The organism is Undibacterium sp. JH2W, from assembly GCF_049340425.1.
Classification (GTDB): domain Bacteria; phylum Pseudomonadota; class Gammaproteobacteria; order Burkholderiales; family Burkholderiaceae_D; genus Undibacterium.
Window position 1 is genome coordinate 1 of record NZ_JBMPOT010000009.1, and the last position, 57,671, is coordinate 57,671.

Annotated in this window: 52 protein-coding genes and 1 pseudogene (1 of these 53 running past the window's edge); 12 read left to right on the forward strand and 41 right to left on the reverse strand. The window is 50.2% G+C overall.

Annotated features, from left to right (window positions below; all coding sequences use genetic code 11):
- Positions 1 to 336 precede the first annotated feature (336 nt).
- On the forward strand, positions 337 to 828 hold the full coding sequence (locus tag ACO0LC_RS14490) for a phage protease (RefSeq protein ID WP_423004745.1): 492 nt from the start codon (positions 337 to 339) through the stop codon (positions 826 to 828).
- Positions 829 to 1,360: 532 nt separating this feature from the next.
- On the opposite strand, the gene ACO0LC_RS14495 is transcribed toward ACO0LC_RS14490, so the two are convergent.
- Positions 1,361 to 1,741, reverse strand: a complete 381-nt coding sequence (locus ACO0LC_RS14495; RefSeq protein ID WP_423004232.1) for a helix-turn-helix domain-containing protein — start codon at positions 1,739 to 1,741, stop codon at positions 1,361 to 1,363.
- A gap of 102 nt (positions 1,742 to 1,843) precedes the next feature.
- Positions 1,844 to 2,380, reverse strand: a complete 537-nt coding sequence (locus ACO0LC_RS14500; RefSeq protein ID WP_423004234.1) for a TnsA endonuclease N-terminal domain-containing protein — start codon at positions 2,378 to 2,380, stop codon at positions 1,844 to 1,846.
- Positions 2,381 to 2,871: 491 nt separating this feature from the next.
- Here ACO0LC_RS14500 and ACO0LC_RS14505 point away from each other — a divergent pair.
- From ACO0LC_RS14505 to ACO0LC_RS14525, 5 genes and pseudogenes are all read left to right on the forward strand, one after another.
- Positions 2,872 to 3,491, forward strand: a pseudogene (locus tag ACO0LC_RS14505) (Tn3 family transposase); the annotation flags it as partial.
- A gap of 193 nt (positions 3,492 to 3,684) precedes the next feature.
- On the forward strand, positions 3,685 to 3,957 hold the full coding sequence (locus ACO0LC_RS14510) for a hypothetical protein (protein WP_423004236.1): 273 nt from the start codon (positions 3,685 to 3,687) through the stop codon (positions 3,955 to 3,957).
- Positions 3,958 to 4,054: 97 nt separating this feature from the next.
- Complete coding sequence (locus tag ACO0LC_RS14515; protein WP_423004238.1) at positions 4,055 to 4,390, forward strand: hypothetical protein; 336 nt, start codon at positions 4,055 to 4,057, stop codon at positions 4,388 to 4,390.
- A gap of 127 nt (positions 4,391 to 4,517) precedes the next feature.
- Positions 4,518 to 5,222 carry a response regulator gene (locus ACO0LC_RS14520; protein WP_423004240.1) on the forward strand — a complete coding sequence of 235 codons (705 nt, stop codon included), beginning with the start codon at positions 4,518 to 4,520 and terminating at the stop codon, positions 5,220 to 5,222.
- A 74-nt stretch (positions 5,223 to 5,296) separates the two neighbouring features.
- Positions 5,297 to 7,252, forward strand: coding sequence for an ATP-binding protein (locus ACO0LC_RS14525; protein ID WP_423004242.1), 1,956 nt, complete (start codon positions 5,297 to 5,299; stop codon positions 7,250 to 7,252).
- A 67-nt stretch (positions 7,253 to 7,319) separates the two neighbouring features.
- On the opposite strand, the gene ACO0LC_RS14530 is transcribed toward ACO0LC_RS14525, so the two are convergent.
- From ACO0LC_RS14530 to ACO0LC_RS14625, 20 genes are all read right to left on the reverse strand, one after another.
- On the reverse strand, positions 7,320 to 9,602 hold the full coding sequence (locus ACO0LC_RS14530) for an ATP-binding protein (RefSeq protein ID WP_423004244.1): 2,283 nt from the start codon (positions 9,600 to 9,602) through the stop codon (positions 7,320 to 7,322).
- Positions 9,603 to 9,621: 19 nt separating this feature from the next.
- Entirely contained in the window at positions 9,622 to 10,842 is a 1,221-nt protein-coding gene (locus ACO0LC_RS14535; protein WP_423004246.1) for a DUF4157 domain-containing protein, read from the reverse strand.
- Between the two features lie 58 nt (positions 10,843 to 10,900).
- On the reverse strand, positions 10,901 to 12,538 hold the full coding sequence (locus tag ACO0LC_RS14540) for a tetratricopeptide repeat protein (protein ID WP_423004248.1): 1,638 nt from the start codon (positions 12,536 to 12,538) through the stop codon (positions 10,901 to 10,903).
- The gene (locus ACO0LC_RS14545) at positions 12,535 to 12,750 is read right to left on the reverse strand and encodes a hypothetical protein (RefSeq protein ID WP_423004250.1); all 216 of its coding nucleotides are present in this window, start codon (positions 12,748 to 12,750) and stop codon (positions 12,535 to 12,537) included. The genes ACO0LC_RS14540 and ACO0LC_RS14545 overlap by 4 nt, the downstream gene beginning before the upstream one ends.
- Positions 12,751 to 12,752: 2 nt before the next feature.
- Positions 12,753 to 14,390 (reverse strand): hypothetical protein, encoded by a 1,638-nt coding sequence (locus tag ACO0LC_RS14550; RefSeq protein WP_423004252.1) that lies wholly within the window; start codon positions 14,388 to 14,390, stop codon positions 12,753 to 12,755.
- Positions 14,383 to 15,111, reverse strand: coding sequence for a phage tail protein (locus tag ACO0LC_RS14555; RefSeq protein WP_423004254.1), 729 nt, complete (start codon positions 15,109 to 15,111; stop codon positions 14,383 to 14,385). The genes ACO0LC_RS14550 and ACO0LC_RS14555 overlap by 8 nt, the downstream gene beginning before the upstream one ends.
- Positions 15,112 to 15,120: 9 nt before the next feature.
- Complete coding sequence (locus tag ACO0LC_RS14560; RefSeq protein WP_423004256.1) at positions 15,121 to 15,996, reverse strand: hypothetical protein; 876 nt, start codon at positions 15,994 to 15,996, stop codon at positions 15,121 to 15,123.
- A gap of 74 nt (positions 15,997 to 16,070) precedes the next feature.
- Complete coding sequence (locus ACO0LC_RS14565; protein ID WP_423004258.1) at positions 16,071 to 18,053, reverse strand: putative baseplate assembly protein; 1,983 nt, start codon at positions 18,051 to 18,053, stop codon at positions 16,071 to 16,073.
- On the reverse strand, positions 18,053 to 18,466 hold the full coding sequence (locus ACO0LC_RS14570; protein WP_423004260.1) for a GPW/gp25 family protein: 414 nt from the start codon (positions 18,464 to 18,466) through the stop codon (positions 18,053 to 18,055). The genes ACO0LC_RS14565 and ACO0LC_RS14570 overlap by 1 nt, the downstream gene beginning before the upstream one ends.
- Entirely contained in the window at positions 18,450 to 19,241 is a 792-nt protein-coding gene (locus ACO0LC_RS14575; RefSeq protein WP_423004262.1) for a hypothetical protein, read from the reverse strand. The genes ACO0LC_RS14570 and ACO0LC_RS14575 overlap by 17 nt, the downstream gene beginning before the upstream one ends.
- Positions 19,242 to 19,245: 4 nt before the next feature.
- Positions 19,246 to 19,668 carry a hypothetical protein gene (locus tag ACO0LC_RS14580; RefSeq protein ID WP_423004264.1) on the reverse strand — a complete coding sequence of 141 codons (423 nt, stop codon included), beginning with the start codon at positions 19,666 to 19,668 and terminating at the stop codon, positions 19,246 to 19,248.
- Positions 19,669 to 19,676: 8 nt separating this feature from the next.
- Complete coding sequence (locus tag ACO0LC_RS14585; protein WP_423004266.1) at positions 19,677 to 20,207, reverse strand: phage baseplate assembly protein V; 531 nt, start codon at positions 20,205 to 20,207, stop codon at positions 19,677 to 19,679.
- Complete coding sequence (locus ACO0LC_RS14590; RefSeq protein ID WP_423004268.1) at positions 20,204 to 21,346, reverse strand: phage late control D family protein; 1,143 nt, start codon at positions 21,344 to 21,346, stop codon at positions 20,204 to 20,206. The genes ACO0LC_RS14585 and ACO0LC_RS14590 overlap by 4 nt, the downstream gene beginning before the upstream one ends.
- The gene (locus ACO0LC_RS14595) at positions 21,343 to 21,951 is read right to left on the reverse strand and encodes a hypothetical protein (protein ID WP_423004270.1); all 609 of its coding nucleotides are present in this window, start codon (positions 21,949 to 21,951) and stop codon (positions 21,343 to 21,345) included. Before ACO0LC_RS14595 ends, ACO0LC_RS14590 begins: the two co-directional genes overlap by 4 nt.
- Positions 21,951 to 23,060, reverse strand: a complete 1,110-nt coding sequence (locus ACO0LC_RS14600; RefSeq protein ID WP_423004272.1) for a hypothetical protein — start codon at positions 23,058 to 23,060, stop codon at positions 21,951 to 21,953. The genes ACO0LC_RS14595 and ACO0LC_RS14600 overlap by 1 nt, the downstream gene beginning before the upstream one ends.
- 3 nt (positions 23,061 to 23,063) lie before the next feature.
- Complete coding sequence (locus tag ACO0LC_RS14605) at positions 23,064 to 23,285, reverse strand: DUF6760 family protein (RefSeq protein WP_423004274.1); 222 nt, start codon at positions 23,283 to 23,285, stop codon at positions 23,064 to 23,066.
- The gene (locus ACO0LC_RS14610) at positions 23,231 to 23,599 is read right to left on the reverse strand and encodes a phage tail assembly protein (RefSeq protein ID WP_423004276.1); all 369 of its coding nucleotides are present in this window, start codon (positions 23,597 to 23,599) and stop codon (positions 23,231 to 23,233) included. Before ACO0LC_RS14610 ends, ACO0LC_RS14605 begins: the two co-directional genes overlap by 55 nt.
- Entirely contained in the window at positions 23,596 to 24,027 is a 432-nt protein-coding gene (locus ACO0LC_RS14615) for a phage tail protein (protein ID WP_423004278.1), read from the reverse strand. The genes ACO0LC_RS14610 and ACO0LC_RS14615 overlap by 4 nt, the downstream gene beginning before the upstream one ends.
- A gap of 29 nt (positions 24,028 to 24,056) precedes the next feature.
- Positions 24,057 to 25,319, reverse strand: a complete 1,263-nt coding sequence (locus ACO0LC_RS14620; RefSeq protein WP_423004280.1) for a phage tail sheath family protein — start codon at positions 25,317 to 25,319, stop codon at positions 24,057 to 24,059.
- Positions 25,320 to 25,380: 61 nt separating this feature from the next.
- The gene (locus ACO0LC_RS14625) at positions 25,381 to 26,118 is read right to left on the reverse strand and encodes a DUF4255 domain-containing protein (RefSeq protein ID WP_423004282.1); all 738 of its coding nucleotides are present in this window, start codon (positions 26,116 to 26,118) and stop codon (positions 25,381 to 25,383) included.
- Between the two features lie 1,003 nt (positions 26,119 to 27,121).
- On the opposite strand from ACO0LC_RS14625, the gene ACO0LC_RS14630 reads away from it, so the two are divergent.
- Positions 27,122 to 31,171, forward strand: coding sequence for a Pls/PosA family non-ribosomal peptide synthetase (locus ACO0LC_RS14630; RefSeq protein WP_423004284.1), 4,050 nt, complete (start codon positions 27,122 to 27,124; stop codon positions 31,169 to 31,171).
- Positions 31,172 to 31,443: 272 nt separating this feature from the next.
- Entirely contained in the window at positions 31,444 to 32,691 is a 1,248-nt protein-coding gene (locus tag ACO0LC_RS14635; protein ID WP_423004286.1) for an AI-2E family transporter, read from the forward strand.
- An 88-nt stretch (positions 32,692 to 32,779) separates the two neighbouring features.
- On the opposite strand, the gene ACO0LC_RS14640 is transcribed toward ACO0LC_RS14635, so the two are convergent.
- Positions 32,780 to 33,280 carry a winged helix-turn-helix transcriptional regulator gene (locus ACO0LC_RS14640; RefSeq protein WP_423004288.1) on the reverse strand — a complete coding sequence of 167 codons (501 nt, stop codon included), beginning with the start codon at positions 33,278 to 33,280 and terminating at the stop codon, positions 32,780 to 32,782.
- A 59-nt stretch (positions 33,281 to 33,339) separates the two neighbouring features.
- Here ACO0LC_RS14640 and ACO0LC_RS14645 point away from each other — a divergent pair, with 59 nt between their 5' ends.
- Positions 33,340 to 33,834, forward strand: a complete 495-nt coding sequence (locus ACO0LC_RS14645) for a nuclear transport factor 2 family protein (protein ID WP_423004290.1) — start codon at positions 33,340 to 33,342, stop codon at positions 33,832 to 33,834.
- A 137-nt stretch (positions 33,835 to 33,971) separates the two neighbouring features.
- On the opposite strand, the gene ACO0LC_RS14650 is transcribed toward ACO0LC_RS14645, so the two are convergent.
- The gene (locus tag ACO0LC_RS14650) at positions 33,972 to 34,199 is read right to left on the reverse strand and encodes a hypothetical protein (protein ID WP_423004292.1); all 228 of its coding nucleotides are present in this window, start codon (positions 34,197 to 34,199) and stop codon (positions 33,972 to 33,974) included.
- Between the two features lie 240 nt (positions 34,200 to 34,439).
- Between ACO0LC_RS14650 and imuA the strand changes: the two genes are divergently transcribed.
- From imuA to ACO0LC_RS14665, 3 genes are read left to right on the forward strand one after another with little or no spacing between them, the layout of a single operon-like run.
- A complete protein-coding gene (gene imuA / locus ACO0LC_RS14655; RefSeq protein WP_423004294.1) occupies positions 34,440 to 35,168 on the forward strand; it encodes a translesion DNA synthesis-associated protein ImuA in 729 nt (242 codons plus the stop codon).
- Positions 35,071 to 36,624 carry a Y-family DNA polymerase gene (locus ACO0LC_RS14660; protein ID WP_423004296.1) on the forward strand — a complete coding sequence of 518 codons (1,554 nt, stop codon included), beginning with the start codon at positions 35,071 to 35,073 and terminating at the stop codon, positions 36,622 to 36,624. Before imuA ends, ACO0LC_RS14660 begins: the two co-directional genes overlap by 98 nt.
- Before the next feature lie 18 nt (positions 36,625 to 36,642).
- The gene (locus tag ACO0LC_RS14665) at positions 36,643 to 39,807 is read left to right on the forward strand and encodes an error-prone DNA polymerase (protein WP_423004298.1); all 3,165 of its coding nucleotides are present in this window, start codon (positions 36,643 to 36,645) and stop codon (positions 39,805 to 39,807) included.
- A gap of 29 nt (positions 39,808 to 39,836) precedes the next feature.
- On the opposite strand, the gene ACO0LC_RS14670 is transcribed toward ACO0LC_RS14665, so the two are convergent.
- From ACO0LC_RS14670 to tsf, 17 genes are all read right to left on the reverse strand, one after another.
- A complete protein-coding gene (locus tag ACO0LC_RS14670) occupies positions 39,837 to 41,138 on the reverse strand; it encodes an AAA-associated domain-containing protein (RefSeq protein WP_423004300.1) in 1,302 nt (433 codons plus the stop codon).
- Positions 41,139 to 41,180: 42 nt separating this feature from the next.
- Complete coding sequence (locus ACO0LC_RS14675; protein ID WP_423004302.1) at positions 41,181 to 42,914, reverse strand: ABC transporter permease; 1,734 nt, start codon at positions 42,912 to 42,914, stop codon at positions 41,181 to 41,183.
- A 351-nt stretch (positions 42,915 to 43,265) separates the two neighbouring features.
- Entirely contained in the window at positions 43,266 to 43,952 is a 687-nt protein-coding gene (locus tag ACO0LC_RS14680; RefSeq protein WP_423004304.1) for an ankyrin repeat domain-containing protein, read from the reverse strand.
- 8 nt (positions 43,953 to 43,960) lie between these two features.
- Entirely contained in the window at positions 43,961 to 44,740 is a 780-nt protein-coding gene (locus ACO0LC_RS14685; RefSeq protein ID WP_423004306.1) for a TatD family hydrolase, read from the reverse strand.
- Between the two features lie 62 nt (positions 44,741 to 44,802).
- A complete protein-coding gene (lpxB, locus tag ACO0LC_RS14690; protein ID WP_423004747.1) occupies positions 44,803 to 45,936 on the reverse strand; it encodes a lipid-A-disaccharide synthase in 1,134 nt (377 codons plus the stop codon).
- A gap of 25 nt (positions 45,937 to 45,961) precedes the next feature.
- On the reverse strand, positions 45,962 to 46,750 hold the full coding sequence (gene lpxA / locus ACO0LC_RS14695) for an acyl-ACP--UDP-N-acetylglucosamine O-acyltransferase (RefSeq protein WP_423004308.1): 789 nt from the start codon (positions 46,748 to 46,750) through the stop codon (positions 45,962 to 45,964).
- A gap of 9 nt (positions 46,751 to 46,759) precedes the next feature.
- Positions 46,760 to 47,212, reverse strand: a complete 453-nt coding sequence (gene fabZ / locus ACO0LC_RS14700; RefSeq protein ID WP_423004310.1) for a 3-hydroxyacyl-ACP dehydratase FabZ — start codon at positions 47,210 to 47,212, stop codon at positions 46,760 to 46,762.
- Positions 47,205 to 48,266 carry a UDP-3-O-(3-hydroxymyristoyl)glucosamine N-acyltransferase gene (lpxD, locus tag ACO0LC_RS14705; RefSeq protein WP_423004312.1) on the reverse strand — a complete coding sequence of 354 codons (1,062 nt, stop codon included), beginning with the start codon at positions 48,264 to 48,266 and terminating at the stop codon, positions 47,205 to 47,207. The genes fabZ and lpxD overlap by 8 nt, the downstream gene beginning before the upstream one ends.
- A gap of 5 nt (positions 48,267 to 48,271) precedes the next feature.
- The gene (locus ACO0LC_RS14710) at positions 48,272 to 48,748 is read right to left on the reverse strand and encodes an OmpH family outer membrane protein (RefSeq protein WP_423004749.1); all 477 of its coding nucleotides are present in this window, start codon (positions 48,746 to 48,748) and stop codon (positions 48,272 to 48,274) included.
- A 90-nt stretch (positions 48,749 to 48,838) separates the two neighbouring features.
- A complete protein-coding gene (gene bamA / locus ACO0LC_RS14715) occupies positions 48,839 to 51,187 on the reverse strand; it encodes an outer membrane protein assembly factor BamA (RefSeq protein ID WP_423004314.1) in 2,349 nt (782 codons plus the stop codon).
- Between the two features lie 69 nt (positions 51,188 to 51,256).
- Entirely contained in the window at positions 51,257 to 52,630 is a 1,374-nt protein-coding gene (rseP, locus tag ACO0LC_RS14720; RefSeq protein ID WP_423004316.1) for an RIP metalloprotease RseP, read from the reverse strand.
- Positions 52,627 to 53,811: a 1-deoxy-D-xylulose-5-phosphate reductoisomerase gene (gene ispC / locus ACO0LC_RS14725; protein ID WP_423004318.1), complete on the reverse strand. Its 1,185-nt coding sequence runs from the start codon at positions 53,809 to 53,811 to the stop codon at positions 52,627 to 52,629. Before ispC ends, rseP begins: the two co-directional genes overlap by 4 nt.
- A 5-nt stretch (positions 53,812 to 53,816) precedes the next feature.
- The gene (locus ACO0LC_RS14730; RefSeq protein WP_423004320.1) at positions 53,817 to 54,635 is read right to left on the reverse strand and encodes a phosphatidate cytidylyltransferase; all 819 of its coding nucleotides are present in this window, start codon (positions 54,633 to 54,635) and stop codon (positions 53,817 to 53,819) included.
- Positions 54,635 to 55,414: an isoprenyl transferase gene (locus ACO0LC_RS14735; protein ID WP_423004322.1), complete on the reverse strand. Its 780-nt coding sequence runs from the start codon at positions 55,412 to 55,414 to the stop codon at positions 54,635 to 54,637. The genes ACO0LC_RS14730 and ACO0LC_RS14735 overlap by 1 nt, the downstream gene beginning before the upstream one ends.
- A 35-nt stretch (positions 55,415 to 55,449) precedes the next feature.
- Complete coding sequence (gene frr / locus ACO0LC_RS14740; protein ID WP_423004324.1) at positions 55,450 to 56,010, reverse strand: ribosome recycling factor; 561 nt, start codon at positions 56,008 to 56,010, stop codon at positions 55,450 to 55,452.
- 85 nt (positions 56,011 to 56,095) lie between these two features.
- Positions 56,096 to 56,812, reverse strand: a complete 717-nt coding sequence (gene pyrH, locus ACO0LC_RS14745; protein WP_423004326.1) for a UMP kinase — start codon at positions 56,810 to 56,812, stop codon at positions 56,096 to 56,098.
- 257 nt (positions 56,813 to 57,069) lie between these two features.
- Positions 57,070 to 57,671, reverse strand: partial view of a translation elongation factor Ts gene (gene tsf, locus ACO0LC_RS14750; RefSeq protein ID WP_423004328.1) — the 3' portion only. It continues 280 nt past the right edge of the window; only the last 602 of its 882 coding nucleotides appear in the window; the start codon falls outside the window, past its right edge; its stop codon occupies positions 57,070 to 57,072.

Sequence of the window (57,671 nt, forward strand, 5' to 3'; positions counted from 1 at the left end):
GGTTGTGGTCGTACACCAATTCAAACACTAATTGACGGAAAGGAGGCGTGGCACGATAAAATCACAAAACTAAATAACTGAATTTGATCTGACAATTCCGCACTTCAAACCGGGTGACTGTCAGATCGGGTCGCAACTACTACACTGCTGAAGATTTTGAACGTGAAAGACAGTGGATGTCGATGGGCTCCGACTGGCTGAACAGCGAAAGAGTCGAGGTTTTGGATTACACACGCTATCTGCTCCGTTGGAATCCTGACCACATGCCACCGCAAGCGAACACTGATGCTGATAAGTCCATTTCGGCCTTTATCCTAAAAACCTAATCAGGATTATCTGATAGATTATGAACACCAGAGTCTTTCCGGCCAGCAATCGCCAGCAGCAGGGTGGTTTAACGCTCTTGTATGGAAGTCGGATGGCTTGTATGTTCAAGCTGCTCAATGGACGGCAGCAGCAAAGGCCATGATCGTGGCAAACGAGTATCGGTTCATTTCACCTGTTTTTACCTATTCAAAGGAGACCTTTGAAGTGCAATCACTCGTCAGTGTCGCGTTAACCAATACGCCTGCATTACCCGAATTAACCGACCTGAGCAGCGTAGCGCTAACACAAGAAGGCATGTTTAAGGTTGCATCCTTAACAGACAAAGACATTCGGAACATGGCACGAATGACAGGCAAATGCATTCCTGAGTATACCGCGCTATTGAGAAGTACAATTCCTGCCTCGTCTAAAACCGAAGATCAGATACCAAAGGCCAAGAACGATATGCAAGGCAGATGTTTAGAAGTGTTTAAGCGTGTATTCCCTGACATGAACTGCTGATTGAGGATTTTGGGGTTTTAGCGAGAGTGCCATTGAGCGCCAGTATTCAGAGCGCCACGAGCATCACGGTATTCATGATGCAGTACGAGTTGCGGTTCTAGTTTTGTATCTAACCTATATCGGAAAGATCAAAACAATGTCAGAGTAGTGTCAAACCAATTTCGGTCTGTCACTTTTACTTCGCTGGACGTCTTAAAAGTAACAAACAAGCCCCATTCATGCATTAGCAGCGATTTTACATAATATAAATTATGCGAAATTAAAGAGGGTTTGGAGCAGGTGGAAAAAGGTGTTGCAATCGCTGATAAAGAATCCTCCGTAGTAAATCTCGGACTTTTTGCGAAGTAAATCCTCCGTTTTTTGCTTTACAAGCATTTCTAGACTTTTACTTCGCTAACTGACTACGTTAGCTGTGGCCCGCGTTATCGAGTTATTACACTAAACCGTTGCCATTCGTGACAATAGTTGTTGCCATCCGCGACTATTTTCAGCCTGGCAGCTGTTTAATATTTAGCGGGAACTATAGCTTTCCTTATTTATGCCACTCAGCTTTAATTGCAGCTATATCTGTGCGTTTGCTAGCTGAATTGACCCTGTCAGTTTGATCCACCTTCCACTTCCTGGCGAAGGCGGCCACCCGGTCATACGTCCCTTCAAAACCCAGTTCTTTCAGATCCAGATGAAGTTGTTTTAAGCTTCGTCTCTGCTTACGATTTTTACCCGCTTCGGTTTTAAGCCAGCTCGAAAGCTGTAATGCATATTTGTCGATAGCACTGGTTGTTTGTCGTTCCGCATAGGCTGGCTCTGTGACTTCAGAGCGCAGATAGCGCTGGACAGTGTTGCGAGAGATGCCCAGTCTTCTGGCGATTTCGCGTAATGGAATCTGGTCACGAATGTGCCAGCGTCGAATCACGAATGTGCCAGCGTCGAATAATGCCTAGTAATGCCATGTCAATCACTCCTGCTCCCTACTCATCAAGATAAGTAGGATTGTGTGCTAAACGTGGGTCAAGTTTCAGTGCAAATCAACAAGGTTGGTGACCAAAGTAGATCCCATGGTATTTTCCGTCACCAATTTCCAATCGCTCACATCCCGAGCATGCCAAATGGCTTTTCCCAATTCCAACTTTTCGATAGTGCGCTTCAAAGTGTCAGCCGGCTTCAAGGCATCTTCACATTTAACAGAGCGTGCTGCTAACTTTCGAGATCCATCAGAGGCCTGCAGGGTAACTAAAAAGTCCGTGCTTAGTACATACGGCAGCATCGTTCCGTGGAACTTCGGATATCGAATACCGAGCTGAGAGCTGATTTCAATTGTCTGTTCTGTAGGAAAGAGCGGAAATTGTTCGCGGATATCGACCACTTGCTCAGAAAATTCGAGAATAAGGAAGTAGCCGTATTCGATGTCCGATAAGAGATGATGCACTCGACCAGTCTTGGTGCCGTGTACTTTTCGTGACCGTCCCTCCGAGGGTACCTCCTGTACGCGTAACCAAGGCTTGCAGTTCGCTCCCTCCCCTTGGCCATATCCCTGGGCGATATGACGATCCATATCAGCTTGCGTCTTAAAACGTCTTCCTCGGACTCTTGATCCCATTCAGAGAAGAAATAGACAGCAAGTATAACGATTGGAACACTGATTGTGTTGGGTGATGCAATTGATGTATGAGCCAAGTACCAAGTACCAATAGCCCATCTACCCATTGCGCAAATCTTCAAGCAATCTGCGTGAAATGAGTACCTTTCATGAGTCGAAAATTCTTTTGGAAGGCGGCGCTCAAGATATTGAATTGGACAATGCCACTCAGGCCCATTAAGGTCAGATTCTATTCCAGACACAATCTTGATAACATTGGAGACAAGATGTTAAACATAGCTCGAACCACCATCATGTCTATCGTAGGCGCGCTCGCAGTACCTATTGCGTGTATTTCCGGCCTGGCATCGCGGGGGATCGGCTCCCCGAACCCAGCATGGTGGATCGCTTACCATCAGTATCTCAAAATATATTCTCACAGATCCATTCGGCAGGCCGCATCGCAGATTAAACCATGCCGACGGGTAAATGACGAGTTGATCATCAAAGAATGGCCGAACATTCAGCGCATCTTGGTTTCGCTGGCGCAAAAGGACGTAACCCAGTCAACAATCCTGAGAAAACTATCAAGCTATGCCCGCCAGAATTCGACCAAGAGGGCATTGTGGGAACTTGATCATCTGTGTTTTACAGAATATGTGTTGAAATACATCGATGACCCGAAGTTACGGCAAGGGGTGCAAAAGGCGCTAAACCGGGGCGAGGCCTATCATAAATTCAGGCGAGCAGTCGCGTTTGTCAATGGAGGAAAATTTCGTGTTAGAACAGAAGACGAGCAGCATATTTGGAACGAATGTTCGCGTTTGATTGCCAACGCTGTTATTTATTACAACACGCTAATCCTGTCCCAGGTCTATGAACAGAAATTGAGGCAGGAGATGAGGCTGCAATTGAACTGATGCGCAGGATCTCACCAGTGGTCTGGCAGCATGTCAATCTGTTTGGAACCTTTGAATTTACGCCTAATGGCTCGAAGCTGGACATTGAGGCATTGGCTGTATTGTATTTAGACCCTGCATACTGGCTTAACACTTTGAGAGATCGTGACGAAATCCCACCACGTTAGTGCAAACATTTCCCCCGAAAATGTAAAAAGAACGATTTTGCAGTCTTAAAAAGCTGGGTAAAAGAACGTTTGGAGAGCTAAATATCCAAGATTATCTAGGCTAATTTTACATTTTTTGGGGGCAAACACACCCAAAAATCTATTTAACCCAGCCTTCAGCTGGCATCAAGCGTCCCGCCTGCATGCGGCACCAATGCTGCAGGAACTGATGATCCATCTTCATACAGCGTTTGAAGAAACGTTGTATGACATTGTGAGCGTGCCGCTGCAAACTCTACTGGATGATTTCATGCAGTTTTCTGAGGTGGAGCAGGTTGGCTGCATGACCAAAGAATTGCAGGCTGCATCATTTGCACTACGACGCGCAGAAGAACAGTTAGACAGGCAACTTGCCAAGAATCACGCGACTGCGAAACTTGGCTGTTGCAATTGGTGTGATAACCAAGTGCAGTATGCGGACCGGTGATTGAAATGTAAAAGGCGTACTAGGCTAATGCTACATTCGAGGGAGGGATAAATAAATTTAGTCAATTTCAATTTTAAATCAATGAGTTAAGCACTTTTTGGCGAAAAAAGCCGCGATCCCGGCCGCCCCTCAACAAGCCAGTCATCGTAAACTCAGCAGTCAAATAGATGCGCTGCGAGCGATAGAACAGCGAGCTAAGGTCTTGGAACCCCAATTAGCTGAAAAAGATATCAAAATTGCGGAATTGGAGGCGCAACTACATCAGTCCGCCACCACGAACCATGAGCGAAAGGGGCAATTGCATAAAATGGAAGTGAAACTGGCAAGCGCCATTGCCAAGATTGAGGTGCAGCAGCTAATGATGACAGAGCTTAAAGCAATCATGAGTGCCAGAATAATTCCGAGCAGTAGCGAATTCTCAAACGGCGCGTAAAAGCATCAGGGACCGTACATTTGGTACACGAGACTCACCACGGATAATCCTTGCATGTAGCTCAACGTGCTACATGTACCGATCCCAATCCGTCGTACAATCGTGCATCACGCAATCCAGGTCATCTATGCCCACGTCCCTTGAATCTCTCTACATCCATGTCGCTATCGTTGAGGACGACCCCGACTTTCGCGATGCCTTATGCCGGGTGATTCAAGCTGCGCCGGATATGCGCCTTACAGGGCTGGCCGACACTAGAGTACACGGATTGAGTATGCTGCAAGATTCGCCGGCAGATGTGTTGCTGGTCGACTTGGGCTTGCCTGACGGTTCAGGAATCGACGTCATCAGGGTGGCGACATTGCTGTGGCCCAGTTGCAGCGTCATGGTCAGCACCAATTTCGGCGATGAAACCCATGTCATACGCTCGATCGAAGCTGGAGCGGTCGGCTATCTGCTCAAAGACAGTTCACCGGACAGAATGACTGATGAAATCCGCAGCCTCGCTAGCGGTGGCAGTCCGATCAGCCCGATCATCGCGCGCCAGATACTTGCACGCTTCCGGCAAAACAGTCCCAGCGTACCGAGCAGCGCTGGTAACGTGGATGCGCTGAAAAAGACCGCAGACCTGGTCGCCGTCTTGTCGCCCCGTGAAAAAGAAGTGTTAGACTTCATCACCAAGGGTTTTACGGCACATGAAATCGCCAAGCTGATGCAGCTATCTCATTTCACGGTACGCACTTTCGTGCGACGCATCTACAGCAAGCTCAAGGTTACCTCCAAGACTGAGGCTATTTATGAAGCCAGGATGCTGGGGCTATTGTCCGGTTAGGCAGATCAGGCAGTGTTCGACTGTCTTACCTATTTAACGTGTCAATTCTTTGAGTTTTTCCATATAAGTGCCGAATGAGATACCGCCCTCCCCCCCTCCTATTTAATGCGATGCTCGTCGTATCTGTAGTCTTACTGTTTGTCACGAGTCTCTTGTTTCTAAGCGCCGACGGTCTACAGTTGCCTACAACAAGCATGCATCTGACACAGGCTGACTGGCAGGTGACGGATGCATCTGGTTTCAGTGCACCCCCACACGTGCTGAACAGCAAGGACTTGCCGGATACATGGCGACATGTCGTATTGCCCCTGGCATTGCCCGTCCCTTTGCTACGCCAAGCCAATACGAACGCAACCATCAATGCTACCCGCACCACGTGGCTCAAGCTGTCCGTGCACGGCATCCCCGTTTCTTCCGAACCTTTGGCGCTGTATGGTATCCGCATCAAAACGGATGGCACCATCGCAGTGTATGCTAACGGTCAACTGATTCATCGTGCGCAGGAACAAGGTCCGTTGTGGAACAGTACCCGTACCCCGTTGTGGGTTGTACTGAAAAAAAATACTGACGACGCGCCATTGAGCGAGATTTTGATTCGACTTGAACACTCCCAGAGAACCCAAATAGCCTTGTCTTCTCTTTGGCTTGGCCCGGTCGGAGCGCTGAGTGGACGCTACCAAGTACGTCAATGGTTGCAACAAGAATTGCCTGGAATCCTCAGCGCGGCATTTCTGGCGGTAGGTTTTTTTGCACTGTTTGTGTGGATCAAGCGCAGCCATGAAACAGACTATCTGCTGTATTTCAACCTTGCTGCCACCTCATTCTTACGAGACCTGCATTACTATGTAAGTTTGCCGATCGCCAATGATTGGTTCGCCTGGCTGACAGTCAACTCACTACTTTGGCTGGTCACAGTGGTGCATTTTTTTCTTTGTCGCTTGCATGGCCGAGCGCTCAAATGGCTCACCACTGTCTTAATCGGGATGACCGGCCTGATTGGTGTGCTGACGCTGCCTGCGCTGGCGGTGTTACCGAACACACCCAAAGTCACACCATTGATTTATATCGTTGCGGCGCTGATGGGCGCGACAGTTAGCTTGGTGGGAGGCATCAACGCCTGGCGTCGTTCCAACGAAGGACTGCTGGTGGCCGTCGGCGTTGGTCTATTCACCTTGTTGGGCATGTCTGACTGGATGCTTCAAAATAACTTCGTCAGCCCGGAAGGCTGGTATCTGGGCGCTTACGCCAATGCCATCAGTTTCATCATTTTCGGCTTACTCATGTATCGGCGCTACATCAACGCAATTAGCGAGGTGGAGCAGGCCAACACCAACTTAGCGCAGCGCCTGCAAATGCGAGAAACCGAACTTGAGATCATTCATCAGCACTTACGCGAGGCTGCATTGCTGCAAACGATCAGCGATGAACGCCAGCGCCTTATGCAGGATATGCACGATGGCCTGGGTTCTTCCCTGATCAGCGCGATCCGCTCTGTGGAACGCGGCGGCGTGAGCGAGCTGAAAGTGTCGCAAATTCTCAAGGATTGCTTGGACGACTTGAAACTGACTATTGATTCGATGGAACCGGTCGAAGCTGATTTGCTGCTACTGCTTGCCACACTACGCTTCCGGCTGGGGCCACGTCTTGAGAACACCGGCATTGCATTGTTGTGGGAGGTGCAGGAATTGCCCGCATTGACCTGGCTGGAACCGTCCAGTGCACTACATATTCTGCGCATCATTCAGGAAAGTTTCGCCAACATTTTGCGCCATACCCACGCCAGCGAAGTCCGGGTCGACACTACCTTGACAACGGATGGTGTACAGGTGACGATAGCAGACAACGGCCAGGGTTTCGATGTGGGTAAAGCGTTGAATGCCGCCGCAGGACGTGGCCTACATAACCAGAAACGCCGCGCACAGGCCGTCGATGGGCGCGTGGTCTGGCTGTCGGGGCCAACAGGAACACGTTTCACGCTATGGCTGCCGTTGGTGCGCAAGACACACTTAAAAGCGATTTCAAATGTATAAATGCGGGTAATTAATCAGAGGGAGATTCTGCTATCACCCTTATCGCACGCGAACTAAACCGTCAGCATTATGAGACGGGCATGGACATGGAGTTTGATCTTCCCAGTTTTTGGAATTCGCGCTCGGCGGCACAGCGTATATGGTGGCGGGTGACGTTTGTTCCATCCTGTGCCGCGAGAAAGGCTGCAGCCAATGCTACGTTCTTGATGTTGCCTCCACTAAGCTTCAATTCTTGCGCCAGCTCATCCATATTCACGTCATCAGCCAGGCACATGCCGGACGGCCAGACACCGTTCCAGATTCTGCGTCGTTGCACCTCATCGGGGAATGGGAAGTGCACGATAAAGGCAAGCCGCCGTACAAAGGCGTCATCCAGATTCTGGCGCAAATTGCTGGCGAGAATAGCGATGCCCTGGTACTGCTCCATTTTTTGCAGCAAATAGCTGATCTCCAGATTGGCGTAGCGATCATGCGAATCTTTTACCTCGGTGCGCTTGCCGAACAAGGCGTCGGCCTCGTCGAAAAACAGCACGGCATTAGCCTGGGCGGCGGCGGTGAACAGTCGGTCCAGATTTTTCTCTGTTTCACCGATGTATTTACTCACAACTGCAGCCAGATCGATACGGTACAAATCCAGCCCCAGTGCATGCGCCAGCACTTCGGCGGCCATGGTTTTTCCGGTACCGGATGGGCCGGCAAACAAGACCGTTGTTCCGGTGCCGTAGCCCAGCTTGCTGGCAAAGCCCCATTCTCCCAGAACCTGGTCCTGATGAAGAAAACGTGACGTGATTTCATGCAATTGCGCCAGCGTGTCAGCGGGCAAGATCAGATCGGCCCAACTGTGACGGGGCTCGATCAACTGTGCCAGCCCCGCAAAGACATGCCGCGTTTGCAGGCGCGCGGCGGCGAATAGCAAGCCGTCCAGGTCTTGTGCTGCGGTAGTCGCCATGGGCTTGAGGCGCAGTTGACTGGCCACCGCACGCACCGCGTCTCTGGTCTGGCTGCTATTGAGCTGGAAGCGCGCGGCCAGCGTGGCAGCCGCATCAACGGACAAACTGTGACGGCCAAGTTCTGCGTGCCAGGCATGCTGCCGGCTGGCACGCGTTGGGGCCGGCACTGACAAACTCAACATGCCAGTATCAGTACCACCACCGAAATTGCGCGCCTCTGTGCCAGTGAGCAGGCAAACGGTTGCTGGGTAGCTCAGGTGATCAAGCAGCGCGCACAGTTCCATAGCGCTGTCGGCAGCGTACAGCACATCGACGTTATCAAAGCAGACAATGGCACCATGCAGCCAGGCATGGCGCAAGGCTGCACCAAGCATAGCGGAAAATATCCGTTCATGCGGTGCCTGGGCTTGCGCCAACTGCTTCAGTTGTGCCAGGTCCAGGTGTAGCACGGCTTGCTGCGACGCTACACCCAAGGTGTCCGCCAATGCCTGCAGAGCGAGCGCATCAGGGCCATGGAAATGGCAGCGCAACGGCACTTCGCCGGCCACTGCCAAGCGGGCGGCCTGCACCAGGGCTGCCATCGGCAAGCCCCAGTGCTGCTGGGCCAAACCTGCGTCAGCAGCCGGCGTGGTGGCATGCACACGGGCGCAAGCGCCGAGACGCGCATCGATGCTGGTTTCGCCGAGCAAGGCTGCCACTACCTGTGTGTCGGGCTTTATTATATGGATAGCGAACGGCACCGCAGTCTGGCCCGATTCCGGCAGCAACTGTAGTAGCCCATAGCGCAGCAGTGGCGCGGACGGCAAGAAGCGCGCACGCATACGCAGCTTTTCCTCGGTACTGCCGCACAGCAGATTGAGTGCGAGGTCGACACTGGGCCGCTTGCGGCTGACATCGTCCTGTAAAAAAGCGTACAGCCTTTCGTAGCGCAGGTCGAGTTCTGGCGCTACGGCCAGCAGCACGGCGGCGATGTCGAATGGCGTCAACCCGATGGCGGTGGCAAGCCGGTCGAATGCCGCCGGGAGCGGCCCGACGGGAACAGCGGCAGCACCCAGGCCAGCAAACAAAGGCTGCCCTGCAGGCTGTGCCAGCAGACGATCGACTTCGTTAGGGGTAATGTAGAGACCGCGGTAGGAATCACGGATAGACTCATCACCGACCAGCCCGCGCGTGACACCAAGCGCCAGGCGCAAGCGCTGATCCAGCCAATTAAGCCAGGGTGCCAGCGGGTGATCGTCGTCAGTAATGCCAACCCGCGGCGCTGTCGTCGCATGCCCGGGCGATGTAGACGACGCGCTCGACTGCCCCCGTGGAGAGCCAGCCTTGGGCATGAATGGCATGCGCGCACGCTCAGCAAGAGCGGCTTGAGGTGTTTGTGCTGTCAGGATGGCCGATTTCATTATGAATAGCTTCAAATATTTAACCTTGATACCCCTCTGACGCTGACGCAGGTTGCTTCGACTTACCATAATGAAATATCTCATACTGACTACCATTTTTTTTGTATACTATCGTCCAATCTTCCTTTGTCAGCTCCATTTTGTAACTTGTGCCCTTCTCCGCCCTAAAACTATGAAAGTGATCTGCCGCATAATCTATTAGACTTTTATCGTTTTTTAAGTCGGCTTCGTTATAATGCTTTCGTCCGCTCTCTAAGACCGTGAATCGATTCCTAGCATCTTCTATCTCCATTTCCCGCTTCGCTGCACTTTCTTTAGCTTTATCTGCAGCCAATGCTTGCGCCTCCTTCGTATTTCTAAAATTAGATAAATCCACCTTCATGCCTTTCTTCTTCGGTACGGCTTTTTTTACTTCTGCAGGTACGGCTTCTTTTACTTCTGCAGGTACGGCTTCTTTTACTTCTGCAGGTACGGCTTCTTTTACAAGCTCGGCAAACTTTTTTTCAAATGCTTCTTTCGCACCTATGAAAGAGTAAGACTGATCTGCGCTCTGAAGATCAGAAACATAGTCGTGAATTTCTTTCTCGTCTTTTTCATTTATTTTGTTGTTTTTAATAAAAGCCTTAACCGCTTTTTTAAATTTTGCGTTGCCGCTTTTTGATTCAAATTGCATCTGCAGGGGTGCAGATGAAGAGGTACTGCCTATGTTGAAGAGAGATCGTTCATTGCCTCCCGCACTCCGTTCACTCGCCGCCTCAGCTTTCATACCTGACATGCGATGCCCCATGACGTCGGCCTCTGCCTCCAGGGCATCGTCTGCATTAACCTGTACCCCACTCTTCATCTGAAAAGTCGGCCGGACGCGGCCCTGTTTTTGTTGCACCACGTGCCAGAGTTCGTGCGGCAAATGTTGCTCTTGCCCGGGGGCCAAGTAGATATCCGTTCCCTGTGCGAAAGCAAGCGCATCCACAGAAGCGGGTTTCGATGAGTTGTAATGAACCTTTACGTCGCTCAAGGCATAACCAGAAGATAATTCCGTACATGTCTTTAAATGATCTGGAAGCCCCGTGTTGTTTGCTTCAGACCTGTCTTCTCGCTGGGATGATTCCACTTGCCGCTGCACCAGCGCGCTGTTAGATACGCCGTTGTTGAATGTGCGATGCTGCTCCGGCAGACCAGGCGTACGCGTTACGGCATTGCCGGCCTGATGTTTTGCTTGCTGTGCACTTGTCGTTTTCACGATGGAAATCTCCTGAATGAGTTGCTGTAAATCTTGGACTGATGCTGCGCATCCAAATTTATTTCCGTATTTGCCGTACCTGGGCAGGGATCGTCAACTGCATGATACGCGCCGGCTCATAAGCAGGATCAAGCAGCAGTGCTTGCTGTACATAGTGCAACGCTTGGGCGAACTGGCACATATTGTGATGGCACATTGCGATGTTATATGACGTAGCGGCATTCTCGCCATAGAGTCGGCAGGAAAGTTCAAGATATACAATGGCGTCGGGATAGAACTCGATTTCGTACATTAAGCTGCCCAATGCGTAGGCGAGATCGCGCTCTTCGCCCATGGGGTAATACTTGTCCCAGACTTGTTTCGCCATCGCGCTGATTTCTTGTTTGGCGGCAGTATCGAGGTTTTGCGCGTGCTGCATAAAAGCGTCATAACATCCCCAGAAGTTTGCCGCATCCCATGCACTAACACGCATATAGGCCAACAATTGTTCTAACGACAGATGTTCGGCATTACTTTGGATGAAACATTTGAGTACATAATAATCGTCGGGACCAATCTGGCTGATTGCTTCCCTAAACGCTTGCTCAGTTTCCAGGAATTGGCTGGACTCTTGATTAACAGGTATGGCATCAAACAGGGCGGCGCAGATGTGCAGACTATCGTGGCGATGCGGTGTAGTGAGAAACACGCCACCTTCGCCGCTGACATATTGGCCAATCGCGTGGTAATTAACCATCAAGGATATACTGCCATGATGCACAATCTGCGGCGGCACCTGATATAGCAGATCGTCTTCGCGGCTATAGCCTTTGTCGCCTGAAATGAGAAGCAGGCGGTTGTTGCTGATACTGCGTAAATGACCAAGGTAGCGAATGGCTTGCGCCGGCATCAAAAAATGACTGTCTGCCAGATATTGCTGGTAGAAGTCCAGGATGCAGTTCAATTCTGGTTCCGGGTAATAATCGTGTTGAACACTGACCATGGAAAAATTGCTTTGGACGCGCGTCAGCAGGCTGGTATCGTTCATATCAGGCTCGGCCACTGGGCTATGCAAGCTGATCAGGCTCTCATAGAGCCGGCCTCCGCCAACATAGAAAGCATCTTGCTCAATACTGTCGAAAACATAATTGGCAAGCACAATCAAGGGATTTTCAAGTTGCCCTACTCCCAGGGTTTTTCCTGAGCGAAGCAACACAATCTCTTTATATTCACTCAGATCCACCAGGGCGAAATCGAGAAAACCCTGCTCGACATAGGTCTGTAGCAAGGGATGTTCGCGCCAGAATTCCAAATTTCTTTCGGAGAAATCGCTCATGATGAACGTCACCGCAACATCGCGCAAAGCTGATTGCCGCAGCATTGAAAAAAACGACTGGAGGAAGTGATAAGAGAATCGCCCCGATCCGGCCCCCAGTTCCAGCACATATACAGGTTCGTCGGGTACGTGCGGCTGACGGTCGTCGCGCAGCATATCACGGATATAGCCGAACACCACCTTGGCATAAGCCTGGGCGATAAAAGTATTGCTGGTCACATAGTGGGGTACGATGCTTTGGCGCCAGGCGTCGAGGGTCTGTTCACGGTAAAAATTTCGTTGCAGGCGCCAGAGCATTGAGTCCGACAGGCGCTGATTTTCTTCCAGCACAAACATGTCGGGTGCAATTGCTGGAGTATGTGCTGACGCGACCAGGGTCATGCCGATTTCCTCTCCTGGATATCGATCACTCCTGGCTCGCTTGCATGCTTGTCTTCGCTTACCAGTTCTTTGAGCGCGGTAATCGCACCGTGTATGCGCAGCATGGCTTCTTTCAATCTTGTTTCTTCCACACGCAAATCATCCAGGCGCTGCCGGCCTTTATCGAACTCGGTTTCTAGTGTTTCAATGCGGCTATATATCTTTTGGTTCATAATTATCCTTTAACGTCTTTTCTCTCTTGCTGAATAATCCGTGATCTTTTAATTTCATTGTTAGCTCGCCAATATACGTTGAGTTCGCCGTAGTTTATTCCATCAGCATCCTCAACAAAGAATACGAAATCGCCGTTATTTTTCAATTTTTTCATTAGATCGTTCTTTTCTATAGCAGCATTAAAAGTGTTGGAATAGGTTCTGCCGGGAGAGTTGAAAACTAATCCAAGCACCTCCATTTCGCTGCCTATGATGGTTTTGTCCCAGTCTGCGTCATGGTTCAGCCAAAGAGAGTAATCATATGCAACCAAGGCACGGCCTGGTGTTTTTGATTCTTCAGCACGCTTCCTTGGCCGGTCACGTCCTAATTTAAAATCAGAGCCTAGGCTAGTAAGATCTCCTCTGATTTCTACCCCGCTGGCTATGGCAACTCTATCCCAGTCACCGTCATAATTTAAGACTAAATCCGAAGCTCCTGCGACTAGGGCTCGTCCCCGGTGTCCTTTTTTTTCACGATTTTCGCCAAGCTTGAAATCATTGGCATGACTTATTATTTCACCGTGAATTTCCAACCCACCCTTGATTTCTGCTTGGCTGGCTATGACAACCTTATCCCAGTCACCGTCATAATTTAAGACTAAATCCGAAGATCCCGCGACTAGGGCTCGTCCCCGGTGTCCTTTTTTTTCACGATTTTCGCCAAGCTTGAAATCATTGGCATGACTTGTTATTTCACCGTGAATTTCCAACCCACCTCTGATTTCTGCCCCGCTGGCCACTTCCAGTTTTCCTGCTAATCTGCCAGAGCCTGCAACATCAAGCCGTCCCGATATTTCACATCGTCCCTCGACGGTAAGGTCACCAGTCCCTCCCCATCCCTTACCGATGACCACTCCTTTTATGTTTGCGATATAAAGGTCTTCTTTACTGTATAAATGCATACGTTTTGACATGCTGTCAAAGGTCACGCAGTCTGGTGACTGTGCAAGTCCTGAATTTAGTGCTCCATTAAATCCGATATATGCATTCAACTCTCCTTGATAATACATATCAACATAGTGCTCGCCGGATCGTATGTTTAATGCCAAGCCAGTTTGAGATAAAGATACATGGCGATTACTGTTATCTATATCTTTGATCAGGGTGTTTTTTTCGACCAAAAATTGAGCAAGTTTGATGTGTTCCCGGGGAAGCTTGATGTCTTTTTCTGCACTGACAATGCTGAATTTAACGGACTCCATTTGCCGCGTATCACCTCTCCACGAAAGTTTGTTTTGATCAACAAATTCCGTATTCTCCGCTCCCTCCTCCAGCATGCATATACAGAGCAGGTACGGGCCATCGTCAAGGCCCTCGGGAAGCGTCAGTTCTTTGTCAGTTTCCAGCCATAATTCACAACCATTGATATCAATGGCAAACCCTGGGCCAACTGTGACTTTCTTTTTGGAAAGGTCGCCTACGGTAACTGAAAAACCCTTGCGTACTCCATGGCTGTATAGCTCTTTGTTGAGCTTACGGCGGCGCATCAGATGATATTCCTGCTCTGTTATCAAGTCCTCTGCTTCAAGAAATTGTCCCGGGAAATATGCCATCCGATAATCCATGGCGACTTTGCCGATTTCTGTGATATTTTTACTCACCAGTTTCTCCCTTGTTTTTGATTGCAGTTGGGGCTTGACCAAGCATCATGTTGCCCGGCTCGATCTTGCCGTTATTTCGAGCCCCCACCTGGGCGGGATTGGCTATTATTTTTTCCAGATTTGGCGTTTTCCACTCACGCTTAACCGTTCCATGTATTTCAAGCTTTTCAACCAAATTAGCGACCTGGAAAGTGGTAAATTTCGGGCGTAACTCATAGCAGGTATGTGCCGGTTTTTCACGTTGAATCAGGGCGTTGGCTACGCGGTTCAGTCGCTCCAGTTCGTTGAGATCGCCTTTTACACGCAGATGGTCCAGGCTCAATACCACGACGAAATTGTGTGGCTTAGCGGTACACCAGATTTTTGCGATTTTCCCGGTAAAGTCTTCCAACAATTCCAACATACCGGTCTTTGTCCCGCGCTGGCGATAGCGCGAAATGGCCTGACCGACAAACTGCCGGTAGAGCTGCTCTTCATCGGTTGGGTAGTCCGCATCGATGGTCAGGCCCACCCAACTGGCCAGCCATGGCAAGTGGCCCAGCGGCGCCTTGTATGGGTCCAGTTGGGTGGCCAACTGGCTGATTTTCTCTTCCAATCCGCCGCCTAGCCCATTCGACAGCAGCACGCGTTCGAAAGCAACGAGGAAGTCCCGCAACTGTACATCTGTGTGGTACGGCGCCGGCAGCAATTTCAGCAATTCAGTCGTTATCTGTTCTGGCATGTGTTTCTCCTATCCATTGCTTAGCGACCAGCACACGACCAATTCAATATACTCATCAGGATCCGGAATGACGCCAATGGAATCAGACTTGCGGGTGCTGGCGCGGGAAGAGCGATTCGTACCAGTGTCCGTCAGCGTCAATTTCTCCACATAGTCGACGCCAGTCACACGCGTGATCACCGCATAGAGTTCAGACTTGTAGAGTGCCTGGCCTGGCGGCCGTGGTCGATAGCCCTCTTCACCCACAACGCAATGAAACCGATCCTGTAATGCCTTTATCAACACCAGACCGACCTTTCCCCCCTGGTCCGAGCGATGTTCTGCAAAACAGACCAGTTCGACATTCACGGTTACCCGCAACGGCCGGGCAGCCAGCACATGCAAAGTAACGCGATTATCCTCAGGGATGGCGGTCAGAGTTTCATCGCTGCTGATGGTGAGTGTCGTACAGCCTTGTATTTCCTTGCGCATCTTATCGAGCACATCCGTGGTCATGGTGGCATCGCCGACCAACACCAGCGTCACATGACCAATGGCAGACTTAAGAGATGCTGATTTTCCCTCCTTGACAAGCTTGGTACGCGGCAGACAACGTGCGTGCTGTACTCCGCTATAAGCACCTGCCAGTCGCTCATAGTCGTTGGCCGTAATGGCGCGAGTCTCTATGCGCAGATCGCAAATCACTTTAGCCAGGTCATCATCGAGTTGCTCGCTGTTTTTTTGATTTGGGGCGAGCAGTTTTAAAAAGACCTTTTTGTGCTCGGTCGTTACGCGATTCACGCGATAGATCAATTGTTCGGTGACGGACGCAAACAACTCGATCAGGGTGATACCGGGGTCCGACAAATTATGATCGGTCCAGGATGGCGCAAGACTGGGAATCATGGCTCGGCCTTCGTCCACCAGGTCGGCGAAACGTCGATCATCAAGATCAGGAAGTTCTATAGGCATAATGACTTTCAGCGGGTGGCGGATATTTTTATGACTGCTTTATCTGCACAGACAAGGAAGCGCTTCGTATCAAATATCTTCTTGTGCTGGACAGTTTCTTTGTGCCTGATATCCAGTGCTGAAATATATTTGACATGCGGGGTGTCAGCCAGCACAGCATAGAAATCGGATGCGTGAGGTAGTCGCCCGAAGGGCCAGCCGTCCCCATCCCGCCCACCAGTCAGCGGATGCAGGTAGGCCAGGCAACGGCGGTTTAGCTCGTCTATCGTAGTTACGGTGTCACGTTGCGACTCAATCTGTACGCTGACGTTGACCACGACCGGCAAATACAGCGGCCCGACCACTTCTACATGTGCCTCTACGCAGCAGCGTTCACGCAGATAAGCACGCACCCGTTGGAGCAGATCGAGCGTGGGCTGCGGCCTTTCCCCGGGTTCGGCTGGCACGACGATGACGCTTACCTTGCCAACGCCGTTCTCTTCGTCCGTTTTGGTATTGATGATCTGGTATGCATTTTCATACAAATTGTGTAGCGGCACGCATTCGGCCCGAGCCACCTCAGTCGTCGCTTGCAGCGCCAGATCTTCGTAATCTTCTTTGGTCACCGCGCGCTGGCGGTGGCGCAAGCTGCGCGGCGCGCGTTGCAGCAATGCTGCGCTCTGTTCGGCTTCAGCGCCTCCGCTGGCGGCAAACAGATTCTTCACACGCACTACTTCGTAGGTGTTCGATACGATACTTTTGATCGCACCCGCAAAAACATTGCCTGCTATGCCGCCACCGGCCCGGTAGCTGCTTAACCGGATATTGCGCGCACCGGCCGGTGGTATCATGCCGCGCTTGCCATCGCCAAAGCGCAGCTCCCCACTCTGACGATTGAGTAGATAGTGACGGTCGCTAGGGCCGGAAGCATGAAAATCGGGTGTTTCCTGCCACGGTATCCAACTGGCCTCGGGGATCAGGGGTTCTGTGTCGATATTGGTGGCGATTTCGAGCACGGACAGCAATTGTCCGTTCATCACGGGCTGGTGTGCGGCAAAAAAACGCTGATGGCTTTGTCCCGAGCTGGAACCAAGCACCTCACCGACCAGGGTCTGACATTGAAGTGCCGCCACGCTATTGATCGCAACGCAAAGCAAAGTTGGCTTTGTGGGGTCTTGATCCCCGCTGATGGACAACCAAAACGGGCTGGCCTTTCCAGATGGCGCAAGAAAACGGATCACGCCGGAGCGGGTGAGTCCGTCGGTCTCATCTTCAACTGTGATCAACGTTCCTTTTTGGTCATCCTTCAGGCCCAGCTCCCATGTCAGCCCATTACGCTCTTTGTCGGATTCTTTGCCGGACGACGAAGTTGCGGGCTGATACCGCGGGCTATCTATCCAGACGTACAGCTCAACTGGCTCGCCCTCAGGGAAGCGTGCTGTTCCTTTCTGCTCAAACAAAAATGTATACCGGTTATTTTTTCCGCTGAACAGCCCTCTGCCGGCGCCGTTGCCATTGTCGATTAGCGTAGACCAGTCGTCAATCGCGCCGTCGCTGACGACCATGAGCGATTTCAGGCTAAGATTACTGAGCCACAGGTCTTGCTCTGTTTCAAAATAGAGCACGGCATTGCTTGCCGCCGACAATGCCTGCAGGCGGGTACCGGCCGGCAGCAGCCGCCCTTGTCGCACGGCACCATCCAGCGCAAAGCTGACCACCGTCCGCGCCGGCGCGGCTGCAATCGGCGTATTGCCCAGCAGATCAAGAAAGGCTAAAAAATGCTTATCCTGAGTACGATTGATGCGCTCGACAATGTGGTGGCAGTAGCGCGCAAAAATGTGTACCAGCGCGTCGCAGGCTTCGCCTCCGTACGGTTCGCTGGTGCCGCCGCTTTGATCCGCAGGCTTCTTCCAGCCATACAAAGCGCCAAGCACATTGTAGAGCTCGTCTCTTGTTTTTTTGCGCAGATCAGCCTCGCTACAGGGATCGATCAGTGGCGGACGAATGCTCATTACAGCCCTCCCCGCTCTACATAAAAGGGATACACCAGGTTATAAACGGTATCGGTACTTCGAACACGATAGTTGATGTCGATATTTAACTTTCCTTCATCCGGTAATGCCGAGACCTGCACGGTAAGCACGTCGATGCGCGGTTCAAACTTCGCCAGCGCGGTTTGAACCTGTAGTTGGGCCAGGATCGCGGTGACCGGATTCATGGGTTCAAACGTCAGCGCTTCCATGCCGCCCCCAAAATCGGGGCGCATGGCGCGTTCGTGGTAGGCGGTACCAAGGATCAGTCGGATAGATTGCCTGATGTGCTCGTCGTATTCATTCATCCCTAGCGTACCGCCAATCAGCCGGAGCGGAAAAAAGGCAATTCCCCGTCCCAGCATCTCCCGATTATTTTCAGTTGAGTAAGGCATTACGTTTCTCCTTGATTGATGCTGCCGGTAGCAGTGATAAGGTTCGGCTGTGGTTGACCGGTGCGTGCTGACTACCCTGGAAAGAAACATGCAAGATGAGCTCGTACAGCCCGGTCAGCTGGGAGGTGCTCTGGAACACAGCGAACTGCTTCTTACCGTCGCGCCGGACTGTGATCGGCTGCCCGGGGATGTACGGCAGGAGTTCCTCCCCGGGTCCTTCATCGTTTAGCGCACGCAAATACAAGTTGAAGCGCCAATTATTGTATTCCGGCTGGCACTGACGGGTGCCGGAAAGCCGCTTGTCCGGCGACCAATTGACAGGCAACTGGAACTCTATCTCCAGCCAGTATTGCGAAGGCGTGCCCGGCAATTGGTGTACGGACGATACATAGGCCTGGAGCACGTGGATCAGGCATTGCCCCACGTGGTCGGGCGGCAGACGTTCGCCGCCAGCGATGCCGCCGATCGTCACCTTTTGCCAATTGTCGATCCTCTCGCCTTGCTGGTCGCTCGCCGCCAGCGTGATGTACTGCGCGCCTGGCTCTAACTGCGTGCTTTTCCACGCCGGCGGCTGTTGTGCCAATTCGACCGGCTGCTTCAGCGACTCGTGCGACTTGTCTTCGCCTCGCTCCGGAAAAGGCAACGACGAATACCAATGATAGTAGAGTGCTCGCACCGGCTGGACTTCGGCGGCACCGGTGAAGCTGATCTGCTCACCTAAAGCAAACACGTCGCCGTTATGCGGGCTGGAAATAATTAAATTCTTCAGACTCATGACTTTAGCCCTGCCCACTGACATTCAGCACCACTGGCGCGCCATTGGCCAGAATAATGGCCTGGTCCCCTTCCACACTGACGGGGACACCGCCAACCCGGACTGTGCTACTGCCTGGTAGCAGCAGACCTGGCCAGATGCCAGCGCCAGCGGTTCCCTGTACGCAAGTTCCTCCAGCTACCACTCGCCTGTCTTTGTTGATGCAGACCGTGCGGTTGAATGAATTATTCACCCAAACCAGGGTACCTTCAGTCAGGGGTTTTGCTGGCGGTGTCGGTATTATCACTGGCACGGCGTTGCTACAATGGGCTGTTTCCGACGTCTCCATTACTACGAGAATCTCCTTACCCTTCGCAAGTACTTTTTTCGCTTTCAGCTTTAATGCCCCACCCAGATCAAGCACGCCCAACAGTTTCAGTTCGCTCATGCTTTCCCCTATTTTCCGGTAATTTCGTTGCCGCTGATCGCCGTACTGTGGCCGCCGGTGTTGACTGTCAGTGTGCCGTCAATCTCCACGTTTCCCTTCATCTTGATCGCACCGGCAGTGATTTCGATATGTCCTTCCTCGATCGAAAACCTGATGCACTGCTGCTTATCCTTGGTCGAGATTTCAATACTCTCCTTGCCTTCAGTATCGATCAGACTGATCTTGTTGCCACCTCTGGTTTGGATCAGCTTGACGTCATTGGTGATTGTGCCATCTCCCCCTGGCGGCTTGGCATTGAGATGCCACACGCTGCTCAGCAAGGCAAATCCGATGTCCGACCCCAGTACTGGCACCACTAGTACCTGATCGCCCTTTTCCGGCAAAAACAACACGCCGCGCCCTGCGCCCGCCATTGCCGTAGCAACCCGGCATTGCAAGATGCTTTTGAGCGCGGGCAGATAAACGTCGAGACAGCCGTTGGCGTCGAGTTTTACCGTATCGACCACGCCCAGGTACAGCGTGCCGGATAATTCATTCATATATGCAGCCTTAATGTGAAGTCCGTGCGAAATCCGTCATTGTCGATCCGGTGCACCAGAGATTGCACCTGGTACTCACCGTCGAAGCGTGCCATGCCAATCACGTTGACGATGCAGCCCACCCGCATCTCTGGATTGCCGATGGTGCTGCCTTCACCCATGATGAGCATGCCCATCAGGCGGCGCATCTCGGCGCCAGCTCGTTGCTTGGCTTCGGCCGCGTCATGCACAATGATGTTGTGTACGGCATTGTCTGCTGCCAGACTGGCCTTGGCCGCCTGCGACAGACGGCCCCAATAGTTTTTTGGTGGTGCCGTTCGTGCGCTCACCTCTTCGGCCTGTGCCGTATTCCAGCCCCGGCTTTCTACCGCGCCCACCTGACCGCTAGTACTGAGGCGAAAAGACAGACTGAAGAGATTGACGCCCCGCTCCAGGCTGATTTTTTTGCCTGGACGTTCGCGGCGAAAGTGCAAGATGTTGCCGTCGGCCCAGAAATGACAGCCATATTGATCGGCAAGCTCGGCAATCAAATCCAGATAGCTGATGCCAGCCTGCATGCGGGCGCGTCCCGGAGGTGCCGTCATCTCGTCCTGGGTCAGGCTGTCGATAGAGAGCAACAGATCGAGTATCTTGGACGCAATAAAACTGAGTACCTCGTAATCGTTCATTTCGTCCATGTACCGTATGTAGACATTGCCTACTGCGGCCGTGCTGAGCGCGTCATGCCCCTCCACCTGGACGTGCAATCCCTCTTCGCTATCCAGTTCGACGGTAATTGCGCTGACTGTGCCTGCCATGACCATCTTCAGTGGGGTCTCGGCGTTACCCAGGGAAATTTCCAACACATTGCCTTCACAGAGCGTTCCGCGATCGGGTCCCTGCAGGCTATCGATCAACATCAGCATCGGGTCTTCGATCTCCAGCGTAAAGCTGCCTTGCTGATTGGCACCCAGCGACACCGACATCCGGTTGATCACTCCCAGCACTGCTGGGTCCAGTGGCACGCCGTTCCGGCTCAGCATCACTTGTCGCAAGCCGTAAGCCACCGGGTACAGGCTTGCCGACCCTGCCCGCGCGCGGATGTCCACATCGGTCGATGACACCAGACTCCAGGGCTGTTCGTTGAAAAGAATGGTCATTTCAACCCCGTCAAGTTAAGCAATTTCCCGGCCAGTACTTTGCGCGGGTTATCGATTTGGTTGGCTATGGCAATTTCGCGCCATTTGGCCGGGTCTTGATAGTGCCTGCCCGCGATGGCGGGCAAGGACTGCCCTGGCGGTACCTTATGAATGGTGGTGACCGCCCGGTCCCTGGCATCTTGCCCCGCCACACTGATACCCTTGAACTCGACCTGTAGCTTGGCCCGCAATGGCATGCCTGCAGTGTTGAAATAGTCGAATTCGGCCCGTACACTGACGATGACGCACTTGAACACCAGCGAGCCCCATATCAGCAGCAATTGCGGCGGGGCCTTGCTGCGCGGCGCCAGTTGCATCAGACTCTCTATGGCGTTGGTTCGTTCGCGCACGTCGGTGCCGGCATCGCTTGTATCAAAGAAGAACTCAGTACTCAGGGAGTCGGCTATGCCGCTGACATACTCCATTAAAACTGAGGATTTCCCCGGGACCCGACTTTCCTTAAACTGGTTGGAACGGGACAGCGAATAGCTAGGTGGATTGAACATCACCGGTATCGTCTGGCCACCGCCATCAATATTTACGATCACTGCCTTGGTCAGCGCCATCAGATTCTCCCTTTGATTTCACGTTCCCGGCGTTGTTCACGTTTAATGATACGTATCACCCGCGCGGCTATCTGTTCCATGCCGTCGCGATCGATGTGCGGTATTGCAGATGTTTGTGTCTGTTGTACCCGGGCCTGCGTTGCCTTGGCCGCAGATGGTGACTGTTGCCAGACGTCACACGGAGGAATGTCACCGCGCGCGCGCGTGGCCTGGTCAAACAACAGGTCGCCGAGGCTGGGAGCGTTATTGGCTTCAGTAGCTGCATTAATTACACTAGCCGCACCAGCCATGTCAGTCATGTTACTGGCGGACCCGGCCAGCACCATGGCGGGCCACTCCTGCCGCACGGTGGGCAAAGACAGTCCTGCAGGTGCCAAGCGCTGGGAGTGCTGCTCCAGTGCGATTGCCGGCTGCGCCGCCAATAATGTCATGGGCAAGCGTCGACCTACTTCTCCTGAAATTAGTGCTGGTGCCGGATCTGGACGCATCTGCATGCCCAACTGCTCGGGCGACCATTTTACGCCTGGAGGCACTTGCCCGACTGCTCGCCTCTGTAGTGGCGGTGCAGCCTGCAGCACTGACATCGCTTGTGGCACTGATATAGATGTGGGTCGATGAAGCGGCCTGTCAATTTTTGCCGCCAGGCCGGATGGCGGAACTGACATCGCCAGCCCAACACCCCGATGTGCCGCAGGTAAGCCTGCCGCAGTCGGCGTGGCGGCTTGATTATCTGGCTCAGGCGTGCGCGACGTCGGCTTCCAGCGTGGGGATGGCACAGCTATTTCGCGAAAAATTGTCGCTGGCAATGCTACGGCACCACGCGCTGAACGCCGCGTCTGCTGTACTACCACAGCTTGCCAATTCAGGGTCAGCACGGTCCAGGCACCATCGGCCCGTCCCACGATCATCGACTGCAGCGTGCGCTGCCTTGCCATCACATTCCGCAGGCAAGCCATCGTCGCCAGATGCAAGCCACCCCGCCGCAGGCCGTGCGTGGGGCGTGCCCAGCCCTGCATGTAACGCATCCAGGCCATGCTGGCCAGCAGCCCAGGCGGCAAACTCAGCCCTGCGAGCTGGCTCATCGACGGCGGATTAATAGGGGTAGTCATCGTCTATGCTAAATGTGATGTATGTGATAGCTCAAGATTTATACGGGATACTTCTTCTGCCCAGCGACGGCGTTCGGCATGTTCCATGTTCATCAAGCGCTCAGGCGGCCAGTGAAAATGGTAAGCAATAAAGGCTACCTCCTCGTACAGCCGAGCGATGGGGTAGCCTACTACTCCCCCACTTTTTCTGGCTCGACCTCGAACGTGTGCTGGCAACTGGGACAAGCCACCGACACCCGCAGCGAAGCACTGCTGTTGATGCGGTTGTAAAAGTCCTGAAGGTAGGCCAGGTCCGCCGCGAACATGCCTTCGATCACTTTGGGATTGATCGCATCCAGCGCACCCAGCCGCACCACCACCCGTGCCAGCAGGATCAGCACCAGATAGGCAGGGTTGCCTTGCACCCGCGGATCTTTCTGTGGCAAGATCTCGTCGGCTGCGGTGGCCAGGCGCATGGATCCTTCGCGATGCACCGTGCCTGCCGCATCGACATAGCCCTTGGGCAGCACAAAATCAAACTCGGTGGCGAAGTCGCTCATGCTGCTGCTCTGATCAGACGTTCACAACTGATTGTCAAAGCGTCGATTGCCGCTTCCTTGCCTGTTCCGCTCAGGTCGGGCGCCTTGTATTTGCTGGGCCAGGCGCCGAAAAAATTCCAGCGTACCTTTTCCTGGCCCAGGTCGTCGAGCAGGATAATCGAACCGTTCTTGCGCTGCAGCTTGCCATCCAGGATGCCTTGATGCCAGTCATACAGTTCACGCGAATCGGTGATACCCCACTTCAGCGTCAGATCAGGAAAGCTGCTCTTTCCCGGTAATTTGCGGACAGTCGACGCATCGCCGCCTTCCCGGTATTCCACCACTTCCACATCTGAACCGAATCCGCTGCAATCAGAAAACCCCGCTTGCGTCAGACCGTCGATTTCCAGAAGAAAGCGAAAATTTTTATATGGATCTACTCTGACCATGATTTTTTTCCTGTGATCGGGGCGGACAATTAGCCGCCAGAAGATTGATGGATACGGAATATAACGAACTCAGCCGGTTTGACGATTGCCACGCCGATCTCGGTGACCAGTTGACCGAGCTCACGTTGCGAAGGCGGATTGACATCAGCGTCGCACTTCACGTAAAAGGCTTGCTTGGCCGTTTCGCCGAACAGGGCACCAGAGCGCCATTCATTGGTTAAAAAGTCCGTGAGCGTGCGGATCACGCGCTGCCACAAAGCCGGTGTGTGAGGTTCAAACACGACGAACTGGGTGCCGGCGTCGATGGACTGACGCAGATAGTTCATGTAGCGACGCGTACTGATGTAGCGGAATTCGCCGTTGGCATCGCCGCCAACGGTACGAGCCCCCCAGATCCGATAGGCGCCATTCATGAGGCGGATTACGTTGACGCCAGCTGTATTCAGATCTCCCTGAACGTTGCTCGTTATTGATTCCTCGATACCGGCAATACCAAGCAAAGCTTCGTTCGCCGGCGCCTTGAACACGCCGCGCTCGGCGTCGCTACGTGCGTAGACACCTGCAACATGGCCGCCGGGCGGCACATAGATCAAGCTGTTTTCCGGTTTCAGCGGATCAACTAACTTCATGGCTGGATCTGATACCTGAAGCCACGGATGATAAATCGCTGAATTGGGATTATGCAAACTACTGATTAGCGCTTTGGTGCCGTCTGCTTTCGTATCTTTAACAAAATCCAGGATGGCGAATCGTTTGTAGAGCTTGGCATAGTCTTTTAGCTCGGCGTTCTTGTTCAGCCCTGGCGCTACTACCGTCGAAATCTCATCTAGTGCCGCTAGTGCCTTGATTGCCGTGGCAATGTCAATCGTGTTGGCCGGTTTAACACGGACAACATAGCAACGGCTGCCGCCATTGTTGAAAAAGCCATACACCGCGTGTGCCAAATAGGACTGATAATTGCGGCTATTCACATATTCTGCTTTCCTGGCTTCATCTGTCTTTAGAGGGTCCAGCAATTCGACGGCTTCGGAACTCTTAGCCGATGCAATGAAGTCGCCGAACAATTGAACATATGCTGGCCAGGAAGTGATCAGGTAGGGGACGTTCTCCTTAGCTTCAACTTTGTGCCAGGCCCATAAACAGTCTCCCCCTGGCGTAGATGGCCGTACCGGCAGGTAGATATTGTCGGCGAGACAGCCTATGAATCCCGGCGTGCTGGTCCCCACACCTGCGATCGGCCTGGACAGCGGTGGTACTTCTTCTACATACACTCCTGGCGACACGTATGACATGGCATATTTCTCCTGAAATTAAATTACTATTGACGTCCTTAAACCCCGACCAGGGACCTGTCTAATGATTTGCTGAACCCACCTTCCACTCCCGCACATCAACTTCCTTACTGAGTATCAGTGCTTCTGTCACCTCTGCAGTACCCGGTGTCATTGCCACTGTAGCGGTCACTGTAAAGGCTGGTCGCAGTTTTCCACCCACGGCAGTCCAGAATTCAGAGATATTCTTCGTCAAGTCGGATTGCATGACCAGCAATTCAACAGGGAAAGACTGGGTTCCGAGCCAGGCCTTTGTCACATCCGAAACGTTCTTCGGTGCCAGCACCGGCGTTGCGGCGAACAGCTTTAGCACTTCACCCAAGAGTTCGTGCTGACGCAGGATCGCGCTTTGACCAGACTGCCCTGCTTCAACCCAGGCCGTCACCAGATAAGAACAAGCGATACGTAGCTCGGGAGCGCCGATCACCACAGTCTTGCCACTGACGCCTTCGCGCATCACCGGCACGCTGCTGCGCAAATCCGTGCGTTCCCGCACATCGAACAGGAACAGATTGATGCTGTTTTTTCCTGGTTTATAAGCCTCCGTCGGGCTGTCATAGGACAGATCAGCCTCTCTCAACAGGGATGGAACGTGGCGTTGTTGCAGTAGCTCGCCTAGGGCCGTAGTCAGATTGAAAAACATCACCTCCCCCTTTCTGGCAAAAGCCTTGATCTGCGCAAACAAAGCCACTTCCAGTTCGCTGAATTCGCCGTATAAGTCGCAATTAATGAAAGATTTAAGACTAACCGTATGGAGCACAACGGTAATTCTCTAGTCTTGAGATACACGCGGTACATTTTTCATGTGCTCTCCGTATGCATCTTTTTTTGAAATCTAGACTTAGTATATTTACGCAGATAATTCTTGTATGTAGCGCAAACGTGCTACAAGCACCTGTCCCAATCGGTCGTACAATGGTGTTTCACGCAAACATTCGTCGTCACGAACAGCAGATGCGGCAACTGCAACAAGCCTTGGTCGCCAAGCAGAATGAAAATACTCGACTCAATCAGGATGGCAAGCACCATTGCCAAGATTGAGGTGCAGTAGCAAATGATGACAGGGCTTAAAGCCATCATGAGTACCAGAATAATTCCGAGCAGTAGCGAATTTGTTGATTTGCACTGAAAATTGCCCCCACTGATTTGTCGGCAAAATTGGATATATCTGGAAATCTTTGCCCTTTATTTAATAAGCAAGACTTTCGCTTTATATCCGCAAAGTTTTTATTGAAATTTCAAGAAGACTACTGCATAACGTAGCGGATGTATTGATGGCGTCATTGCTGCTTTTCACGGAATTTCCACACAGCAATGCCATGTCTTACGCATTAAATAGATATGTTGACAAACAATGACAGACGGAAGGTGCGCTCAATCAAAATCTTTGTCTATGTAGACATATTTTCTGTCATCGTAAGTAAACCGGTGGTTTCCACTTCATTTTTATTGGTACTTACACAAAATTACCACAACTGCGCTGCAGTCAGGGTTTCAGGCAAAGCGTTGTCTTCCGAGGTAACTCCCTCTTGCAGGCAAGTTCTCCTAAACCGACAGCCTTGATGGGACAATTTTGTGTAAGGCCTATTTATGATAAAGAGAAGTATTGAAACGAAATAATTAGTTACTCATATTTACCCAGACAGGGTTTATCAAAATGGTAAACTCACGCTTTAGTTGTGATTTCTCAACATGAGAAAGTATTTGGCTTTTCTTGCCAAAATTTAGCCTATATTAAGTGACCTTTCTCTTATAGATTTTTTATGCAATCGTTTAGCAGCACCGACACGGTAACAACCCCAGAAATTTTGTATGGCGAGGAGAAACTTGATTTCATACGAAAGGAAATCCTTGCAGATTTGCTAGAGGCAAGCGCGGCCAGATTTCCTGACAAAATTGCGCTGATTTCTGGTGAACAGTCCCTCAGTTATGGCCAATTGAATGCTGATGCAGATCGCGTTGCATCTGTCCTGATTGCGGCAGGTGTACGCCCCGGACATATTATTGGCCTGTGGTTGCCGCGTGGCATACATTTGCTGATTATGCAGGCAGCCATTGCCAAATCTGGTGCCGCCTGGTTGCCTTTTGACGCAGATACCCCGATAGACAGGATTGCTGTTTGCCTTAATGATGCTACTGCTTTTGGCATCTTGAGTTGTCAGGCTTTTGAGTCGCAATTAGCTGAATTGCCTTGCCAGAAATGGCTGGCCGAAACAGCCTTGCTCGATGCCGGGCAAAGCATATCAAAGCGTGGCCCCGTAAAAGGCAGTGACCCTGCTTATGTCATTTATACCTCAGGTTCGACTGGCAAGCCCAAGGGTATTCTGGTAAATCAAGCCAGCATTTGTCATTTTTTACGTAGTGAAAACCATGTCTTGGGCATACGTCATGAAGATCGCGTGTATCAGGGATTTTCACTGGCATTTGATATGTCATTTGAAGAAATCTGGATCAGTTACCTTGTTGGTGCAAGCTTATGGCTGGCACCAAAAGAAATTACTGCCGACCCGGATGCCCTGCCGTTGGCTTTGAATGAAAACCGCATCAGTGTTTTACATGCTGTTCCTACCCTGCTCGCTTTGTTCAGCCACGAGGTAGATAGCCTGCGTCTGATTAACCTTGGTGGCGAGATGTGTCCCGAGGTTTTGGTCACGCGCTGGTCACGCCCCGGGCGGCAAATGTTTAATACCTATGGACCGACGGAAGCCAGTGTGTCGGCCAGCCTGGCACAATTACAAGCAGGTCAGCCTGTCAATATCGGCAAACCTTTGCCGAATTATTCCTTGCTGGTGATTGCGACCGATATTGAAAATGGCTTGCGCCTCTTGCCCGCGGGCGAAACGGGGGAGCTATGTATTTCGGGGCCAGGCGTAGCAATTGGTTATCTGGGACGCCCAGATTTGACAGCTGAAAAATTCTTGTCAAACCCATGGGCCAGAAATGCTCATGAAGCCAGGCTGTATCGCACTGGTGACCTGGCTTGCTTTAATCCAGATGGCAGTGTGCAGTGTCTGGGGCGAGCCGATGATCAGGTGAAAATCCGTGGTTTCAGGGTTGAACTTGGCGAGATTGAAACTGTGTTAGCCAAGCAAGCAGGTGTAGGCGCAGTAGCGGTGGTCTTGCGCAAGGACGATGAGATCGATCAGATCGTGGCTTTTATTGTCAATGATCAATTGCCAGCAGATGCTGAGCCTGCCGCGTTTGCTCAGCATGCGGCTGCTTTACGTACTGAACTTGGCAGGCTCTTGCCAGTATATATGGTGCCTGGCAGGTTTGAATATCTGCCTGAAATGCCCAGGCTGACTTCAGGAAAGATAGACCGCAATACGTTAAAAAAAATAGACTTGGTCAAACAGGCTGCCAACAATGAGTCGGATGCACCGGAAACCGAGACTGAGCTTGTGCTGTTTGAGGCTCTGGCCAGCCTGTTCCCAGGACAGGCAATACGACGCAGGTCGGACTTTTTTACCGATCTGGGCGGCCATTCTTTGATGGCAGCAAAATTGGTATCCATATTGCGCAAACACCCACGTTTTGCCTATTTCAGGATCAGTGACATTTATACGCATCGCTATATAGCCAAGATGCTGGAAGTACTGGAAGCCACAGCCCCAAGTCAGGATGCTGCTGCGGCAGCAAGCCAGGCCAGGTGGACCACGGCTCCTGAATGGAAACGCTGGCTTTGTGGTGCCGGCCAGGCCGCAGCCATACCCTGGCTGGTGGCCATGCGCATGGTGCAGTGGCTGGCGCCGTTTTTTGCCTATCACTTCTTTACAGGTGACCCTGAAGATTCTATTGCAAGAGCAGTATTTTTGTCCGTTGGTGTTTTCTTGTTGTTGACCGTTACAGAATTTGCGATTGCCATTGCGGGTAAGTGGTTGATAGCAGGTCGTTTGAAAGCTGGCCGCTATCCTCTTTGGGGATGGACATATTATCGTTGGTGGCTGGCTGACAGATTGGTGGAAGCTGCCCCAACTTATATGTTGAGTGGCTCGTCTTTGTATAGCTGGTGGTTGCGTGCACTGGGAGCAAAGGTAGGTTCTGATGTTGTCATAGGTTCCATGACCTTGCGTGCTCCAGATTTGTTGCGCATAGGTGATCGTTGCAGCATAGGAAATGCCAGTAATTTTGAGAACGCCAGAGTGCAACATGGTGAACTCATACTGGGAAGCATAACGCTAGAGGATGATGCTTATGCAGGCTCCTATGCGGTACTGGAAGGCAATGTTCATATAGAAGCTGGCGGCCATCTGGATGGACAATCTGCCTTAAGTGCGGGGCAGCGCATACCAAAATCCAGAATCTGGAAAGGATCACCAGCCAAAGATGTAGGTGCGTTTGATGCATCAGTTTTCCCGCCAAGGCCAGCAGCAACACGTTTGCGCCTGGTCGGCGAAACTGTATTTTTTGTGTTTGGTTCCCTGTTAATCAGCGCCCTGTTTTTTATGCCGGTTTTCCCCAGCTTTGTGACGATAGACTGGTTTGATAATTCCGAATTATTTCCTGGATTACAAAGTAACTCTATCATTTTCCAGCTGGCAAAGTATTTTCTCCTGGCCTTCCCTGCCACTGCTGTCCTGATTGTCTGCACGGCACTATTGTCCGCTGGTATACGCTGGAGTATTTTGCCGACTTTAAAGCAAGGGCAATATCCTGTGCACGGCAATACTTACTGTGGAAAGTGGTTGGTCAACCAGATACAGGAGTCCAGCCTGAATGTGTTGCACGGTGTTTATGCCACAGTTTATGCGCCCTTCTGGTATCGCCTGCTGGGTGCAAAAGTCGGACGTGGTGCCGAAATTTCTACTGCCCTGGGGGTGGTCCCGGATATGTTAACTCTGGGCGATGAAACCTTTATTGCTGATGCCGTATTGTTGGGTGACGAGCAAATAGATTGTGGCTGGATGAGCATGCACCCCACCGTTATTTCGCGCCGCAGTTTTGTTGGTAATGGGGCATATATACCGGATGGCACGATTTTGCCTGAAAACGTCCTGATAGGCGTCCATACCAGTGCGCCAGATAATGCGCAAATGCAGGAGGGTGACACTTGGCTGGGTTCACCCGCCATTCATTTGCCTGCCCGTGAAGAAACCAAGGGTTTTCCAGAAAACCTGACCTTCCGCCCATCCATTGTTAGGCGCCTGGGTCGTGGCTTGATCGAGGCTTTCCGCATCATCGCACCACATGCCATGGTGATTGCGGTTGGCTATACTATCGTTCTGGACTTGATGCCTTTGGCGGGGGACGATCGCTGGAATGAAGTTTTGTATTACCTCGTCGTTGCAGGCTTGTTGTATGGCATAGGCAGTTTTGCTTTTGTACTGTGCTTGAAATGGTTATTGATTTTCCGCTACAAGAAGAGCAGCGTGCCTATGTGGACGCCCTTTGTATGGATATCAGAGGGCATCACCAATCTGTACGAAGGCATAGCCGTGCCCAATTTCATGCGTTATTTGCGCGGCACCCCTTGGCTACCGTTGGTATTCAATCTGTTGGGCTGCAAAATTGGACGCGGCGTTTATATGGATACCACTGATATCACCGAGTTTGATTGCGTTAGCATAGGTGACTATAGCGAAATCAATGCCCTTGCCTGCCCACAGACACATCTGTTTGAAGACCGTGTCATGAAAATTGACCATGTCATTATTGGTGAACGCGTGTATATGGGGCCACGTAGTTCGGTTTTGTATAGTGCAGTGGTGGCAGATGGCGCCAGCCTCGGTGCAATGACACTGGTCATGAAAGGTGAATACATTCCAGCCAATTCCAGCTGGCATGGTTGTCCTGCCGCCATGACAGGTGTTTGATTGATTTATATCTAGCTGGCTTGCCTTTCATCGGATGGCAAGTCAGCTAGAGCTCATATGTATATATTGAGGCTGGAGGATAGACTCGCGCGTTCAGCAGCAAGCAAAATGGTCTGCCATGCTTGTATCAATTTATTTCATGTTACCGATTTAATTCACATGTGGGATAGCGCACAGATGTCTACAGAGTTGCCTGTCACGATGTGGTACGTTAAGCAGATCCTTCGAACTTGCGCGAAAAATAAACCAGAACATAAACCATAAGCGCTGACATGACACAATACCCTGAAAAATTTGCGCAAAACCCATCTCCCTCAAAAGAGAAGAAAACGATCCGCATAGAATTGGCCCGATCCACAATCATTGCCATTGTTGCTGTCGTCTTGGGATTTGCACTGATCTCTCAGTTGGTTCCAGTCATCTTTGTATTGATCACTGCGCTTATGCTGGTCGGCACGCTCAATCCTGCGGTAGCCTGGCTGGAACGCCATAGAATTCGCCGTTTTACCAGTATAGCCATCATATTTGCTGTATTGATGGTGGTTTTGGTAGCTCTGGCGGTTTTTACAGTACCGCCATTTATTGCTCAAGTTGTCAGCCTTGTCCAGCAAGAGCCTGAATTACGAGGTCGCCTGATTAAGTTTTTAGCTGCCTATCCCCTCACCGAATCCCTGGCAGACGGTTTGCGACATATACAGTATGCGGCGTTATTCAAATCCTATAGTAGCGAAGCGATGGCTTTTTCGAGAGGCTTCTTCGAAATTATTGCATACGGCGCAGGTTCATTTTTTCTTGCTTTGTACATCATGATAGATCGTGACCGCTTGCGCGGTGCATTGTTTGCCGTGATCCCCCGTGCCCATCACATCAAATTGGCGCGCATCATGCTCAATCTTGAGACCATCGTTGGTGGTTACGTACGCGGCCAGGTTCTGACTTGCACCATGATGACAGTCTTTCTGTTCATTTTACTTTCTGCCTGTGGCGTACCTAATGCGATAGCAATTGCGGCTTTTGGCGGGATTATGGATGTGCTGCCTTTTGTTGGCATTTTCCTGACCATGTTACCTGCAGTGCTTGCAGCCTTGGCTATCGGTGGCGTCGCCGCGACTGTGGTCTTTGTATTATTGCTTTGCTATGAAGAGTTTGAAAGCAGGATATTAATTCCCATTGTATATGGGCGTGCATTACGTTTGCCATCATCGATAGTCCTATTCGCCTTGATCGCTGGTGGCACACTGTATGGTATTGGTGGTGCGCTGCTCGCATTGCCCGTTGCAGCGACCCTGCTCATGCTTATCGATGAACTGAAAGTTGAATTGCCGGGCGAAAGCCCACAACCCAAGGATTTGGCTGTGCAAAAAGATGATATCGTCGGCGAGGCCGAATATCTGCGACGCACGAATGGCATGCCCGCAGAGGAGGCAGCAGGAATCGCCCTTGAAATTTCTGGAGATAGAAAACTCAATGAAGAGGATAAAACCTCAGACAATTCTATTCCGCTTGAAAATGTGGTGTGAAGCGTGTTTGGAAATAGTTGAGTTGGCACCGCATAACAAGTTTGTTAATGCACGCTGTTGATACCGCGTTATTTTTTAATCTTGATTACTATCTGCGACGACTTAGTACTTGCCCCATTAATGCGGTGCCAGCTGTTTCCTGGCCACCTGGCCCAGGCTCATACTGTAAATCGTCGAGTTTTAATTCTTCTTTGCATACTACACAAGCAGGAATAACACTGGTGATGTGGCCACATTGCTGATGACGAATGAGCAAAGGCTGCTGCCCTTCTGCCGTGCGCCATTTATCTCCCCAGGCAGTCAGTGCCAGTAATACGGGATACAAATCCCGCCCCTGTTGGGTAAGGCTGTAGCGCCAGACCCGTTTGTCCTGAGTGTCTGACTTACGCTCAACAATGCCCTGCTCCATCATTTTTTTCAGGCGGGCGGTCAGGATATTGGATGCCACGCCAAGATTACGCTGAATATCATCAAAACGTTCAAAACCCAAAAACAGATCGCGCAAAATTAGCAAGGTCCACCACTCACCGATGACCTCCAGCGTCCGGGCAATTGAACAGGAAAAGTCAGAAAAAGAACTGCGCTCCATAATTTAGCTTGCTTGATGCAAGTTATCAATTTATATTACTTGCATTATGCCAGTGAAAGATGACTATGTATGCTTATATCGTTGAGAATAAATTACGCAAGATCTTTGCCGCCATCAACGCAGGCGATGTCAGCTTGATGCTAAATGGCCTGGCCACTGATTTTACATATCGATTTAAAGGGGATTCGCCAATTTCTGGCCTGCGCAATTCTCGCGCGTCCATGGCTTTGTGGTGGGAACGCCTATACCGCTTGTTTCCAGGCTTTCATTTTGAGGTAAAGGAAGTTGCTGTACTGGGGCCGCCGTGGGGTACCCGCATTCATGCCGTACTCGACTTTATTGTGCCGCATCAGCCGAATGGGCCCTACAAGAATGTAGTGATGCAATTCATGCGTATGCGCTGGGGGAAAGTCACTTACATCCAGACCCTGGAAGATATACAGCGTTGTAGCCGCTATCTGGCCTGGAGTGCAACACAAGGATGCGATGAAGCATTGGCGGCCCCTATAACTGATCAGACCTGGCCTGGCACAGGACCTTTCTTGCGTGCATAGGCACAGATATTCAGATGTATATTTGCCAAAAATCTATTTCTGACAGACGCAACTTGCTGCAAACAAACCCGTCCAATATCTTGGATCTGTTTACAGCAAAAATTTGTTCATTCTGTGGGGATAAACTAATAACCTGCTTACCAGTTGGCCTTGGATAAAATGATCAGCCATTTGCGAAACAGCAGCACTTCCAGATGCCCGGCTTGTATACCGGTACTGCAATCCAGTACCGGATTGACATAATAAGAGCGCTGTCTAAAGTCGCGGCAAACAAATATTTCGCGACGACCCAGGCGCATCAAAAATGATGTCGGGGCGAATTGCAGGCTGAAGCGCGTATCAAAGGACTGTTCGAGGTTTGCCATAATTTCAATCTCCATATCGGTTGGTATGTGATAGAGGAACGGTCATCAAAACAGCCATGCGTTCATCCATGGAACGAACTTTAACACAAACTACTGTATATACTATCAGTATTATGTAACACTGTGGTTTTCTCATCTCCTGCAATCTCTTGCTCCAGTCACATAGTACGGGCACATAAAATAAACTTTGAAGTCTTTCGCCATATTACATATACTGTATATTTAATCAGTATATGCAATATGACCCAGGTTTCCTCACTTCCTCCTGAACGTATACACCCCGCACTGTGGCGTGCATCGCAGCTGGCGCGTGGTCATGGCGGCTATTTGCCCAGTGGCTATGCAGAACTCAATAATGAACTGCCTGGCAATGGCTGGCCACAAGGGCAATTAACCGAGATTTTGCTGCCACAGATTGGCACTGCCGAACTCAGCTTGCTTAAACCCGCATTGAGCCAGCTTGATGGACGTCCCATTGTTTTATTGACGCCCCCTTATGTACCGCAAGCATTGGCTTTTGCATGTACAGGTTTGCAATCATCGCAGTTGATCTGGATACGCTGCCAAAAGCATGTGGATGCCTTGTGGGCGGCTGAACAGGTGTTGCGCAATAGCAGTTGTGGTGCGCTGTTGTTCTGGACATCCAGCATCCGCAGTGAAGCTTTGCGTCGTTTGCATCTGGCCGCGCAAAGCTCTGAGACCTTATTTTTTTTGATACGTGACATGCGGGCGGCACAGCAAGCCTCTCCTGCTCCCTTGCGATTGAGTGTGCAAACCAGTCAATATGGCCTGGAGCTGGGCATACTCAAGCGCCGTGGCAGCCAGCACGATGCGCCGCTGGCATTGCATTTGCCAGATCATCCTTATTTGTATGCCTATGCTCATCCTGGCAAAGAAAACCTTGCGACAAACTATGGCAACTTGCCCACCACTGTGGATAGCCGTTCATCTGCCTTTACTCCAGCTTGAGGTGTTTGTCACCCCCTTGTTTGCTCAGCAAGAGACGCAAGTCAGTGTGATACTCCATCAAGGCCGGGTGACGTCCATGTCTGAATCTGCCGATCAGGCTGGCATACGTTTGAATATGCGCGCAGGTGGCGTGCAGATGCTGTCTGCCGATGCTGATTATTATCAGCGTGATCACAATAAAGAACAGCTGGCACTGCAGGCAGTGGCAACTGCGCTGCTGCAATACTCACCACAAGTCTGTTTGGCAGAAGACGATTGCATACTGGTTGATATCAGTGCCAGCCTGAGTTTGTTTGGTGGCATACGCGCTTTGCGTAAACGCGTGCAGGAAAGCATGCGCATTCTGGGCTACACGGCAACCACAGGCATTGCTCCCGTTGCCAGGGCTGCATGGCTATTAGCCAAGCAGGCATCGCGCAAACTACCCAGAGGGCAGCATGTTTTTAAAATAAAAAGATTGAACCAGCACCTGGACAAACTACCAGTCAAATTGCTCACTGCCGCTCAGCCTTTGGCTGAATTATTGCAGGGCATAGCCTGTTATAGCCTGAAAGACTTGCGGCAACTACCCCGCCCGGGTCTGCAGAGGCGTTTCGGCAAAGCTTTACTCATAGAGCTGGATCAAGCCTATGGTGAGCTGGCCGAAGTACACGAATGGTATCTGGCAGCACCAGAATTCAAAGTCAAAATGGAATTGCCAGACCGTATAGAGCTTGCAGATTCACTTCTTATTTTTGCCCGCAGCCTGCTTGCCCAGTTACTGGGATGGCTGGCAGCGCAGCAACTGGCGGTTACGCATATACACATGGAGTTATTGCATGAACGTGGTCGCCAGGCCATCCCACCGACCATGTTTGATCTACAACTGGCACAAGCATGCTGGCAAGAATCGCACCTGCTGAGTTTGTTCAAAGAAAAACTCAGCCAGCTCAAGCTGCATAGTGCTGTCATCGGTATGCTGCTGGAAGTAAAGCAGACTATCTTGCGCGAAGCACAAAGCTATACCTTGTTCCCTGAACCTGGCGGGCAGGCAAATGAACATAAGCGTTTGCTTGAGCTATTAGTCGCCCGCCTGGGCGAAGATAATGTCTTGCAGCCAGCACCACAGGCAGACCATAGGGCTGATATTGCCAATCACTGGATTTCTGTCATCAAGAAAGCTCCGCCGCCCTGCCCAGCATCCGCTTTGGCAGGCTATGCCTTGCGCCCCAACTGGTTGCTACCGCAGCCGCTGGCGCTGAATATCCACGAACATCGTCCTTATTACGGCTCAGAACTCAAACTTGTTTCTCCGGCTGAGCGCATAGAAGCAGGCTGGTGGAATGAGCAAATACAAACCCGGGATTACTACATTGCTGTCGATAAGCGCCATGTGCGTTACTGGATTTATCGTGAACGTGCCAATGACCCCGACAGTGAAGAAGCTGTCTGGTTCTTGCACGGCATTTTTGGATAGTATTTTGAATAGATCAACATGAGTGCCTTCCTGCCCGAATACGCAGAATTATTTTGCATGAGCAATTTTAGCTTCCTGCATGGGGCATCACATTCAGAAGAATTGGTAGCCCGCGCCATCAAACTCGATTACCGTGCCCTGGCCATTACCGATGAGTGTTCATTGGCTGGTGTGGCAAGAGCCTATACCGCAGCAAAAAATACCGGCTTGCATCTCATCATCGGTGCCCACTTCAAACTGGAAGATATAGAAGCACCTGAAAATAATGTGCATCTGATTGCCCTTGCACAAAACCGTGAGGGCTATGGCAATCTCTCTGAAATGATCACTCTTGGAAGATGCCGGGCGACCAAGGGTAGTTATTTATTGACGCCCAAGGATTTCGTCTCGCCACCACCAGGCTTGGAACATTTGTCTGGTTTGCCAGATTGCCTGCTGATACTTGTACCAGCCTACCCCGCAGAAAGCAAGCTACTGCTGCAACAAGCGAAATGGTTGAAGCAAAATTTCCCTGGTCGCGCCTGGATAGGCTTGAATTTACTCATGCAAATTGCAGATGAATATCAAAAACAGCAGGTTGATGCGGCAGCTGAAGCTGTTCAATTACCCGTCGTTGCCATAGGCCAGGTCACCATGCATGTCAGGTCCCGCAAGCCCTTGCAGGACACGATGACTGCCATACGCTTATGCCAGCCCATCACTGAATGTGGTTACACGCTGGCGATGAATGCAGAACAGCACCTGCGTTCGCGTTTAAGGTTAGCGACGATCTATCCGCTGCATACCCTGGCCGAAACTGTGAAAATCGCAGACTTGTGCAGCTTTTCATTGAATGAATTACTCTACGAGTACCCACATGAACTGGTGCCGAAAGGATATACGCCTGCCAGTTATTTAAAGTTCCAGGTCTATAAAGGAGCTGATCTGCGCTATCCGCAAGGTTTGCCCTCATCGGTAAAAAATAAAATAGAACATGAGCTGCACCTGATTAATGATCTGGCTTATGAACCTTATTTTTTGACAGTGTTTGATATCGTCAATTTCGCCAGACAAAAGGAAATACTCTGCCAGGGACGCGGCTCGGCAGCAAACAGTGTGGTCTGCTATTGCCTGCATATCACCGAAGTCAATCCAGAGACACATACCTTGTTGTTTGAACGTTTCCTGTCCAAAGAGAGGGGTGAGCCCCCGGACATCGATGTCGATTTTGAGCATCAACGCCGCGAAGAAGTCATGCAGTATATCTATGATAAATACGGACGTGACCGCGCTGCCATAGCTGCGGCTGTACACACTTACCACCCGCGTGGCGCTTTGCGTGATGTAGGTAAAGCACTGGGTGTAGACCTGACCATCGTCGATGCCGTGGCAAAATCGCATCGCTGGTTTGATAGCAAGCAAGAATTATTCAAGCGCTTCACTGAATGTGGCCTCGACACGAACTCCCCTATCGCCCAGCAATGGGCGCTGTTAACAGGAAAATTGCTGCGTTTCCCACGTCACCTATCCCAGCACAGCGGTGGCTTCGTTATCGCACGTGGCAAATTATCCAGGCTGGTACCAATAGAAAATGCGGCGATGGAAAAGCGTAATGTGATTCAATGGGATAAAGACGATCTTGAATCCCTGGGCTTGCTCAAGGTCGATGTGCTGGCCCTTGGCATGCTGTCAGCACTGCGGCGGGCTTTTGATTTGATGGCTAACTTGCCAGGCAAACCTAAGTGCATGCAGGATGTTCCACGCGAAGATACCCTGACCTATGACATGATCTGCAAGGCAGATACCGTCGGTGTATTCCAGATAGAATCCCGGGCGCAGATGAGTATGCTGCCACGCTTGAGACCCAGAGAATTCTATGACCTGGTGATACAAATTGCCATTGTGCGGCCCGGCCCTATACAAGGTGGCATGGTGCACCCTTATTTGCAAAGACGCCAGGGCAAGCAGCCTGTAGAAATACACAAAAATCCGGGTATGCGAGCGGCACTGCAACGCACTCTCGGGATACCTATTTTCCAGGAACAGGTCATGCAAATTGCCATGCATGCGGCAGACTTTACGGCGGGAGAAGCGGATGGTTTGCGCCGTGCAATGGCAGCCTGGAAACGCAAAGGTGGCCTGGAAGGCTATGAAACCAGGATAGTAGAAACCATGGTCAAAAATGGTTATGAGCGTGATTTTGCTCAAGGGATCTATGAGCAAATGAAGGGGTTTGGTGATTATGGCTTCCCTGAAAGCCATTCAGCCAGCTTTGCCATCCTTGCGTATTTCAGTAGCTGGATCAAGCGCCATGAACCTGCCGTGTTTTTGTGTTCACTATTGAATTCCCAGCCCTTAGGATTTTATTCACCCTCGCAATTGATACAGGATGCACGTCGTCATGATGTGCAAGTCAGGGCCATCGATGTAACTTGTAGCAACTGGGATTCTGCACTTGAAGCAGAGACGCAGCTCAATAAATTTACCGACACCATGCAGCCTGCCGTGCGTATGGGGTTCTCTTTATTGCATGGCATGTCCGAGAGTGCTGCCTTGCGTATCATGGTGGCACGACAGCAACAGGCTTTTATTGATGTGCATGATCTGGCCAAGCGCGCACAGTTGAGCCAACATGATTTGCATGTACTGGCGGCTGGCAATGCCTTGTCAGTGCTGGCCGGACATAGAAGACAGGCATTATGGCAAGCTGTAGGGGCAATGCCGGACAAGGATTTGTTGCGTGTCACCAGCATACAAGAGCAAGTGCCACAACTGAAAGCACCTTCAGAAGCACAGGAAATTTATAGCGACTACCATGCAACCGGGTTCAGTCTGCAACGCCATCCTCTTGCTTTGCTGCGACCACAATTGCTGGCCAAACGCTTCTTGCCAGCAGAAATGCTGAATACCTTTCAACAGGGGCAATTTGCGCGCGGCTGTGGCCTGGTCACGGTAAGACAAAGGCCACAAACGGCCAAGGGCGTCATCTTCATCACCATAGAAGATGAAACCGGCCCAGTGAATGTGATTATCTGGCCAAATGTACTGGAAAAACAGCGTAGTGAAGTCTTGAGTGCGCCACTTCTGGGCGTGTATGGCATCTGGCAATGCGAAGCCGAAGTCAGGCATCTGGTTGCCAAACGCCTGGTGGATATGTCACATCTTCTGGGGCAACTGGAGGTGGGAAGCAGGAACTTTTGCTAAGCTTCCCATGCTCTGTAAATGCACAATATCTACTCCTGGTTATCCTCAGGCAAAGTCAGACGACCGGTGTGATAATCATATTCGTAGACCTCGCCATAGCGTCCCCACTCAATGGCGACTTCGAGTACCCGTTTTGCTTCGTCAGATTTCAAAAACTCTTCCAGCAAATCTATCAGCGGTTCTTCAGACAAGCTGCCACTGGTTTCCGATTCCAGATTGCGGCGTATATGTGCTGCCAATGGAACATGGGTCAGCAATTGTTGACCAAACAATTCCTGCTTTTGCGCCTGTTCTACTTCCACATATTTTTTACCCAGCGGTGTCAGCATGATGTCGCCTTTTTCCAGCACGGCAAAACCCAACAGGCTCAGGGCTTCATAGGTCGGGAATAATTCTTCATCCGACAATTCAGCTTCTTCTGCCAATTGTGGCAAGTCGGCACGGCCATTGAATGGAGCTTCCGCCAGCAAATCGAGAATACCTTCGATGCGGCTGACATCCGTCTCTGGCAAACGATAACCCAGGTGACGGGCATTGGGTGTATCCGCTGCTGCTTCATGGGTGGCGCGCATGGTCATCAAGCCATACACTTCATCAATCAAGGCACGGACTTCCAGCGAATCCACATCACGTGGCCTGGGCAGGTCGATCTTGATTTCGCATCTGACCGAACCCGGGTCACTGGACAGAATAATGATGCGGTCTGCCATCATAACGGCTTCTTCAATATTGTGCGAAACGATCAGGATACCTTTAGTGGATATACGGTCTTCTTCCCACAGTTCCAGCATGTCATTACGCAGGGTTTCACCTGTCAGCACATCCAGGGCAGAAAAAGCCTCATCCATGAGCAGCACGTCAGGATTGGTGACCAGTGCCCTGGCTATACCAACACGCTGTTTCATGCCGCCAGAAAGTTCACGTGGCAAGGCACCACCAAAACCAGCCAGGCCTATCAATTCGAGGACTGCATCGGCCCTTTGTTCACGCTCTGCTGCCGGTACACCCTGGGCTTCAAGACCCAGTTCTACATTCTGCTGTACAGTCAGCCATGGGAATAAGGCGAAGGACTGGAATACCATCGCTATGCCTGCGACTGGCCCACCAATCGCTTTGTCGCGATAAGCCACTTTACCAGCATCTGCCGGTATCAAACCAGCCATGATGCGCAATAGAGTGGATTTTCCGGAACCAGATTTGCCCAGCAAGGCGACGATCTCGCCATCTTTAAGCTGGAAATCAACTTTGTCCAGTATCAGGCGCGACTTACCGTCTGCTGCTTTAAAAGATTTGGCTACCTGATGCAGATCGAGCAATAAATTTTGAGTCATCTTGAATTCCTTGATGAATTATCTTGACGTTAGCTATAAGGCTTAACGCAGATGGTCTTCGGCCAGCAAATACAATTTGCGCCAGAAAAAGCGGTTCAGCAGCATGACAAATACGCACATCACGCCTATGCCCAAAGCGATACGATGAAAATCCCCCGTCTCCGTCATTTGCTTGATATAGCTACCCAAGCCATCGGCCACCAGTGTAGTTTTACCCCAGGTCACATACTCTGCCACGATACTGGCATTCCATGAGCCACCACTGGCAGTAATTGCGCCTGTGATATAGCTGGGGAAAACAGCAGGCAAATATACGCGCTTCCATTTGAGCCAGCCTTTTAAACCCAGGTTATCTGCAGCCAGCCGCAATTCATTGGGGATAGTGGCAGCACCAGCCACGACATTGAACAGGATGTACCACTGCGTACCAAATACCATCAAAGGACTGAGCCAGATATTCGGCGTCAGTTTGAATGTCACCATGGCAAATACCACCAGGGGGAACATCAGATTAACGGGGAAAGCCGCCAGAAACTGCGCCATCGCCTGCACTTTTTGTGAATACTGTGGGCGCAAACCTATCCAGACTGCAACCGGTACCCAAAACAAGGAAGCCAGGGCAATCAATAACATGACGCGCACCAGAGTAATCAAGCCCAGACCCAGCACATGCGCCACTTCAGTCCAACCCACCACACTGTGTATAAAAATGAAGAGGCTATATATGGCAGAAATTGAAGCCAGCAACAAAGCTGCATCAAAAATTTTGGGCCACGCTGGATGAGTAAAACGCTGCTTGACTTGTATGCTGGTGCCATCACCTTGCACACTAAACCATGACAGGCCACGCCCAAGGAAAAGCCAGAACCTGGCTATCCATGCACGGAATAAACGGCTGTTACGCATCCAGTCCAGCAACCATGATTGCTGCGCAGTGTCACCTTGAGTCTCTTCAAAACGGAATTTATCAGCCCAGGCCAGCAAGGGACGGAAAAACAATTGGTCGTACAACAATATACCAATGAGCATGGCAGCAATCGCCCAAGTGATGGCCATACCGTCCCTGGCTTCAATTGCTACTGCAATATAGGAGCCTATGCCTGGTAATTTAATATCTTGCCCTGCCACAGAAATAGCCTCTGCCGCCACCAGGAAAAACCAGCCGCCGGACATGGACATCATCATATTCCATAACAAGCCGGGCATGGCGAATGGCAGTTCCAGGCGCCAGAAACGCTGCCAGCCGGACAATCTGAAAATCTGCGCCGCTTCTTTTAACTCAGGTGGCACATTACGTATCGATTGATACAGACTGAATGCCATATTCCATGCCTGGGACGTGAAAATCGCAAAAATGGCTGCACACTCCACACCCAGCAAATTACCAGGGAACAAGGCAATAAAAGGCGCAATAGCAATCGCCTGAAAACCAAGAATAGGCACAGATTGCAAGATATCCAGCGCCGGTATCATGACTTTTTCAGCTGCGGCATATTTGGCTGCAACAGCCGCAAATATCAAACTAAAGATCAGGGAAAAAGCCAGTGCCGTAAACATGCGCAAGATGGTGCGCAATAAATAATAAGGCAAATAAGCAGGATCAAGACTGATTTGCAAAGCTTCGCCCACCGCAAAAGGACGGCTCATCTGCATGGCGGCAAATGCAAAAATACCCAGCAACGCCAAAACCAAAGGGAGTAAAGCCCAATCCCAGCGATTTGGACCTTTATCCCCGGTGACAACATCACGCCCTTGTTGGCGGAACAATTCAAACATGAATGCTCCTCAACACAATGAAAGTAATAGCAAAATAACGGCACATAGCATACCTCCTGTCACAAACATCAAGTCCGGACAAAGATGAACTGCGCGGCAGAGCACATGCATGCTGACAATAGCCAGCGCCACGCAAAATTTTAAACAGGGGTAAAAGTAGAGAGCAGCAAGACTGCTGCGAAAGACTACTACCCGCCAGATGGCAAGGTAGCAAGAGAAAATCTGTGCTTACATTGCCAAGTTGAGTGATGATCGACAACTATAACTGTCCACAGATGTGCTCCGAAAATGAGATGCGCGAACTTTAACATAAACTTTGTTTTGCAGGCAAGATGTTGCAACGCAAAAAGACTATTTTTTAAGCGCTTGCATGCGTTCTTTGAGCAAGGTGGCAATTTCCCTTTGCTCAAGCTCAGTTGCAAAATCGAGAGCCGTTAAACCCAATTCATTTTTCAGATGAGGATCAGCTCCCTCATTGAGCAATAAGCTGACAATAAGCTCTTTGTTTGAGCGTGCCGCCATCATTAAAGGCGTCGTCTTGTTGGGGGATTCGGCATCGATATAGGCAGAATGTTCGAGTAACAAGGCAACAATATCCTTGTTGCCGCCAGCTGCTGCATAGTGCAAGGCACACCAGCCGACTTGATTAACTTCGGCATCGTGTGCAAGCAAGGCTTTAACAGCGGGGAGATTGCCAAGATAACTGGCCAACATTAAGATGGTGTCACCATTTCTGGCTCTTGCTTCCAGTTTGATATCCTTGCGCTCTAGCAAAGCTAGAAAAACTTTCTTTGAATTTTCGCGCAAGGCAATCATGAGCAAGGTTTCACCACGGCTCGCTTCAGTTGCATTCACATCCATGCCTTGCTGCAGTAGCTCTGTCACCTTATCCACTGCATCAAAGCGCACAGCAAAAATCAAATCATCTTTATCGTCTGCAAAAGCGCAAGAGGAAGACAGCCACAATAGCAAACAAGCCAGGCAATTCAAAAAGGTTTTTTGATGAGCGTAAAATGCAAATGACCTGGGTGTTTGCATGTCAGTCCTTAATGTGCAAATTGAAACAATTGAAAGAAATTTTTGGTCGTGGTTTCCTGCACTTCTTTGACAGAGATCCCTTTTAAGTCTGCCAGAAACTCGCCTACATGTCGTACGAATCCAGGTTCATTCATTTTGCCACGATGCGGTGCCGGTGCCAGATAAGGGGAATCAGTCTCTATCAAAATACGATCAAGCGGCAAGGCTTTGGCAACTGCCTGCAAATCTTTAGCACTTTTAAAAGTAAGTATGCCTGAGAATGAAATATAAAAGCCAAGGTCCACTGCAGCTTGCGCCACTTCCAGAGATTCGGTGAAACAGTGCATGACACCGGCCACGCCACCCTGCGCCGTGCCAGCCCCCTCTTCTTTCATGATGCGTATAGTATCTTCAGCCGCTGCCCGGGTGTGGATGATCAGGGGCTTGCGGCATATGCGCGATGCACGGATATGTTGCCTGAAACGCTCACGCTGCCATTCCAGATCACCTTTCAAGCGAAAATAGTCAAGCCCGGTTTCACCGATGGCAATAATTTTATCGTGATCCGCCAGCTTGACCAATTGCTCGGCGCTTGGTTCTTCTGTTTCTTCATAATCTGGATGCACACCTACGGAAGCATAGATGTGCGGGTATTGCTCTGCCAGTGCCAGCACTTGCGGAAAATCAGGTAAATCAACCGAGACACACAACGCGTGCGTGACCCCATTTTCTTGCATCTTGCCTAAAATCTCAGGCAAACGCTCAGCCAGTTCGGGGAAATTGATATGACAATGAGAATCAACGTACATGCTTGCTACTCTTAAGGAAATATGGCGCAAAGGCCGACAGCAAACACCTGAGGCAAATCGCCTCAGGCCGCTGAGATCAATTGTAATACGGCTTGCGCCGAGACGTTGGCAGTGTCACGCAAGAGGGAATGGTGCATATCGACGAAGCGCTGCTTCAGACGCTCCTGCAAAGCGCTGTCGCTTAACTGCTGCCACAATGCATCGGCCATAGCATCTGGTCTGGCAGCTGATTGCAAAAACTCTGGCACCAGAAATTCACGCGCCAGGATATTTGGCAAGCCTATCCATGGTTGGTAACCCATGTGCCGCAAAATCTGCCATGAGGCTTCCATCATCTTGTAGGCAATCACCATGGGCTTTTTGAACAGCGCCACTTCCAGCGATGCCGTGCCCGATGCAACCAGTACAGCATCTGCTGCAGCAATGGCAGTATGCGAGCGACCATCAATCAGCAAGATTGGCACATTATCCAGTTTGGCATCAACTACCAGCTTGATGTAATAACTGCGCTGTTTTTCACCTGCCATCGGCACGACGATTTGCAAATGTGGGTCGCGCTGACAGAGTATTTTTGCTGTCTGGATAAAGGCTTCAGTATTGTATTTGATCTCAGACATGCGGCTGCCCGGCAAGATCGTGACCACTCTGGCGTTTTTGTCCAGGCCCAGTTCATCCCTGGCGGCAGCCATGTCAGTTTCCATGGGAATGACTTGTGCAAGTGGGTGGCCTACGTAAGTCACTGGTATGCCAGCTTTGCGGTAAATCTCTTCTTCAAACGGAAACACCACCAGCATATAGGAAACTGCTTCGGCTATTTTTTTGATGCGGCCACCACGCCAGGCCCAGATTGATGGACTGATGTAGTGCATGGTGGGAATACCTGCGCGCTTTAACTGGATTTCCAGATCCAGATTAAAGTCGGGTGCATCAACACCAATGAAGATATCCGGTTTTTCCAGCAATAACTGTTCACGTAATTGCTTGCGTATGCCACTGATTTCACGGTAATGCGCCAGCACTTCAAACAGGCCACGTACAGACAGTTTTTCCATGGACCAGTCGTTGATGAAGCCATGCTCCGCCATGCGCGGGCCACCTATGCCATGCATATGAGCATCAGGCAAAGCCGGGCGCAAACCTGACAAGAGACGGTTGGCCAGCATGTCACCAGAGGTTTCTCCGGCGACCATGGCTATAATTGGTCGATTCGTCACAATATAATTAGCGGACTATGCCACGGGTAGCAGCATCCAGGAAATGACGCATGGACTGTACGTGAAGAGCCACATCGGTTTCTAATTCAGCAATCTGTTCATCAATGGCTGCTTTAGCTTCTTCCAAGGTCAAGCCGGACTTGTAGATCAGCTTGTAAGTCTGGCGTATGGCCGAAATCTGCTCACGGCTGAAACCGCGGCGCTTCAAGCCTTCGACATTGATACCATGGGCCGCTGCCGGATTGCCATTCAACATGACGAATGGCGGTACGTCCTGCAATAAGGACGTGCCCATGCCACACATCGCATGTGCACCTATCTTGCAGAACTGGTGCACATTGGTAAAACCACCCAAAATAACCCAGTCACCGACATGCACATGGCCAGCCAAAGCAGCATTATTGGCGAATATGACATTATTGCCAACCTGGCAGTCATGTGCCAGATGTACATAAGCCATGATCCAATTATCGTTACCCAGGCGTGTTACGCCATTATCCTGAACTGTGCCCAGATTAAAGGTACAAAATTCGCGGATGACGTTATTGTCACCAATTTCCAGACGGGTAGGTTCGCCCGCGTACTTCTTGTCCTGTGGTGCTGCACCTATAGAGGAAAACTGGTAGAAGGTATTATTCCGGCCTATCGTCGTATGCCCTTCTATGACTACGTGCGGACCTATCTTGGTACCTTCGGCTATCCTCACATGGGGACCGATGATTGAATAAGCACCAACTTCAACGGTACTATCCAGTTGGGCCTTGGGGTCGATCAGTGCGCTTGGGTGGATATGCATTTTGCTCTCCTAGGCTTCATCTTTCGTGCGCATGGTGCACATCAATTCGCCTTCTACCGCCAATTGGCCATCTACTGTGGCTTTGGCCTTGTATTTCCAGATGCCACGTGCAACCTTGATGATTTCTACTTCCATCTTCAACTGGTCACCAGGCTCAACCGGGCGCTTGAAACGTGCGCCATCAATGCCAAGGAAATACACAATAGTATTTTCATCTGGCTTTTTACCCATGGTTAAAAATGAGAGTATGGCAGCAGTTTGTGCCAATGCCTCTATCATCAATACACCTGGCATGACGGGTTTATTGGGGAAATGGCCGTTGAAAAACTCTTCATTCGCCGTAACATTCTTGATCGCGGTAATGGTCTTGCCATCTTCCCAGTTCAGTACACGATCGACCAGCAACATTGGGTAGCGATGCGGCAAATATTCTTTGATTTGATTGATGTCCAGGCTATTCATGATCTTTTTCAGTCAGTGTTTTCATTGTTTTTTCGAGGTAACGCATTTTTTCACGCATGCCCGATAAATTGCGTACGATGGCAGCCGTTTTTTCCCAGTCAGCATTTTTTGCCAAAGGGTAGAAGCCCGTATATTGGCCCGCTTCCAGAATGGAGCGTGACACCATACTGGCAGAAGAAATGTGGACATTATCCACGATGGTCAGATGCCCCAAAACCATCGCTGCACCGCCAAAGGTGCAATATTTACCTATCTTGGCACTACCTGCCACACCTACGCAGCCAGCCATGGCCGTATGCGCGCCTATGTGACAGTTATGGCCTATTTGTATCTGGTTATCGAGCTTTACGCCCTCTTCTATGATGGTATCAGCCAGGGCGCCACGGTCTATACTGGTATTGGCACCGATTTCTACATCGTCACCGATCAATACCCTGCCCGTTTGCGGGATCTTTATCCATTGGCCTTTTTCATTGGCGAAGCCAAAACCATCAGCACCTATCACGGCGCCAGAATGAATGATGCAACGCTGTCCCAACACGCAATAGTCGTAAATACTGACATTGGCATGTATCAGGCTATTGTCACCGATCACCACGCCACGGCCTATCACAGCACCGGGTTTGATGACAACATGCTCACCTATCACTGCCTCGGCATCTATGCTGACATTTGCTCCTATGCTGGCAGTAGCAGCAACGACCGCATGAGGGTTGACCCAGGCAGCAGGATGCACACCGATCAATGCAGGTATTGCATTGAGAGTAGCAAAATATTGCGCAGCCCTGGCAAAATACACATAAGGCTGCGGAACAATCAGACAGATACCGGCATAGTCTTTACCGATTTGCTCAAAATCGGCCTGTGTCAGTATCAGTGCAGCCGCTTGTGTGACGGCAGCTTGTTGACGTAATTTGGGATTGGATAAAAAGGTAATATGCTGTTCACCGGCTTCACTCAGAGGAGCAATGCCAGTGACAGTGATATCAGGTGAACCAGTCAACTGACCACCGAAGCGATCGACCAATTCACCTAGCCGAATGCTTGCGGTCATAGGAATTATTTGGAGAGTGCTTTGAGAACTTTGTCAGTAATATCGATACGGGCGCTGTGATAGACAGAGTCTTGCAAGACCAGGTCAATTTTCTCAGCTTCTGCAATTTGCTTGATCACTTTTTGCGCACGTTCTACCAGGGAAGCGATTTCTTCATTCTGACGCTGATTGACATCTTCATTGTAAGAACGCTGCTTGCGCTTGAAAGTCTGGTCTAGTTCAGTGATTTCACGCTGACGAACAACACGATCCGCCTCTGACAATAAAGGCGCGTCTTTTTCATACTTTTCTGCTGTCGCCTTTAATTTTTTTGCCAGATTTTCCAGTTCTTCACCACGCTTTTGAAACTCAACTTTCAGCTTGGCTTCTGCCGCCTTGGCTGGCAAGGATTCACGCATCACCCTCTGCGAATCAAAAATCGCTATTTTCGTGTCTTGCGCCTGGGCTTGAGCAACGCTAAAAACGCAAGCCGCACAAACCATCAAGCGTTGCAACAATTTGGTCGGGGTAGTAAGTTGACTCAAAATAATCTCCGTAACACGTACTAAAACAAATATAGCCTGCTTAAGCAATTAGAAGCCCGTTCCCATCTGGAACTGGAATGTTTGCTTTTTGTCCTCTGGTTTTGCATTCAAAGCCTTACCAAAGCTCAATTTCAAAGGACCGACAGGCGATATCCAGCTTATACCTATACCTGCAGAAAAACGTAAGTCTTTTGGCCTGACTTTTTGCCCCTCATCAAAGACATTACCACCATCCACAAAAGTGAACCAGCGCAAGGACTTATCAGCACCAGGGAAAGGAATTTGTAATTCTACATTAGCCAGCACCCTGGTTGAACCACCCAGTGCATCACCATTTGGATCTCTGGTGCCCAAAGAGGATGGTTCATAGCCACGTACAGAACCTATACCACCTGCATAGAAGTTTTTGAACAAAGGATAAGCCTTGCCACCCAATCCATGACCATAGTCAAATTCGCCATTCAATGCCAGAACAATGGAACGATAAACTGGCTGGAACAATTGCGCATTATAAATCGCACGGTAGTATTTAAAACTACCAAAAGCAGCAAGCTCAAGATTGGCGCGTTGGTAGCGACCTATGGTAGGTGTCAAGACACTATCCCTGCTATCTCTTTGCCAGGCAGCTGTCAAAGGATAAGAATTCGTGACTGCCTCGCCGATACCATAAAACGGATCAGTGATATCTTTGCTGCCATTGCCATAGTCAGCAACGTATTTCAAATAGCGCGGCGGACTCAAATAATAGGTTTCTACCTTGGTACGTTCAAAGCCCAGACCAAAGAAAACGGTATCAACCTCAGAGAATGGCACGCCAAACCGCAATGCACCGCCTGTGGTTTGAATTTTGTAATCACCAGCACTACCTATGATAGGACGTGTTGTGCGTAAAAACATCTCTATATTTCTGCTAACACCATCGTCAGTGAAATAAGGATCAGTGTGGGCAACCGCAATAGTACGATTTTGGCGGCTGGTATTGATGTCCAGGCCTATCGTATCACCACTACCAAAAGCATTGGCTTGCTGGATAGAACCCGTCAAGGTCAGTTTTTCTGCGCTTGAGTAACCCGCACCAAACAGTAAGTTACCGGTAGGTTTTTCAGTTACAGTCAGGTTCACATCCACCTGATCCACACTGGTTGGCACTTCTGGTGTTTCTATCGTGACATCTTTAAAGTAACCCAGGCGCTCTACACGGTCACGTGAAGTCTTGATTTTTTCACCGTCATACCAGGAACTCTCAAATTGACGGAATTCACGGCGAATGACTTCATCACGCGTACGTGTATTACCCGCCAGATTGATGCGGCGTACATACACGCGCTTACCAGGGTCAACAAAGATGGTGAACGCAACTTCTTTCTTCTCTTTGTTCAGGATAGGGTTGGCATTCACGTTAGCAAAGGCATAACCAAAGTTACCCATGCGCTCAGAAATTCGCTTGGTACTTTCGGTCAGGCGGGCAGCATTGTAAATATTGCCGCTCTTCAACAGTAAAAGGGAAGCCAGTTCTTCTTCACGTCCCAAAGTATCGCCTTCGAGTTTGATGTCGGAAACCGTGTATTTATCACCCTCTTCCAGATTGATGGTAATGTAGATATCTTTTTTATCCGGGGTAATGGAAATCTGCGTGGACAGGATTTGCATTTCCAGATAGCCACGGTTCTGATAAAAAGAACGCAGAGTTTCTATATCGCCCGACAGCTTTTGCTTGGAATACTGATCTGCCTTGGTATACCAGGTAAACCAGCCTGGTGTCGTCAAGGTCAGCAAATCGCGGATTTCACCGTCAGAAAACGCTTTATTGCCAATAATATTGATTTGCGCGATTTTAGCAATTTCGCCTTCTTCAACCGCAAAAGTGACATTCACACGATTACGCTCTATAGGCGTGATCGTGGTCGTGATTTGCATGCCATACAAGCCCTTGGACAGGTATTGACGTTTCAATTCCTGTTCGGCGCGATCTACGGTCGCTTTATCAAAAATGCGTGATTCACCAACGCCTATGTCTTTCAAAGCCTTGACCAGCGCATCTTTTTCAAATTCCTTGGTGCCGGTAAACTCCACGCCGGCAATGGTCGGACGCTCTTCCAGCAAAACCACCAGGATGCCATCTTGCACTTCTATCTGAACATCCTTGAAAAAACCCGTCGCATACAGGGATTTGATCGCAGTTGTACTTTTTGCGTCATCAAATTGCTCGCCAACCTTGACAGGCAAATAGCTAAATACAGTACCGGCCTCCGTCCGTTGCAAGCCTTCTACACGTATATCCTTGACTGTGAAGGGCTCAATCGCGAGTGCATTTCCGGTGCAAAGTGCTAATGCAGCCAAAGATAATGCATGACGACGAAAATGGGCTAAAGTGAACTGCTCGATATGTAATTTCATTGGGTATAAATTTCTTTCAATACTCTCAATATTGCTATCTGAAATGAGTTTCTGTCATCAAGCCGACTATTATGACATTAGTCGGGCAATGTCATTAAAAAAAGCTATTGCCATCATCATCAATAGCAAAAAAACTCCGGCACGCTGCCCCATTTCGACGTAACGGTCTTGCAAAGGTTTCCCGGTTAAAACTTCCAGCGAATAATACAACAAATGCCCCCCATCCAAAACCGGTATGGGTAGCAAATTCATCACTCCCAGGCTAATACTTATCACTGCAATGAAGCCCAAGTAGGTAATCATGCTGGTCCTGGATGTCTGCCCTGCATAATCAGCGATCGTCAAAGGTCCAGTAATATTCTTCAGTGAAACACTTCCCGTCAGCATTTTGCCTATCATTTTCAGACTGAAGATACTGGTATCCCAGGTTTTCTCTACCGATTTGACGAATGCCTCTACAGGATTTGCCTGAAGTACTGTCATTTCCGGTGCCATAGCTTGCAATTCCACCTTCAGCATGCCTATTGTCTTGCCATTGACTTCCTTGCTTGCGGGAATTACTTCTACTTCAAGCTTCTCCTGCTTTCTTTGCACCAATAGCTTCAACGGCTTACCAGGATTGGCGTTGACGACTTGTATGAAATCTATGACATCCAGCAAAGGTTTATGCCCTACTTCAAGGATGCGGTCACCAGCTTGCAAACCAGCGCGCGAGGCCGGGCTTTCAGGCAAGAAGCCTTTTAAAACTACTTCAGTGCTACGAGCAAGATTCAGGCCCAGGTAATTGAGAATGTCATTCTCTGTATCTTTAGGGTTAAATTGCTGCAAGGGCACTTCGATGGAAACTGGTTTCCCGTTATCACGTCCAATTTCGTCAAAGTGCTGCACTTCCAGCACAGGATTACTATTGGCCATACCCGCTTGCAGCATTTTCCAGCGGAATTCTGTCCAGCCTTGTACCTGTTGACCATTGACACTGGTAACCAAATCACCGTAACGCAAGCCCGCCTGATAGGCGATGGAAGCGCCAGGAACAACCCGCACTTTTGCGGCAGGCTCAGGCACGCCATGCACAAATAACACTGTATAAAGAAAGATAGCCAACAAAAAATTAGCAATGGGGCCTGCAGCGACGATAGCAATGCGCTTCCAGACTGATTGCTGGCAGAATTCTCGCGACAACTCATTTGGGGCAATATTTTCTGCGCCCATCTCACGGGCATCCAGCATTTTGACGTAGCCACCCAGTGGCAACATGGAGATGGCCCATTCAGTCTGGTCTTTGCCCAGACGTTTTGAGTAAATGACTTTCCCCATGCCGAGAGAAAAACGCAAAACCTTGACACCGCACCAGCGTGCAACAATATAGTGCCCAAATTCATGAATAGTGACCAGGATACCCAGAGTCACCAGAAAAGCCAGGGCATTTTGTAGCCAGATCATGCAGCAACCATCGCATCAGCGACACGACGCGCTTCAGCATCGCAAGCCAGGATACTTTCCAGATCGGGCGCATGGCTGGAAGGCACTTTCTCCAAGGTACTTTCTATGATCTGGTTGATCATGCGGAAACCAATTCTCTTGTCCAAAAACGCTTGGACAGCAATTTCATTACTTGCGTTCAATATGGTTGCAGCAGATTTCCCTTCTTTCAGGGCATCATAGGCTAATTGCAGACAAGGGAAGCGCTGGAAATCCGGTTTGATGAAATTCAAACTGGCTACTTTCAACAAATCCAGTGGCTCGACACCGGAGGCTATGCGTTCAGGATAAGCCATGCCATAGGCAATCGGTATGCGCATATCGGGATTACCCATTTGCGCCAACACAGTGCCATCGGTATAAGAAACCATGGAATGAATCACACTCTGTGGATGAATAATGACTTCTATCTGTTCTGCCGGTGTAGCAAACAACCAGTGTGCCTCTATGACTTCAAGGCCCTTGTTCATCATGGTCGCTGAATCGACAGAGATTTTGCGCCCCATGACCCAATTGGGATGGGCTACTGCCTGCTCAGGAGTGACATCGTCGAGTGTGCTCACATCACGATGCAAAAAAGGTCCACCGGACGCTGTCAGCAAGATCTTATGTATGCCATGCGCGCCAGGGTGGCGATTATAGTCGCCAGGTAAGCATTGAAAAATAGCATTATGTTCACTATCAATAGGCAGCAAAGCCGCACCACTGTCCCTGATAGCATCAATAAAAAGCTGACCAGACATAACCAGTGCTTCTTTATTTGCCAGCAAGACTTTCTTGCCTGCTTTAGCGGCCGCCAGGGAAGCTGGCAAGCCGGCAGCACCAACGATGGCGGCCATCACGCTATCACATTCACTGGCGCTGGCAACAACACACAAAGCCTCAGGACCAAACTGTATCTGGATTTGAGGTAAATGTTTTTCTTTTAATAACATAGCCAGCTCGTCTGCTGCTTGCGCTGTGCCAACAACAGCGATCTGCGGCAAGAACTGTGCGCACTGCTCAGCCAGTTTTTTGACCTGCGTATGCGCAGTAAGCGCAAAAACACCATAACGTTCAGGGTGGCGCGCCACTACATCCAAAGTGGAAACACCTATGGAGCCCGTAGACCCCAATATGCAAAGCTGCTGTTTTTTTTGCATGTGATTTATCGCCACAAGTCCACTAATGCAGCCAATGGCAGGACTGGGATCAGCGCATCTATCCTGTCCAGGACACCACCATGTCCAGGCAAGAGATTGCTACTATCTTTCATGCCAACACGACGCTTCAGGGATGATTCAAACAAGTCCCCCACTACACTGGCAGCAGTGATCAAAGTCATGGCAGCAACAAAGATAAGCCAGCCTTTTCTGGCCAGTAATTGCGCAGTAAACGTATTTTGCAAAGCAGGAACAAAACTGGTCGCTGTAGCCAGTATCAATACAAAAATCCAGCCACCAATGGCTCCCTCCCAGGATTTCCCAGGGGAGATGGTAGGTGCGAGCTTGTGTTTGCCAAAGGCTTTGCCAGAGAAATAAGCAGCAATGTCAGCAATCCAGACGATCGCCATGACAGAGAACAAATACATGGGGGATTGCTGAAAGAAAACAGCAATCGCCACAAAGCAGGCAAAGATACTGATGCCATACAAGGTACTCAGTATGCCGCTGGAGAAATTATGCGCTTGCGGCAAGCCCCGGGCCAAAGTCGGGACCAGTCTGAGTGCCCAGAAGGCGGTGCTCAGCGCAAATAGCAACTGATAGGAAAAATCCTTTAAATGGAACAAGCAATATGCCAGCAAGCCTGTCCAAAGTGTTGCCATGATAATGGTGCCAGGCTTTTTGAACAGGCGCTGGCACTCCCACATGGCTGCCGCAAAAAATGCGAGCGCCAGTGCAGTAAAGGCATAAAAGTTCGCCGAATACAGTACTGGCAGCAAGATCGCCAATAGAACCAGGGCAGTCAATACACGGGTTTTCAGCATTACTTGCTTTCTTGTGTGGAAGTTTGTTCGGTCACCTGAGCACTGGTCCTGCCAAAACGACGCTCACGGTTTTGATAAGATAGTATGGAGACATCCAGTGCCGCCGCATCAAAATCTGGCCAAAAGGTATCCGTAAAATAGAATTCGCTATACGCAAGTTGCCACAGCAGGAAATTCGAAATGCGAGTTTCCCCACCGGTACGGATAAACAGATCTGGCTCAGGCGCATAAGCCATGGACAGATAAGCAGCAAGCTGATCTTCTGTCACTTCTTGCTCCGCCTGTCCCTTGGCAATGCGATCTTTTTGCAAGCGGTTCATGGCCTGAATAATGTCCCAACGGCCACCGTAATTGGCGCAAATAGTTACCGTCAGCCCCTGATTATTTGCTGTTTTTTCTTCAGCAGCAATAATCATGTTTTGCAACTGCACATCAAAGCGAGTGAGATCACCCACCACTTTCAAGCGTATATTATTGGCATGCATCTTTGCCACTTCTTTTTCAAGAGCCGTGACAAACAAGCGCATCAATAAGGATACTTCTTCAGCGGGACGACGCCAGTTTTCTGAACTGAAGGCAAACAAAGTCAGGTAAGAAACACCGCGCTTGGCACAGGCCTCAACCATACCTCTGACCGCCTCCACGCCTTTGACATGTCCTGCGACACGCGGCAAGAAACGCTTGGTTGCCCAGCGTCCGTTGCCGTCCATGATAATTGCTATATGTTTAGGAATTGCGCCAACTGCCGGAATTTCCTTGGTGGAACTTGTATGGGTCATGTAAATCCAGAATGTGTTGATACGCGGGCGACGACTTAAACTGTCAACACTTCTTTTTCTTTGTCAGCCAGCAGCTTGTCTACTTCAGCAACAAACTTGTCTGTCAATTTCTGGATATCGTCTTGTGCACGACGCTCATCATCTTCTGAGCATTCTTTTTCTTTCAGCAACTTCTTCAGGGATTCATTGGAATCACGGCGGATATTGCGAATGGCAATCTTGGCGCTCTCGCCTTCGGTCTTGACCAGCTTGACCATTTCCTTGCGACGCTCTTCAGTCAATGGTGGTGTAGGTACGCGTATCAGCTCACCTTGCGAGGATGGGTTCAAACCCAGATCGGCATCGCGAATTGCTTTTTCAATTGCACTCAGCATCTTCTTTTCCCAAGGCTGCACACCTATGGTGCGGGCATCGATCAAAGTGACATTGGCAACTTGAGTAATATGGGTAGGGGTGCCGTAATAATCAACCTGGACATGGTCCAGAATGCCGGTGTGGGCACGGCCAGTACGGACTTTAGATAAATCAGCCTTTAAAGTCTCGATAGACTTTTGCATACGCTGGTCAGAACTTTTTTTAATCTCTGCTACGCTCATAGCGTTCTCCTGTACATCTGGACAAGAGCGACGGGCCTGGCCGTGCTCCTTGCCGAATTAATATGAAACAATCCGAAGTGCAGGATTATACGTGCACTAAGGTGCCTTCGTCTCCCCCCAGAATGACATTCTTCAATGCACCCGGCTTAATAATGGAAAATACCTTGATAGGCAGTTTCTGGTCACGGCAAAGAGCGAAAGCAGTTGCATCCATGACTTGCAGGTGACGCGCAATAGCTTCATCAAATGAAATCGTCGTATAACGCGTTGCCGTAGGATCTTTTTTAGGATCTGCTGTATATACACCATCAACCTTGGTTGCCTTCAAGACGATTTCAGCGCCAATTTCCGAACCGCGCAGAGCTGCTGCAGTGTCGGTAGTAAAGAAAGGATTGCCAGTACCTGCAGCAAACACGATAACCTTGCCTTCTTCCAGGTATTGCAAGGCCTTAGGGCGGACATAAGGCTCGACAACCTGATCAATCGCGATAGCAGACATGACACGTGATGTCAGACCGACCTGGCGCATGGCGTCTGACAATGCCAGGGCATTCATGACTGTCGCCAGCATACCCATGTAATCAGCAGTTGCCCTGTCCATGCCCTGCGCACCAGGTGCCACACCACGGAAAATATTGCCACCGCCGATAACGATGGCTAACTCCACACCCATTCTTGATACTTCGGCCACATCGGCCACCATGCGCTCTATCGTCGCACGGTTAATGCCAAACGGATCATCACCCATCAGGGCTTCGCCAGAGAGCTTCAAGAGCACACGCTTGTAAGCAGGTTTTGTCATGATAGGACTCCTTCTGGTAGTTTAAATAGTTTAAAAGAAATGCATACTGGATGAAACAGCCTTGATAAGACTCTTCAATAACCATTTGATTTGCAGACTAGCCCAGTCAGGCAATACACAAAGCAAATGGAGCACCACTCACTTATCACACACTCATATTTACACCTGAAAACATTAATGTGATACTCAGACACAAATACTTACAATCCTTGGGTTTAAAAAAACGGGCCTTTCGGCCCGTTTTTTTATTTCGCCAATTACGCTTGCTTTGCTGCAGCCACTTGCGCGGCCACTTCCGCGGCGAAGTCATCTTGCTTCTTCTCAATACCTTCACCAACTACGAACATAGTGAAAGCTTTGACAGTTGTATTAACAGATTTCAACATCTGCTCAACTGTTTGCTTGTCATTCTTAACGAATGTTTGATTCAGCAAAGAAACTTCCTTCAGGAATTTCTGCACGGAACCTTCAACCATTTTTTCAGCGATATCTGCTGGCTTGCCAGATTCTGCCGCTTTCAGAGCTGCTACTGAGCGCTCTTTTTCGATCAATTCAGCAGGCACCTGGTCAGAAGACAGGGATACTGGTTTCATTGCAGCGATGTGCATCGCTACGTCTTTACCAACTTGTTCATCTGCGCCATCAAATTCAACAACCACACCGATACGTGTACCGTGCAGGTAAGATACCAGCTTGGCAGTTGTATCAAAACGAACAAAGCGACGGAAAGACATGTTTTCGCCGATTTTACCAACCAATGCTGCGCGCACTTCTTCAACTGTCTTACCATCCAAAGGCAATGCGCCCAAAGCTGCGATGTCAGCAGGATTGTGTTCAGCGATCAGTTTTGCGCAAGTAT

Coding starts and splice junctions, on each gene's coding strand:
- ACO0LC_RS14560 (WP_423004256.1), bottom strand. CDS start 15,996: ATGATTCCCAGTCTTGCGCCATCCTGGACCGATCATAATTTGTCGGAC.
- ACO0LC_RS14520 (WP_423004240.1), top strand. CDS start 4,518: ATGCCCACGTCCCTTGAATCTCTCTACATCCATGTCGCTATCGTTGAG.
- lpxA (WP_423004308.1), bottom strand. CDS start 46,750: ATGCATATCCACCCAAGCGCACTGATCGACCCCAAGGCCCAACTGGAT.
- ACO0LC_RS14730 (WP_423004320.1), bottom strand. CDS start 54,635: ATGCTGAAAACCCGTGTATTGACTGCCCTGGTTCTATTGGCGATCTTG.
- ACO0LC_RS14620 (WP_423004280.1), bottom strand. CDS start 25,319: ATGTCATACGTGTCGCCAGGAGTGTATGTAGAAGAAGTACCACCGCTG.
- ACO0LC_RS14735 (WP_423004322.1), bottom strand. CDS start 55,414: ATGACCCATACAAGTTCCACCAAGGAAATTCCGGCAGTTGGCGCAATT.
- imuA (WP_423004294.1), top strand. CDS start 34,440: ATGACCCAGGTTTCCTCACTTCCTCCTGAACGTATACACCCCGCACTG.
- ACO0LC_RS14630 (WP_423004284.1), top strand. CDS start 27,122: ATGCAATCGTTTAGCAGCACCGACACGGTAACAACCCCAGAAATTTTG.
- ACO0LC_RS14525 (WP_423004242.1), top strand. CDS start 5,297: ATGAGATACCGCCCTCCCCCCCTCCTATTTAATGCGATGCTCGTCGTA.
- ACO0LC_RS14500 (WP_423004234.1), bottom strand. CDS start 2,380: ATGGATCGTCATATCGCCCAGGGATATGGCCAAGGGGAGGGAGCGAAC.
- ACO0LC_RS14530 (WP_423004244.1), bottom strand. CDS start 9,602: ATGAAATCGGCCATCCTGACAGCACAAACACCTCAAGCCGCTCTTGCT.
- ACO0LC_RS14685 (WP_423004306.1), bottom strand. CDS start 44,740: ATGTACGTTGATTCTCATTGTCATATCAATTTCCCCGAACTGGCTGAG.
- ACO0LC_RS14585 (WP_423004266.1), bottom strand. CDS start 20,207: ATGAATGAATTATCCGGCACGCTGTACCTGGGCGTGGTCGATACGGTA.
- rseP (WP_423004316.1), bottom strand. CDS start 52,630: ATGATCTGGCTACAAAATGCCCTGGCTTTTCTGGTGACTCTGGGTATC.
- bamA (WP_423004314.1), bottom strand. CDS start 51,187: ATGAAATTACATATCGAGCAGTTCACTTTAGCCCATTTTCGTCGTCAT.
- frr (WP_423004324.1), bottom strand. CDS start 56,010: ATGAGCGTAGCAGAGATTAAAAAAAGTTCTGACCAGCGTATGCAAAAG.
- ACO0LC_RS14660 (WP_423004296.1), top strand. CDS start 35,071: ATGCCTATGCTCATCCTGGCAAAGAAAACCTTGCGACAAACTATGGCA.
- ACO0LC_RS14595 (WP_423004270.1), bottom strand. CDS start 21,951: ATGGCGCTGACCAAGGCAGTGATCGTAAATATTGATGGCGGTGGCCAG.
- ACO0LC_RS14615 (WP_423004278.1), bottom strand. CDS start 24,027: ATGGTCAGAGTAGATCCATATAAAAATTTTCGCTTTCTTCTGGAAATC.
- pyrH (WP_423004326.1), bottom strand. CDS start 56,812: ATGACAAAACCTGCTTACAAGCGTGTGCTCTTGAAGCTCTCTGGCGAA.
- ACO0LC_RS14710 (WP_423004749.1), bottom strand. CDS start 48,748: ATGGTTTGTGCGGCTTGCGTTTTTAGCGTTGCTCAAGCCCAGGCGCAA.
- ACO0LC_RS14680 (WP_423004304.1), bottom strand. CDS start 43,952: ATGCAAACACCCAGGTCATTTGCATTTTACGCTCATCAAAAAACCTTT.
- ACO0LC_RS14645 (WP_423004290.1), top strand. CDS start 33,340: ATGACTATGTATGCTTATATCGTTGAGAATAAATTACGCAAGATCTTT.
- ACO0LC_RS14545 (WP_423004250.1), bottom strand. CDS start 12,750: ATGAACCAAAAGATATATAGCCGCATTGAAACACTAGAAACCGAGTTC.
- ACO0LC_RS14510 (WP_423004236.1), top strand. CDS start 3,685: ATGCTGCAGGAACTGATGATCCATCTTCATACAGCGTTTGAAGAAACG.
- ACO0LC_RS14570 (WP_423004260.1), bottom strand. CDS start 18,466: ATGCCTTACTCAACTGAAAATAATCGGGAGATGCTGGGACGGGGAATT.
- ACO0LC_RS14650 (WP_423004292.1), bottom strand. CDS start 34,199: ATGGCAAACCTCGAACAGTCCTTTGATACGCGCTTCAGCCTGCAATTC.
- ACO0LC_RS14590 (WP_423004268.1), bottom strand. CDS start 21,346: ATGACCATTCTTTTCAACGAACAGCCCTGGAGTCTGGTGTCATCGACC.
- ACO0LC_RS14580 (WP_423004264.1), bottom strand. CDS start 19,668: ATGAGCGAACTGAAACTGTTGGGCGTGCTTGATCTGGGTGGGGCATTA.
- ACO0LC_RS14610 (WP_423004276.1), bottom strand. CDS start 23,599: ATGAGCGACTTCGCCACCGAGTTTGATTTTGTGCTGCCCAAGGGCTAT.
- ACO0LC_RS14635 (WP_423004286.1), top strand. CDS start 31,444: ATGACACAATACCCTGAAAAATTTGCGCAAAACCCATCTCCCTCAAAA.
- lpxD (WP_423004312.1), bottom strand. CDS start 48,266: ATGACCGCAAGCATTCGGCTAGGTGAATTGGTCGATCGCTTCGGTGGT.
- fabZ (WP_423004310.1), bottom strand. CDS start 47,212: ATGAATAGCCTGGACATCAATCAAATCAAAGAATATTTGCCGCATCGC.
- ACO0LC_RS14670 (WP_423004300.1), bottom strand. CDS start 41,138: ATGACTCAAAATTTATTGCTCGATCTGCATCAGGTAGCCAAATCTTTT.
- ACO0LC_RS14555 (WP_423004254.1), bottom strand. CDS start 15,111: ATGCCAGAACAGATAACGACTGAATTGCTGAAATTGCTGCCGGCGCCG.
- ACO0LC_RS14640 (WP_423004288.1), bottom strand. CDS start 33,280: ATGGAGCGCAGTTCTTTTTCTGACTTTTCCTGTTCAATTGCCCGGACG.
- ACO0LC_RS14565 (WP_423004258.1), bottom strand. CDS start 18,053: ATGAGCATTCGTCCGCCACTGATCGATCCCTGTAGCGAGGCTGATCTG.
- ispC (WP_423004318.1), bottom strand. CDS start 53,811: ATGCAAAAAAAACAGCAGCTTTGCATATTGGGGTCTACGGGCTCCATA.
- ACO0LC_RS14575 (WP_423004262.1), bottom strand. CDS start 19,241: ATGAGTCTGAAGAATTTAATTATTTCCAGCCCGCATAACGGCGACGTG.
- ACO0LC_RS14540 (WP_423004248.1), bottom strand. CDS start 12,538: ATGACCCTGGTCGCGTCAGCACATACTCCAGCAATTGCACCCGACATG.
- ACO0LC_RS14675 (WP_423004302.1), bottom strand. CDS start 42,914: ATGTTTGAATTGTTCCGCCAACAAGGGCGTGATGTTGTCACCGGGGAT.
- ACO0LC_RS14665 (WP_423004298.1), top strand. CDS start 36,643: ATGAGTGCCTTCCTGCCCGAATACGCAGAATTATTTTGCATGAGCAAT.
- ACO0LC_RS14600 (WP_423004272.1), bottom strand. CDS start 23,060: ATGACTACCCCTATTAATCCGCCGTCGATGAGCCAGCTCGCAGGGCTG.